The organism is Burkholderia ubonensis subsp. mesacidophila, assembly GCF_002097715.1.
GTDB classification, from domain to species: Bacteria; Pseudomonadota; Gammaproteobacteria; order Burkholderiales; family Burkholderiaceae; genus Burkholderia; species Burkholderia mesacidophila.
The window spans coordinates 341,219-395,618 of sequence record NZ_CP020737.1 but is presented as its reverse complement, the minus strand read 5'-3'; the positions used below and the strand labels follow the sequence as shown (position 1 = coordinate 395,618).

The 54,400-nt window shown below is 65.0% G+C and carries 62 protein-coding genes and 1 pseudogene (2 of these 63 cut by a window edge); 7 read left to right on the top strand and 56 right to left on the bottom strand.

The window, feature by feature from the left end:
• Nucleotides 1-181: pseudogene (locus B7P44_RS01890) on the bottom strand (alanine:cation symporter family protein) (its annotated part extends 144 nt beyond the left edge of the window); the annotation flags it as partial.
• A gap of 167 nt (nt 182-348) precedes the next feature.
• Between B7P44_RS01890 and B7P44_RS01885 the strand changes: the two are divergent.
• Together B7P44_RS01885 and B7P44_RS01880 are read left to right on the top strand one after the other, a co-directional pair.
• Nucleotides 349-798: a hypothetical protein gene (locus B7P44_RS01885; RefSeq protein ID WP_084899992.1), complete on the top strand. Its 450-nt coding sequence runs from the start codon at nt 349-351 to the stop codon at nt 796-798.
• 31 nt (nt 799-829) lie between these two features.
• Complete coding sequence (locus tag B7P44_RS01880) at nt 830-1,183, top strand: hypothetical protein (protein ID WP_133118077.1); 354 nt, start codon at nt 830-832, stop codon at nt 1,181-1,183.
• Nucleotides 1,184-1,297: 114 nt separating this feature from the next.
• On the opposite strand, the gene B7P44_RS01875 is transcribed toward B7P44_RS01880, so the two are convergent.
• The 3 genes from B7P44_RS01875 to B7P44_RS01860 all read right to left on the bottom strand — a co-directional run bounded on the left by B7P44_RS01875 (nt 1,298) and on the right by B7P44_RS01860 (nt 8,558).
• Entirely contained in the window at nt 1,298-2,764 is a 1,467-nt protein-coding gene (locus B7P44_RS01875; protein ID WP_084899985.1) for a glutamate synthase subunit beta, read from the bottom strand.
• 85 nt (nt 2,765-2,849) lie between these two features.
• Complete coding sequence (locus B7P44_RS01870) at nt 2,850-7,553, bottom strand: glutamate synthase-related protein (RefSeq protein ID WP_084899982.1); 4,704 nt, start codon at nt 7,551-7,553, stop codon at nt 2,850-2,852.
• A gap of 294 nt (nt 7,554-7,847) precedes the next feature.
• Nucleotides 7,848-8,558: a transposase gene (locus B7P44_RS01860; RefSeq protein WP_084899979.1), complete on the bottom strand. Its 711-nt coding sequence runs from the start codon at nt 8,556-8,558 to the stop codon at nt 7,848-7,850.
• A gap of 191 nt (nt 8,559-8,749) precedes the next feature.
• Here B7P44_RS01860 and B7P44_RS01855 point away from each other — a divergent pair, with 191 nt between their 5' ends.
• The gene (locus B7P44_RS01855; RefSeq protein WP_084899977.1) at nt 8,750-9,481 is read left to right on the top strand and encodes an OmpW/AlkL family protein; all 732 of its coding nucleotides are present in this window, start codon (nt 8,750-8,752) and stop codon (nt 9,479-9,481) included.
• A gap of 137 nt (nt 9,482-9,618) precedes the next feature.
• Here B7P44_RS01855 and ugpQ read toward each other — a convergent pair whose 3' ends face one another.
• The 12 genes from ugpQ to B7P44_RS01795 form a co-directional block, all read right to left on the bottom strand.
• Entirely contained in the window at nt 9,619-10,383 is a 765-nt protein-coding gene (gene ugpQ, locus B7P44_RS01850) for a glycerophosphodiester phosphodiesterase (protein WP_084899973.1), read from the bottom strand.
• Between the two features lie 27 nt (nt 10,384-10,410).
• Entirely contained in the window at nt 10,411-11,496 is a 1,086-nt protein-coding gene (locus tag B7P44_RS01845) for a sn-glycerol-3-phosphate import ATP-binding protein UgpC (protein WP_084899970.1), read from the bottom strand.
• 32 nt (nt 11,497-11,528) lie between these two features.
• Nucleotides 11,529-12,374 carry a sn-glycerol-3-phosphate ABC transporter permease UgpE gene (gene ugpE, locus B7P44_RS01840; protein WP_084899967.1) on the bottom strand — a complete coding sequence of 282 codons (846 nt, stop codon included), beginning with the start codon at nt 12,372-12,374 and terminating at the stop codon, nt 11,529-11,531.
• Nucleotides 12,371-13,255 (bottom strand): sn-glycerol-3-phosphate ABC transporter permease UgpA, encoded by an 885-nt coding sequence (gene ugpA, locus B7P44_RS01835; RefSeq protein ID WP_084899965.1) that lies wholly within the window; start codon nt 13,253-13,255, stop codon nt 12,371-12,373. Before ugpA ends, ugpE begins: the two co-directional genes overlap by 4 nt.
• 96 nt (nt 13,256-13,351) lie before the next feature.
• Nucleotides 13,352-14,686, bottom strand: coding sequence for a sn-glycerol-3-phosphate ABC transporter substrate-binding protein UgpB (ugpB, locus tag B7P44_RS01830; protein ID WP_084899963.1), 1,335 nt, complete (start codon nt 14,684-14,686; stop codon nt 13,352-13,354).
• A 91-nt stretch (nt 14,687-14,777) separates the two neighbouring features.
• Entirely contained in the window at nt 14,778-15,986 is a 1,209-nt protein-coding gene (locus tag B7P44_RS01825; protein ID WP_084899961.1) for a deoxyguanosinetriphosphate triphosphohydrolase, read from the bottom strand.
• A gap of 41 nt (nt 15,987-16,027) precedes the next feature.
• Complete coding sequence (gene aroB, locus B7P44_RS01820) at nt 16,028-17,107, bottom strand: 3-dehydroquinate synthase (RefSeq protein WP_084899958.1); 1,080 nt, start codon at nt 17,105-17,107, stop codon at nt 16,028-16,030.
• Entirely contained in the window at nt 17,104-17,658 is a 555-nt protein-coding gene (locus B7P44_RS01815) for a shikimate kinase (RefSeq protein ID WP_084899955.1), read from the bottom strand. The genes aroB and B7P44_RS01815 overlap by 4 nt, the downstream gene beginning before the upstream one ends.
• A gap of 41 nt (nt 17,659-17,699) precedes the next feature.
• Nucleotides 17,700-19,316 (bottom strand): type IV pilus secretin PilQ, encoded by a 1,617-nt coding sequence (locus tag B7P44_RS01810; protein WP_407923996.1) that lies wholly within the window; start codon nt 19,314-19,316, stop codon nt 17,700-17,702.
• Nucleotides 19,317-19,321: 5 nt separating this feature from the next.
• A complete protein-coding gene (locus B7P44_RS01805) occupies nt 19,322-20,194 on the bottom strand; it encodes a pilus assembly protein (RefSeq protein WP_084899949.1) in 873 nt (290 codons plus the stop codon).
• Complete coding sequence (locus B7P44_RS01800; RefSeq protein ID WP_231716640.1) at nt 20,191-20,844, bottom strand: fimbrial protein; 654 nt, start codon at nt 20,842-20,844, stop codon at nt 20,191-20,193. Before B7P44_RS01800 ends, B7P44_RS01805 begins: the two co-directional genes overlap by 4 nt.
• Entirely contained in the window at nt 20,841-21,767 is a 927-nt protein-coding gene (locus B7P44_RS01795) for a type IV pilus biogenesis protein PilM (protein WP_084899947.1), read from the bottom strand. Before B7P44_RS01795 ends, B7P44_RS01800 begins: the two co-directional genes overlap by 4 nt.
• A 224-nt stretch (nt 21,768-21,991) precedes the next feature.
• On the opposite strand from B7P44_RS01795, the gene B7P44_RS01790 reads away from it, so the two are divergent.
• The gene (locus tag B7P44_RS01790) at nt 21,992-24,379 is read left to right on the top strand and encodes a penicillin-binding protein 1A (protein ID WP_088511397.1); all 2,388 of its coding nucleotides are present in this window, start codon (nt 21,992-21,994) and stop codon (nt 24,377-24,379) included.
• A gap of 84 nt (nt 24,380-24,463) precedes the next feature.
• Here B7P44_RS01790 and cyaY read toward each other — a convergent pair whose 3' ends face one another.
• Nucleotides 24,464-24,790, bottom strand: coding sequence for an iron donor protein CyaY (gene cyaY, locus B7P44_RS01785; protein ID WP_084899941.1), 327 nt, complete (start codon nt 24,788-24,790; stop codon nt 24,464-24,466).
• A gap of 36 nt (nt 24,791-24,826) precedes the next feature.
• On the opposite strand from cyaY, the gene lptM reads away from it, so the two are divergent.
• A complete protein-coding gene (gene lptM / locus B7P44_RS01780) occupies nt 24,827-25,117 on the top strand; it encodes an LPS translocon maturation chaperone LptM (protein ID WP_084899937.1) in 291 nt (96 codons plus the stop codon).
• A 103-nt stretch (nt 25,118-25,220) separates the two neighbouring features.
• Here lptM and msrQ read toward each other — a convergent pair whose 3' ends face one another.
• The 5 genes from msrQ to B7P44_RS01755 form a co-directional block, all read right to left on the bottom strand.
• Complete coding sequence (gene msrQ, locus B7P44_RS01775; protein ID WP_084899936.1) at nt 25,221-25,886, bottom strand: protein-methionine-sulfoxide reductase heme-binding subunit MsrQ; 666 nt, start codon at nt 25,884-25,886, stop codon at nt 25,221-25,223.
• A 21-nt stretch (nt 25,887-25,907) separates the two neighbouring features.
• The gene (gene msrP / locus B7P44_RS01770) at nt 25,908-26,903 is read right to left on the bottom strand and encodes a protein-methionine-sulfoxide reductase catalytic subunit MsrP (RefSeq protein ID WP_084899933.1); all 996 of its coding nucleotides are present in this window, start codon (nt 26,901-26,903) and stop codon (nt 25,908-25,910) included.
• Between the two features lie 156 nt (nt 26,904-27,059).
• Nucleotides 27,060-28,250 (bottom strand): c-type cytochrome biogenesis protein CcsB, encoded by a 1,191-nt coding sequence (gene ccsB / locus B7P44_RS01765; protein ID WP_084899931.1) that lies wholly within the window; start codon nt 28,248-28,250, stop codon nt 27,060-27,062.
• A 4-nt stretch (nt 28,251-28,254) separates the two neighbouring features.
• Nucleotides 28,255-30,465, bottom strand: a complete 2,211-nt coding sequence (locus B7P44_RS01760; RefSeq protein ID WP_084899928.1) for a cytochrome c biogenesis protein ResB — start codon at nt 30,463-30,465, stop codon at nt 28,255-28,257.
• A gap of 120 nt (nt 30,466-30,585) precedes the next feature.
• The gene (locus B7P44_RS01755) at nt 30,586-31,239 is read right to left on the bottom strand and encodes a c-type cytochrome (protein WP_084899926.1); all 654 of its coding nucleotides are present in this window, start codon (nt 31,237-31,239) and stop codon (nt 30,586-30,588) included.
• 205 nt (nt 31,240-31,444) lie between these two features.
• Here B7P44_RS01755 and yihA point away from each other — a divergent pair, with 205 nt between their 5' ends.
• On the top strand, nt 31,445-32,104 hold the full coding sequence (yihA, locus tag B7P44_RS01750) for a ribosome biogenesis GTP-binding protein YihA/YsxC (protein ID WP_084899923.1): 660 nt from the start codon (nt 31,445-31,447) through the stop codon (nt 32,102-32,104).
• Nucleotides 32,105-32,355: 251 nt separating this feature from the next.
• The gene (gene hemB / locus B7P44_RS01745; RefSeq protein ID WP_084899921.1) at nt 32,356-33,354 is read left to right on the top strand and encodes a porphobilinogen synthase; all 999 of its coding nucleotides are present in this window, start codon (nt 32,356-32,358) and stop codon (nt 33,352-33,354) included.
• Between the two features lie 131 nt (nt 33,355-33,485).
• Here the strand turns inward: hemB and dsbD are convergent, their stop codons facing one another.
• From dsbD to rpsG, 34 genes are all read right to left on the bottom strand, one after another.
• Entirely contained in the window at nt 33,486-35,348 is a 1,863-nt protein-coding gene (gene dsbD / locus B7P44_RS01740; RefSeq protein ID WP_084899918.1) for a protein-disulfide reductase DsbD, read from the bottom strand.
• Nucleotides 35,341-35,667, bottom strand: coding sequence for a divalent-cation tolerance protein CutA (cutA, locus tag B7P44_RS01735; RefSeq protein WP_084899916.1), 327 nt, complete (start codon nt 35,665-35,667; stop codon nt 35,341-35,343). Before cutA ends, dsbD begins: the two co-directional genes overlap by 8 nt.
• A gap of 179 nt (nt 35,668-35,846) precedes the next feature.
• Nucleotides 35,847-36,242 carry a 50S ribosomal protein L17 gene (gene rplQ / locus B7P44_RS01730; protein ID WP_006400638.1) on the bottom strand — a complete coding sequence of 132 codons (396 nt, stop codon included), beginning with the start codon at nt 36,240-36,242 and terminating at the stop codon, nt 35,847-35,849.
• 136 nt (nt 36,243-36,378) lie between these two features.
• Nucleotides 36,379-37,356 (bottom strand): DNA-directed RNA polymerase subunit alpha, encoded by a 978-nt coding sequence (locus B7P44_RS01725; RefSeq protein WP_010092937.1) that lies wholly within the window; start codon nt 37,354-37,356, stop codon nt 36,379-36,381.
• A gap of 124 nt (nt 37,357-37,480) precedes the next feature.
• The gene (gene rpsD / locus B7P44_RS01720; RefSeq protein WP_084899913.1) at nt 37,481-38,104 is read right to left on the bottom strand and encodes a 30S ribosomal protein S4; all 624 of its coding nucleotides are present in this window, start codon (nt 38,102-38,104) and stop codon (nt 37,481-37,483) included.
• A 141-nt stretch (nt 38,105-38,245) separates the two neighbouring features.
• Nucleotides 38,246-38,647, bottom strand: a complete 402-nt coding sequence (rpsK, locus tag B7P44_RS01715; RefSeq protein ID WP_010092939.1) for a 30S ribosomal protein S11 — start codon at nt 38,645-38,647, stop codon at nt 38,246-38,248.
• Between the two features lie 28 nt (nt 38,648-38,675).
• Nucleotides 38,676-39,041 carry a 30S ribosomal protein S13 gene (gene rpsM, locus B7P44_RS01710; RefSeq protein WP_034183606.1) on the bottom strand — a complete coding sequence of 122 codons (366 nt, stop codon included), beginning with the start codon at nt 39,039-39,041 and terminating at the stop codon, nt 38,676-38,678.
• 38 nt (nt 39,042-39,079) lie between these two features.
• Nucleotides 39,080-39,196, bottom strand: coding sequence for a 50S ribosomal protein L36 (rpmJ, locus tag B7P44_RS01705; protein ID WP_004199844.1), 117 nt, complete (start codon nt 39,194-39,196; stop codon nt 39,080-39,082).
• A gap of 21 nt (nt 39,197-39,217) precedes the next feature.
• Entirely contained in the window at nt 39,218-39,436 is a 219-nt protein-coding gene (gene infA / locus B7P44_RS01700) for a translation initiation factor IF-1 (RefSeq protein WP_004521905.1), read from the bottom strand.
• 9 nt (nt 39,437-39,445) lie between these two features.
• Nucleotides 39,446-40,795, bottom strand: a complete 1,350-nt coding sequence (secY, locus tag B7P44_RS01695; RefSeq protein WP_026045042.1) for a preprotein translocase subunit SecY — start codon at nt 40,793-40,795, stop codon at nt 39,446-39,448.
• 44 nt (nt 40,796-40,839) lie between these two features.
• Nucleotides 40,840-41,274 carry a 50S ribosomal protein L15 gene (gene rplO, locus B7P44_RS01690; protein WP_059759907.1) on the bottom strand — a complete coding sequence of 145 codons (435 nt, stop codon included), beginning with the start codon at nt 41,272-41,274 and terminating at the stop codon, nt 40,840-40,842.
• Between the two features lie 28 nt (nt 41,275-41,302).
• Nucleotides 41,303-41,485 (bottom strand): 50S ribosomal protein L30, encoded by a 183-nt coding sequence (rpmD, locus tag B7P44_RS01685; protein ID WP_006400644.1) that lies wholly within the window; start codon nt 41,483-41,485, stop codon nt 41,303-41,305.
• Between the two features lie 15 nt (nt 41,486-41,500).
• A complete protein-coding gene (gene rpsE / locus B7P44_RS01680) occupies nt 41,501-42,019 on the bottom strand; it encodes a 30S ribosomal protein S5 (protein WP_006482895.1) in 519 nt (172 codons plus the stop codon).
• Between the two features lie 14 nt (nt 42,020-42,033).
• Nucleotides 42,034-42,399 carry a 50S ribosomal protein L18 gene (gene rplR, locus B7P44_RS01675; protein ID WP_006400645.1) on the bottom strand — a complete coding sequence of 122 codons (366 nt, stop codon included), beginning with the start codon at nt 42,397-42,399 and terminating at the stop codon, nt 42,034-42,036.
• Between the two features lie 12 nt (nt 42,400-42,411).
• On the bottom strand, nt 42,412-42,942 hold the full coding sequence (gene rplF / locus B7P44_RS01670; RefSeq protein WP_084899911.1) for a 50S ribosomal protein L6: 531 nt from the start codon (nt 42,940-42,942) through the stop codon (nt 42,412-42,414).
• 18 nt (nt 42,943-42,960) lie between these two features.
• Nucleotides 42,961-43,356, bottom strand: a complete 396-nt coding sequence (gene rpsH, locus B7P44_RS01665) for a 30S ribosomal protein S8 (protein WP_034183605.1) — start codon at nt 43,354-43,356, stop codon at nt 42,961-42,963.
• A gap of 14 nt (nt 43,357-43,370) precedes the next feature.
• Nucleotides 43,371-43,676, bottom strand: coding sequence for a 30S ribosomal protein S14 (gene rpsN, locus B7P44_RS01660; protein WP_006400648.1), 306 nt, complete (start codon nt 43,674-43,676; stop codon nt 43,371-43,373).
• A gap of 7 nt (nt 43,677-43,683) precedes the next feature.
• On the bottom strand, nt 43,684-44,223 hold the full coding sequence (rplE, locus tag B7P44_RS01655; protein WP_006482882.1) for a 50S ribosomal protein L5: 540 nt from the start codon (nt 44,221-44,223) through the stop codon (nt 43,684-43,686).
• A gap of 16 nt (nt 44,224-44,239) precedes the next feature.
• Nucleotides 44,240-44,548 (bottom strand): 50S ribosomal protein L24, encoded by a 309-nt coding sequence (rplX, locus tag B7P44_RS01650; protein WP_006477187.1) that lies wholly within the window; start codon nt 44,546-44,548, stop codon nt 44,240-44,242.
• A 9-nt stretch (nt 44,549-44,557) separates the two neighbouring features.
• Nucleotides 44,558-44,926 carry a 50S ribosomal protein L14 gene (gene rplN / locus B7P44_RS01645; protein WP_004197951.1) on the bottom strand — a complete coding sequence of 123 codons (369 nt, stop codon included), beginning with the start codon at nt 44,924-44,926 and terminating at the stop codon, nt 44,558-44,560.
• A 311-nt stretch (nt 44,927-45,237) separates the two neighbouring features.
• Nucleotides 45,238-45,510 (bottom strand): 30S ribosomal protein S17, encoded by a 273-nt coding sequence (gene rpsQ, locus B7P44_RS01640; protein ID WP_084899908.1) that lies wholly within the window; start codon nt 45,508-45,510, stop codon nt 45,238-45,240.
• The gene (rpmC, locus tag B7P44_RS01635; RefSeq protein WP_006400652.1) at nt 45,507-45,701 is read right to left on the bottom strand and encodes a 50S ribosomal protein L29; all 195 of its coding nucleotides are present in this window, start codon (nt 45,699-45,701) and stop codon (nt 45,507-45,509) included. Before rpmC ends, rpsQ begins: the two co-directional genes overlap by 4 nt.
• Before the next feature lie 9 nt (nt 45,702-45,710).
• Nucleotides 45,711-46,127: a 50S ribosomal protein L16 gene (gene rplP, locus B7P44_RS01630; protein ID WP_006482873.1), complete on the bottom strand. Its 417-nt coding sequence runs from the start codon at nt 46,125-46,127 to the stop codon at nt 45,711-45,713.
• Between the two features lie 2 nt (nt 46,128-46,129).
• Nucleotides 46,130-46,930, bottom strand: coding sequence for a 30S ribosomal protein S3 (rpsC, locus tag B7P44_RS01625; protein ID WP_084899906.1), 801 nt, complete (start codon nt 46,928-46,930; stop codon nt 46,130-46,132).
• Nucleotides 46,931-46,941: 11 nt separating this feature from the next.
• Nucleotides 46,942-47,271: a 50S ribosomal protein L22 gene (rplV, locus tag B7P44_RS01620; RefSeq protein WP_004199272.1), complete on the bottom strand. Its 330-nt coding sequence runs from the start codon at nt 47,269-47,271 to the stop codon at nt 46,942-46,944.
• Between the two features lie 12 nt (nt 47,272-47,283).
• Nucleotides 47,284-47,559 (bottom strand): 30S ribosomal protein S19, encoded by a 276-nt coding sequence (gene rpsS, locus B7P44_RS01615; protein WP_004199273.1) that lies wholly within the window; start codon nt 47,557-47,559, stop codon nt 47,284-47,286.
• 10 nt (nt 47,560-47,569) lie between these two features.
• Entirely contained in the window at nt 47,570-48,397 is an 828-nt protein-coding gene (gene rplB, locus B7P44_RS01610) for a 50S ribosomal protein L2 (protein WP_084899904.1), read from the bottom strand.
• 2 nt (nt 48,398-48,399) lie between these two features.
• Nucleotides 48,400-48,714 (bottom strand): 50S ribosomal protein L23, encoded by a 315-nt coding sequence (gene rplW, locus B7P44_RS01605; RefSeq protein WP_009687194.1) that lies wholly within the window; start codon nt 48,712-48,714, stop codon nt 48,400-48,402.
• Nucleotides 48,711-49,331 (bottom strand): 50S ribosomal protein L4, encoded by a 621-nt coding sequence (gene rplD, locus B7P44_RS01600; RefSeq protein WP_084899901.1) that lies wholly within the window; start codon nt 49,329-49,331, stop codon nt 48,711-48,713. The genes rplW and rplD overlap by 4 nt, the downstream gene beginning before the upstream one ends.
• On the bottom strand, nt 49,331-49,981 hold the full coding sequence (rplC, locus tag B7P44_RS01595; RefSeq protein WP_059759922.1) for a 50S ribosomal protein L3: 651 nt from the start codon (nt 49,979-49,981) through the stop codon (nt 49,331-49,333). Before rplC ends, rplD begins: the two co-directional genes overlap by 1 nt.
• 177 nt (nt 49,982-50,158) lie before the next feature.
• Nucleotides 50,159-50,470: a 30S ribosomal protein S10 gene (rpsJ, locus tag B7P44_RS01590; RefSeq protein WP_004199280.1), complete on the bottom strand. Its 312-nt coding sequence runs from the start codon at nt 50,468-50,470 to the stop codon at nt 50,159-50,161.
• Nucleotides 50,471-50,612: 142 nt separating this feature from the next.
• A complete protein-coding gene (gene tuf / locus B7P44_RS01585) occupies nt 50,613-51,803 on the bottom strand; it encodes an elongation factor Tu (protein WP_017333531.1) in 1,191 nt (396 codons plus the stop codon).
• Between the two features lie 39 nt (nt 51,804-51,842).
• Nucleotides 51,843-53,945, bottom strand: coding sequence for an elongation factor G (fusA, locus tag B7P44_RS01580; RefSeq protein WP_084899898.1), 2,103 nt, complete (start codon nt 53,943-53,945; stop codon nt 51,843-51,845).
• Between the two features lie 123 nt (nt 53,946-54,068).
• Nucleotides 54,069-54,400: the 3' portion of a 30S ribosomal protein S7 gene (gene rpsG / locus B7P44_RS01575; protein ID WP_006477195.1), read on the bottom strand. It continues 139 nt past the right edge of the window; only the last 332 of its 471 coding nucleotides appear in the window; the start codon falls outside the window, past its right edge; its stop codon occupies nt 54,069-54,071.

Below are 54,400 nucleotides of genomic sequence, written 5' to 3'. Positions count from 1 at the left end.
GCCGAGGAACAGCGCCTAGCCGGATCATCCAGAACCGGAGCGTGAACCACGCGCCCGTGCCGAGCAGCAGTGCAGTCACTTGCACGTAGTTCCACAACACGCCGTTGATGGCGTGGATCAACCCATGCACGACGGATTTTGACGATTGGAGACCATGTCCGGGGCCGCGTCGAGTCTGCATCATGTCCGTCGTTCCGACACCATGCGCGCGCCGCAGCCGCCGCTCACGCCTCCGGCAGACGATGTCCTCTTGCCGCCTTCCGTACAAAGCGATCACAGTAACATCGCTCGCAGCGAGACATCACCGAGAAAGCGGCGGCATCGCACTGACTTGCGCCGTGATACATCATGCGACGGTTTGCCCGCCGCTTCGTCTCGGCGGCCCCTTTCCGCAGCCAGGACGTCACCATGATTCCGACATTCGTTCGCCTCGCACTGCGCTGTGCGCTCTGGTGCGTCACGATCGCGACCGCCCTTTTCATTGCACTGCTCATCGTCATCGTGGTCGCGAGATATGAAACCGACGAAGGCACTTGCCCTGACTGGTCCGCCGATTCAGTACGCGTCAAGGTGCTCACGTTTCTCGCCGAGCGGCATGTGCAGCTGACCGGCGTACGTTTCGAGGGCCAACCCGAGTACTACCCCGATTCCACGGGGTGGTGGACGCCGCTGGGCTGGTGGGGACTTCGACTGAATCGACGCGACGGCCCCATGATTGCGACGGTGGACTGCAACGGACGTGTCAGTTATGCAACGGTCGAGTCACCCTCCGTTGGTCCTCACCGGCATTCCGAATGAGCGGATCGCACGACGCGTGGAGGATGCCCTCATGATTCCGGCCATAGTGCGCAGCATCCAGCGCTGGTCGCTCCGGCTCGTGGCGTCCATCGTCGCGCTCCTCTTGCTGGCTTTTGCGATCGGCGCCCTTCTCAGCTACACGAAGGAAAGCCATTGCGCAGATCCGCCTATTGGCCGCATGCAGGGCAAGATCCTCGTGCATGTCACGGATATCGGACTGCGACTGACCGACATCGGGTTCCACGGCAAGCCGGAATTCCGTGCAGGGAGGCGCGATACATGGCGTGTCGGATTGCGCGCCCAGGAAGGCGACTATGTCGCCACGCTCGATTGCCGCGGGCGCGTGATCTCGTTCGAACAAGTCGACCGCGCACGACGCGAATGACGGAGATGAATCCGGACGCTTTTGCACCGCCGCCATTCCCGACATCCACCGTAAACAAAGAAAGCCGGGCGCCCTCTCGAACGCCCGGCTTTCATCGAAACCCGCTCGCGATACTCAGCGCGGCAGTTCCGAATGCCCCATCAGGTACGCATCGACCGAGCGCGCGCACTGGCGGCCTTCGCGGATCGCCCACACGACGAGCGACTGGCCGCGGCGCATGTCGCCCGCCGCGAACACCTTGTCGACCGACGTGTAGTACGCGCGATCGCCTTCGGTCGCCGCACGCGCGTTGCCGCGCGCGTCCTTGTCGACGCCGAATGCCTCGAGCACCGGAGAAGCCGGCTGCGTGAAGCCCATCGCGAGCAGCACCAGATCGGCCTTCATCTCGAACTCCGAGCCCGGCACTTCCTGCATCTTGCCGTCCTTCCACTCGACGCGCGCCGCGATCAGCTTCTCGACCTTGCCGTTCTTGCCTTCGAAGCGCTTCGTCGCGACCGCCCAGTCGCGCTCGCAGCCTTCCTCATGCGACGAGGACGTGCGCAGCTTGATCGGCCAGTACGGCCACACGAGCGGCTTGTTTTCCTCTTCCGGCGGCTGCGGCAGCAGCTCGAACTGCGTGACGCCCTTCGCGCCGTGGCGGTTCGACGTGCCGACGCAGTCCGAACCCGTGTCGCCGCCGCCGATCACGACGACGTGCTTGCCCTTCGCGAGCAACTGGTCGACGAGCTTGTCGCCGGCGTTCACGCGGTTCTGCTGCGGCAGGAAGTCCATCGCGTAGTGAATGCCGGCCAGCTCACGGCCTGGCACCGGCAGGTCGCGTGGCGTTTCCGAGCCACCCGCGATCACCACCGCGTCGAACTCCTCCTTCAGCGTCGCCGGCGAAATGGTTTCCTTCGCCATGTTGCCGATCGAATCCGGCAGCGCATCCTTGCCGATGAACACGCTGGTGCGGAACGTCACGCCTTCGGCTTCCATCTGGCGCATGCGGCGGTCGATCAGCCACTTCTCGAGCTTGAAGTCGGGAATCCCGTAGCGCAGCAGGCCGCCGATCCGGTCGCTCTTCTCGAACACCGTCACGTCGTGGCCCGCGCGCGCGAGTTGCTGCGCGGCGGCGAGGCCCGCGGGGCCGGAGCCGACGACCGCGACCTTCTTGCCCGTCTTGTGCGCGGCCGGCTCAGGCTTCACCCAGCCTTCCGCCCATGCCTTGTCGATGATCGCGTGCTCGATCGACTTGATGCCGACCGGGTCTTCGTTGATCCCGAGCGTACACGCGGCCTCGCACGGCGCCGGGCAGATGCGGCCCGTGAACTCCGGGAAGTTGTTGGTCGAATGCAGGACCTCGATCGCCTGACGCCAGTCCTGGCGGTACACCAGGTCGTTGAAGTCCGGGATGACGTTGTTGACCGGGCAGCCGTTGTTGCAGAACGGGATGCCGCAATCCATGCAGCGCGCGCCCTGGACCTTCGCGTCCGCGTCGGACAGCGCCTGGACGAATTCCTTGTAGTGCTTCACGCGCGTGAGCGGTGCCTCGTACGCCTCGTGGCGGCGTTCGAACTCCAGAAAACCGGTTGCCTTGCCCATAAGGTGCTCTTCTGATTCCGTGTATCGGGTGGGGGAGCCACGCGGCCTGTCAGGCGCGCGCGGCCTCTGCTGTGTCGTTCGTCGCTCAGGCGGCCAGCTCTTCCTTCGCCGCCTTCTTCGCACCGATCTCGCCCAGCGCGCGCTTGTATTCGTGCGGGAACACCTTCACGAACTGGCGCCGCGCCGCGTCCCAGTTTTCCAGCAGCGACTTCGCGCGCGGCGAACCCGTGAACTGGAAATGACGCTCGATGAGCCCCTTGAGCAGCGCTTCGTCCGTCGTGCCCGCATGCCAGAGCGCGCGGTCGACCGTGCGCTCCTGCTCGGCCTGCTGCAGCACCGGATCGAGCGCGACCATCGACTTGTTGCACTTCGCCGCGAACGCGCCTTCCGGGTCGTACACGTACGCGACGCCGCCCGACATGCCGGCCGCGAAGTTCCGCCCCGTGTCGCCGAGCACGACGACCGTGCCGCCCGTCATGTACTCGCAGCCGTGGTCGCCCGTGCCCTCGACGACCGCCGTCGCGCCCGAGTTGCGCACGCAGAAGCGCTCGCCCGCGACGCCGCGGAAGAATGCTTCGCCTTCGATCGCGCCGTACATCACCGTGTTGCCGCAGATGATGTTTTCCTCGGACTTGCCGCGGAAGTCGTTGGTCGGGCGGATGATGATCCGGCCGCCCGACAGGCCCTTGCCGACGTAGTCGTTGCCGTCGCCGACGAGGTCGAGCGTCACGCCCTTCGCGAGGAACGCGCCGAAGCTCTGGCCCGCCGTGCCCTTCAGCTGGATGTGCACCGCGTCGTCGTCGAGGCCGTCGTGACCGTGCTTCTTCGCGATCGCGCCCGACAGCATCGCGCCGACCGTGCGGTTCACGTTGCGCACCGGCTGGATGAACGACACATGCTCGCCGTTCTCGATCGCGGCCTTCGCCTTCTCGATCAGCACGTGGTCGAGCGCGCGCTCGAGGCCGTGATCCTGCACGTCGACGTGACGCGGCGCGACGTCCTCGCACTCTTCCGGCTGGTAGAACACGCGCGAGAAGTCGAGGCCCTTCGCCTTCCAGTGCTCGATGCCCTTGCGGGTGTCGAGCAGGTCGGCGCGGCCGACGAGGTCGTCGAACTTCGCGATGCCGAGCTGCGCCATGATCTCGCGCACTTCCTCGGCGACGAAGAAGAAGTAGTTGACGACGTGTTCCGGCTGGCCCGAGAACTTCGCGCGCAGCACCGGGTCCTGCGTCGCGACGCCGACCGGGCACGTGTTCAGGTGGCACTTGCGCATCATGATGCAGCCCTCGACGACGAGCGGCGCCGTCGCGAAGCCGAATTCGTCCGCGCCGAGCAGCGCGCCGATCACGACGTCGCGGCCGGTCTTCATCTGGCCGTCGGCCTGCACGCGGATGCGGCCGCGCAGGCGGTTCAGCACCAGCGTCTGCTGCGTTTCGGCGAGGCCGAGCTCCCACGGCGTGCCCGCGTGCTTGACCGACGACAGCGGCGACGCGCCGGTGCCGCCGTCATGGCCGGCGATCACGACGTGATCGGCCTTCGCCTTCGCGACGCCCGCCGCGACCGTGCCGACGCCCACTTCCGACACGAGCTTCACCGAGATGCTCGAGCTCGGGTTCACGTTCTTCAGGTCGTGGATCAGCTGCGCCAGATCCTCGATCGAGTAGATGTCGTGGTGCGGCGGCGGCGAGATCAGGCCGACGCCCGGCACCGAGTAGCGCAGCTTGCCGATGTATTCGGACACCTTGTGGCCCGGCAGCTGGCCGCCTTCTCCCGGCTTCGCGCCCTGCGCCATCTTGATCTGGATCTGGTCGGCCGACGCGAGGTATTCCGCCGTCACGCCGAAGCGGCCCGACGCGACCTGCTTGATCTTCGAGCGCAGCGAATCGCCGTCCTTCAGCGGGATGTCGCTGACGATCTCGTCGCCGATCACCGACTTCAGCGACTCGCCCGCCTTGATCGGAATGCCGCGCAGCTCGTTGCGGTAGCGCTTCTCGTCCTCGCCGCCCTCGCCGGTGTTCGACTTGCCGCCGATCCGGTTCATCGCGATCGCGAGCGTCGCGTGCGCTTCGGTGCTGATCGAGCCGAGCGACATCGCGCCGGTCGCGAAGCGCTTGACGATGTCCTTCGCCGACTCGACTTCGTCGATCGGGATCGCCTTCGCCGGCGACACCTTGAATTCGAACAGGCCGCGGAACGTCATGTGGCGCTTCGTCTGATCGTTGATCAGGTGCGCGTATTCCTTGTACGTCTGGTACGAGTTGCTGCGCGTCGCGTGCTGCAGCTTCGCGATCGAATCCGGCGTCCACATGTGGTCTTCGCCGCGCACGCGGTACGCGTATTCGCCGCCCGCGTCGAGCATGTCGCGCAGCACCGGGTTGTCGCCGAACGCGTCGCGGTGCAGGCGGATCGCCTCTTCCGCGACTTCGAACAGGCCGATGCCGCCAACCTTCGACGCCGTGCCCTTGAAGTACTTCTCGACGAGGTCGGTCGCGAGGCCGAGCGCTTCGAAGATCTGCGCGCCCGTGTACGACATGTACGTCGAGATGCCCATCTTCGACATGACCTTCTGCAGGCCCTTGCCGACCGCCTTCGTGAAGTTGTACACCGCCTTTTCCGGCGACAGGTCGCCCTTCAGGCCGTCGGCCATCTGCGCGAGCGTTTCCATCGCGAGGTACGGGTGCACGGCTTCCGCGCCGTAGCCGGCGAGCAGCGCGAAGTGGTGCGTCTCGCGCGCCGAGCCCGTCTCGACGACGAGGCCCGTGCTGGTGCGCAGCCCCTGCTGGACCAGGTGCGTGTGGATCGCGGACGTCGCGAGCAGCGCGGGGATCGCGACGTGCTCCGCGTCGGTCTTGCGGTCCGACACGATCAGGATGTTGTAGCCCGACTTCACCGCGTCGACGGCTTCCGCGCACAGCGACGCGAGGCGCGCCTCGATGCCGGCCTTGCCCCACGCGACCGGGTAGCAGATGCTCAGCTCGTAGGAGCTGAACTTGCCGCCCGTGTACTGGTCGATCGCGCGGATCTTCGCGATGTCCTTGAAGTCGAGCACCGGCTGCGACACTTCGAGCCGCATCGGCGGGTTGATGTTGTTGGTGTCGAGCAGGTTCGGCTTCGGGCCGATGAACGACACGAGCGACATCACCATGTTCTCGCGGATCGGGTCGATCGGCGGGTTCGTGACCTGCGCGAACAGCTGCTTGAAGTAGTGATAGAGCGTCTTGTTCTTGTTCGACATCACCGCGAGCGGCGAGTCGTTGCCCATCGAGCCGACCGCTTCCTCGCCCTGCTGCGCCATCGGCGCCATCAGGAACTTCAGGTCTTCCTGCGTGTAGCCGAACGCCTGCTGGCGGTCGAGCAGCGTCGCGCCCTGGCTGCGGCCGGCCGCGACCTCTTCCGCCTTGGGCTCGATCTCGTCGAGCTTGATGCGCACCGCGTCGATCCAGCTCTTGTACGGCTTCGCGTTCGCGAGGTTGTCCTTGAGCTCCTTGTCGTCGATGATGCGGCCGTGTTCCATGTCGATCAGGAACATCTTGCCCGGCTGCAGGCGCCACTTCTTGACGATCTTCGATTCGGGGATCGGCAGCGTGCCGGCTTCCGACGCCATGATCACGAGATCGTCGTCGGTCACGAGGTAACGCGCCGGGCGCAGGCCGTTGCGGTCGAGCGTCGCGCCGATCTGGCGGCCGTCGGTGAACGCGATCGCGGCGGGGCCGTCCCACGGCTCCATCATCGCGGCGTGGTATTCGTAGAACGCGCGGCGGTTCTCGTCCATCAGCGTGTGCTGTTCCCACGCTTCCGGGATCATCATCATCACCGCGTGCACGAGCGGATAGCCGGCCATCACGAGCAGTTCGAGACAGTTGTCGAACGAAGCCGTATCCGACTGGCCCGGGTAGATCAGCGGCCAGAGCTTCGGCAGGTCGTCGCCGAGCACGTGGCTCGCGATCGCGCCGGTGCGGGCGTTCAGCCAGTTGACGTTGCCCTTCACGGTGTTGATCTCGCCGTTGTGCGCGATCATCCGGTACGGGTGGGCCAGCTCCCATGCCGGGAACGTGTTGGTCGAGAAGCGCTGGTGCACGAGCGCGAGCGCCGACACGACGCGCGCGTCCTGCAGGTCGCGGTAGTACACGCCGACCTGGCCGGCCAGCAGCAGGCCCTTGTAGACGATGGTGCGCGCCGACATCGACGGCACGAAGTACTCCTTGCCGTGCTTCAGCTTGAGCGCCTGGATCCGGTGGCTGGCGGTCTTCCGGATCACGTAGAGCTTACGCTCGAGCGCGTCCGTCACCATGATGTCCTTGCCGCGGCCGATGAAGATCTGGCGGATCAGCGGCTCGGTCGCCTTCACGGTCGGCGAGATCGGCATCGCGTGGTCGACCGGCACGTCGCGCCAGCCCAGCACCACCTGACCCTCGGCCTTCACGGTGCGCTCGAGCTCCTGCTCGCAGGCGATCCGCGACGCGTTTTCCTTCGGCAGGAAGATCATCCCCACGCCGTACTCGCCGGCGGGCGGCAGCGTCACGCCCTGCTTCGCCATTTCCTCACGGTAGAACGCATCCGGAATCTGGATCAGGATCCCCGCGCCGTCGCCCATCAGCGGATCGGCGCCGACCGCGCCGCGGTGGTCGAGATTCTCGAGGATCTTCAGACCCTGTTCGATGATCTCGTGGCTCTTCTTGCCCTTGATGTGAGCGACGAAGCCGACGCCGCAGGCGTCGTGTTCGTTTTGCGGGTCGTACAGACCTTGCGCGGCGGGCACCGCGGTGAGCGGCTGCTGGTGGTCGTTCATGGGGACACCGTCGTAAAGGGGCCTCGAGGGCCGTTGAACCAGTTTCTTGTTGCCGCCGATCCCGCTCCCGGCAGGAGGCGGCGCAGCCGACAGTGGGCTGGGCAGGCTTCGCCCGGGGCCACCGGAATTCGGAATATACGCGACGAATCAAAGGAATAGCAACAAAAACCGCTTGATATGACCCCACTTAAACAGATGCATCGATCTGGTGCCGTTTTATTGGGGCCGTATCGTTTTGGTGCAAAAAGAAGCGGCGCCCGCGGCGCCGCCTCCTGGTCCGCCTGCCAGCGCTTATTACTGGATCGGCGGCGTGTTCTCGCGCACCTTTCGGGGGCGTCCGCGCGGCAGCGGCGACACGCGCCGGTTCGCGGTGCGCGCCGCCCATTCGCGGTAGGTTTCGCCGCCGAGCACCCAGCCCTTCAGCGTCGCCTGCTGCAGCTGGTCGGCCTGCCGCTCGTCGAGCGGCTGCTCGCACAGCTCCTTGTACGAGCGCTGCCGTTCAAACGGCGTATTGCCGAGCGCCCAGTAGAGCGGATGGTCGGTGATCAGGCTGTCGACGGTGAGCCCGACGTGATGCCGGTAGCTCGACCAGCGATAGGCGTCGGGCGTCGCGACGAGCTGCGCGCGCACTGGGCTCATCTCGACCACCCGGCTCGCAAGCAGGAAATACCGCTCGCCTTCGATTACCGTCGCGCGATACCGGCCTTCCCACAGGGTGCCGCGCCGCGAATAGCGTCGGTTGAAATGCGCGACGTAGCGACGTCCGACCGCCTGCATCGCCTTCGGCAGGCTGGCCTCGTCACTCGGCGTCACGAGCAGTTGCACCTGACGCGGCAACAGCACGTAGGCGTGCACCGCCAGGTGATGATCGCGCGCCGCGGCCTTCAGGCAATCGATGAAGAGTTCGTAGTCCTGGTCGTCGACGAACGCGGGTTGCTGATCCAGGCCGCGCAATATCACGTGCTGCGGCTGGTCGGGAACATAGAGTCGTGCTAACCGTGCCATGCTGAATGTCCGTTTGATCGCGTTAGGAAATACCCGAAGGTCCAATTTTGCGCACTTGCGTAGAATCCTCCCGCTCTCGGCGCTGAATCGTACGGTCGTGCGAATCCTAGGGTGAAAACTCTAACTTACGAGCTTGTTTGGTTTTAAACGCAGTCGTCATAATGAGCACGCCTTTGATCGGAGGAGACAAAATGAAACGTAAACTGGCCATTACGGGGGCCGCAGCGCTCGCGTTCACATTCGCGGGCGGTACGGCGCACGCGCAATCCGCAGGTAGCTTCTACGTCAGCACCGGCTGGCTGCACCTCTCACCGCAGGACAGCAGCGATCCGCTGTACGTCTACGGCGTCGGCGGCAGACCCGTCAACCAGTCCGTTCCCAACACCGGCGCCGGCATCAGCGATGCCGACACCATCGGTCTCGCGGCCGGCTACTTCGTCACCGACCACATCTCCACCGAGCTCGTCATGGGGATACCGCCGAAGTTCGACATCACCGGCAAGGGTCGGTTCGAAAACTTCGGCGTGCTCGGCCGCGCATACCAGTGGAGCCCCGCCGTGTTGCTTCGGTACCACTTCAACGATGCCAATGCCAAGTTCCGGCCGTACGTCGGCATCGGCGCGACGTACGTGTGGTTCACCGGCGCGAAGATCACGAACGGCGCATTCGAGAACGGCGTGCTCGGCGGCCCGACCAGCGCGCAGACCAGCAACCAGTGGGCGCCCGTCTTCAACGCCGGCTTCACGTACAACTTCACCGACCACTGGTTCGCCGGCCTGTCGATTTCGTACATCCCGGTGAGCGTCACCGCGACCTTCACGACGGCCAGGGTTACCCCGGTCGGCACCCTGAACGAAACGTCCAAGGCGAAGATCAACCTCAACCCGATCGTCACGTACCTGAACGTCGGCTACCGTTTCTAAGCGTAGTCGAATATTTGGGGAATGGTTAATCCCGCTGCAATTTGTAGCGGAATTTTCCTGGCGTTACGCCTCCGCAAAGCAGAACGCCCCGGACGGAAACCCGCCGGGGCGTCGTTTTTTCGCGTCAGGCTCGCGCGTTAGAGGATTCCGTCCAGCGCATGCGGGCCGATCAGGTCGATCCGGTCGGTACAGATCGCGTCGACGCCCCAGCGCACGAGCTCGCGCGCCCGTTCGAGGTCGTTGACCGTATAGACGAGAAGCCGCAGCCCGGCCGCCTTGATCGCGCGCACCAGCGGCGCATCGAACCGCGTGTGGTCCGCGTGCAGCGACACGCAGCCGAGCGCGTCGACCGCCTGCGCGCGCCAGTCGTCCGGCACAGTTTCGTAAAGCATCCCGCGCGGCAGCCCGGGCGCCGCCTCGCGCGCGTGCTGCAGTGCATCGAACGAGAATGACGACAACAGCGGCGGCACCGCGGCGCCGCGCCAGTATTCAGCCGCGTCCGCCGCCACGCGCCGCCCGGTCTCGCGCTCGCGGCCCGGGCACGGCTTGATCTCGACGTTCGCCGCCAGCCCGAGCGCGACGCAGCGCGCCGCCGCCGCCTCGAACGTCGGCATCCGCTCGCCCGCGAAACGCGCGTCGAACCACGCGCCGGCGTCGAGCGCCGCCAGTTCCGCATAGCGCATCCCGGCCGCCGGCCCGTGGCCGTCCGAGGTCCGGTCGACCGTATCGTCGTGCAGCAGGAACGTGATGTCGTCGTCCGACAGCTTCGCGTCGAATTCGACCATCGTGTGCCCGCGCCGCGCGCCTTCGTCGAGCGCGGCAAGCGTGTTCTCCGGCGCGAGCGTGCCGCCGCCGCGATGGGCGACGACGCGCGGGTACGGCCAGTCAGGGCGGAAAGTCATCCGGAAAGCCTCGCAACAGGAACAGGTTCAGCCGGCGCGCTTGCCGGTCTCGGGATCGAAGAAGTGCAGCCGATGCACGCGCAGCGCGACCGCGAGCGCCGTGCCGCGCGCGGGGCGGTCCGCGTGCGGCAGGCGCACCGCGACGTCGTGCGCGCCCCAGCGGCCGTGCACGAGGTTGTCCGCGCCGAGCAGCTCGCACGAATCGACCGGCAGTGTGACATGCGGCACGCCCGGCTGCGGCGTCATGTGCTCCGGGCGCACGCCCAGCACCCAGTCGCGGTCCGTCGCGATCTCCGCGCCGAGGCCCGGCGCGCCCGCGACCGGCAGCTCCGGCCCGCCGCCCGCGACGGTGAACGTCGCGCCGTCCGCGGACAGCCGCCCGTGCAGCAGGTTCATTGCCGGCGAGCCGATGAAGCCCGCGACGAACACCGTCGCCGGCTTCTCGTAGACGTCGACCGGCGCGCCGATCTGCTCCGCGTGGCCGCGGTTCATCACGATCACGCGCTGCGCGAGCGTCATCGCCTCGATCTGGTCGTGCGTCACGTACACGCTCGTCGTCGCAAGCCGCGCATGCAGCCGCTGGATCTCGAGCCGCATCTGCACGCGCAGCTTCGCGTCGAGGTTCGACAGCGGCTCGTCGAACAGGAACACCGACGGCTCGCGCACGATCGCGCGCCCCATCGCGACCCGCTGCCGCTGGCCGCCGGACAGCTCGCGCGGACGCCGCGCGAGCAGCGGCTCGAGCTCGAGGATCTTCGCGGCGGCGGCCACGCGCGCGTCGATCGTCGTGCGCTCGACGCCGCGGATCTTCAGCCCGTAGCCCATGTTCTGCGCGACCGTCATGTGCGGATACAGCGCATAGTTCTGGAACACCATCGCAATGTCGCGATCCTTCGGCTCCAGCGCGTTGACGACCCGTTCGCCGATCGCGATCTCGCCGTCCGTCACGCTCTCGAGCCCCGCGATCATCCGCAACAGCGTCGACTTGCCGCAGCCCGACGGCCCGACCAGCACGATGAATTCGCCGTCGGCAATTTCGACGTCGATCCCGTGCAACACCTGCAGCTTTCCGTCATAGGATTTCCTGACGCCCCTCAAGCTCAGCGCAGCCATACGTCGTCCTTCTCCTCGTAGCGTGTCCGTGGTTACTTTTCAGAATCGACGAGGCCGCGCACGAACCAGCGCTGCATCGCCAGCACGACGACGAGCGGCGGAATCATCCCCAGCAGCGTCGCCGCCATCACGTAATGCCATTCGGTCGCCGTGTCGCCGCTCGCGATCATCGTCTTGATGCCGACCACGGCTGTCGACAGCGACGCCTCCGTCGTGATCAGGATCGGCCACAGATACTGGTTCCAGCCGTAGATGAAGGTGATCACGAACAGCGCGGCGATGCTCGTCTTCGACAGCGGCAGCACGACGTCCCAGAAGAAGCGCAGCGGCCCCGCGCCGTCGATGCGCGCCGCGTCCATCAGCTCGTCGGGCAGCGTCATGAAAAACTGGCGGAACAGGAAGGTCGCGGTCGCCGACGCGATCAGCGGCAGCGTGAGCCCCGCGTAGGTGTTCGTCAGGTGCAGCGTCGACACGACCTGCACGGTCGGGAAGATCCGCACCTCGACCGGCAGCATCAGCGTGACGAAGATCATCCAGAACGCCGTATTGCGGAACGGGAAGCGGAAATAGACGATCGCGTACGCGGACAGGATCGACACCGCGATCTTGCCGACCGCGATGCCGAGCGCCATCGCGAAGCTGTTGGCGAGCAGCCGGCCGAACGGCGCGGTCGTGCCGCCGCTGCCGTGCCGCCAGATGTACGCGACGTTCTCGAACAGGTGCGTGCTCGGCACGAGCGACAGCGGCACCGTGAACACTTCCTGCGCGCTCATCGTCGCCGCGCAAAACGCGACGTAGACGGGGAACACGAGCAGCGCGACGCCCGCGATCAGCACCGCGTGGCAGAACAGGTCGAAGCCCTTGCGATTCTCGATCATGCGTATTGCACCCTGCGTTCGACGAAGCGGAACTGGATCACCGTGAGCCCGACGACGATCGCCATCAGCACGACCGACTGCGCGCCCGAGCTGCCGATGTCGAGCCCCTGGAAGCCTTCCGCGAAGATCTTGTAGATCAGCGTCTTCGTGCTCTGCGCCGGGCCGCCGGCGGTCGCGGCGTCGATCACCGGGAACGTGTCGAAGAACGCGTAGACGAGGTTCACGACCAGCAGGAAGAAGCTCGTCGGCGACAAGAGCGGCAGCACCACGTGGAAGAAGCGCCGCACCGGGCCCGCCCCGTCGATCGCGGCCGCCTCGAGCAGCGAGCGCGGGATCGCCTGCAGCCCCGCGTAGAAGAACAGGAAGTTGTAGCTCACCTGCTTCCACACCGACGCGAGCACGACCAGGAACATCGCCTGCCCGCCGTTCAGCGCGTGGTTCCAGACGATGCCCGATTTCGCGAGCGCGTAGGTGACGAGGCCGATGCTCGGGTTGAACAGGAATGCCCACAGCACCGCGGCGATCGTCGGCGCGACCGCGTACGGCCAGATCAGCAGCGTGCGGTACGCGCGCGCGCCGCGCACCACGCGGTCTGCGCACGCGGCGAGCAGCAGCGACACGACGAGCCCGCTCACGGTGACGAGCGCGCTGAACACGAGCGTCGTGCGAAACGAGTCGAGATACAGCGGATCGGCGAACAGGTGCGTGAAGTTCGCGAGGCCGACGAACTCGCTCGACGTGCCGAACGCGTCCTGCATCTGCGTCGACTGCCACAGCGCGACGCCGGCGGGCCACAGGAAGAACACGCCGGTGATCGCGAGCTGCGGCGCGATCAGCAGGTACGGCAACAGGCTCGTGCCGAAACGGGAACGGGATTGCATCGCGGAGATCCGGTCAGGCCAAACGGCAAGGATGAACGGCCGCCGGCCGGCGCGCGGGTTCGCGCGACATGGCCGGCGGCGCAGGGCGCAGCGCGCTCAGCTGCCCGACTTCTCGAAGCGGCGCAGCAGCTCGTCGCCGCGGGTGGCCGCGGAATCGAGCGCGTCCTTCGGCGCCTTCTTCTGCGCCCAGACCTGCTCGAACTCCTCGTCGACGATGGTGCGGATCTGCGGCATGTTGCCGAGCCGCAGCCCCTTCGTGTACGGCAGCGGCGGCTTGTTCATCATCTGCTTGATCGCGGTTTCCGCACTCGGGTTCTTCGCGTAGAAGCCCTGCTGGCGCGTCAGGTCGTACGCGGCCGTCGTGACCGGCAGGTAGCCCGTGTCCTGGTGCCACTTCGCGGCAACGGCCGGCGAGCTCAGGTACGCGAGGAATTTCGCGACGCCCTTGTAGGTCGCCGGGTCCTTGCCCGCCAGCACCCACAGGCTCGCACCGCCGATGATCGCGTTCTGAGGCGCGCCCTTCACGTTCGCGTCGTACGGCATCATGCCGGTGCCGAAATCGAACTTCGCGAACTTGTGCAGCGTCGCGAGCGCCCCCGACGACGTCGTCATGATCCCGCAGTCGCCGCTGTAGAACTTCGACGACGCCTCGTCCTTGCGGCCCGCGTACGAGAACGTGCCGTCCTTCGCCATCTGCTGCAGGAACTGGATGTGCGCGACCTGCTGCGGCTTGTTGAACTCGAGCACCGCGTCGGTGCCGTCGAAGCCGTTGTTGCGGCTCGCGAACGGCAGGCCATGCCACGCGCTGTAGTTCTCGAGCTGGATCCAGCCCTGCCAGCCGGTCGTGTAGCCGCACGCCATGCCCGACTTGCGCAGCTTCTCCGCATCGGCCTTGATCTCATCCCACGTCTTCGGCGGCTGGTTCGGGTCGAGCCCGGCCTTCTTGAACGCGTCCTTGTTGTAGTACAGCACCGGCGTCGAGCTATTGAACGGCATCGACACCAGATGGCCCGTCTTCGCGTCGCTGTAGTAGCTCGCGATGGTCGGCACGAACGCCTTTTCGTCGAGCGGCACGCCGGCCTGCTTGAACACGTCGTGGACGGGCACCACCGCCTTCTTCGCCTGCATCATCGTCGCGGTGCCGACTTCGTAGACCTGGAGGATCGCCGGCGCGTTGCCGCTGCGGTACGCGGCGATGCCCGCCGCGAGCGCCTGGTCGTAGGTGCCCTTGAAGACCGGCACGATCTTGTAGTCGCTTTGCGACGCGTTGAACTGCGCGGCGATGTCGTTGACCCGCTCGCCGAGCGCGGCTTCCATCGCATGCCAGAACTGGATTTCCGTCGCCGCGAATGCTGCGTGCTGCGCGCCGGCCATCAGCGCGCCCCCGACCACGAGCGAGCGAACCAGCGTCCCTACGGGCTTCTTCTTCATCGACCTCTTCTCCTATGAAAACGATACCAACCGCATGTACGGCTTTCCCGTTGCCAGCGAACCGGCGAAGTCTAGTGATCGATTGTGACAGTTAGTTGTCGCTGACGACGAACAGCCGCTGGTATTCCTTCAGCGCGAATCGATCGGTCATGCCGGCGATGTAGTGGGCGACGAGGCGCGGCTGCTTCGCCGGTTCATCCGACTGGTAAGGCGGCGGCAGCAGGCGCGGATCGTCGAGGAACGCTTCGAACAGGCCGGTGACGACGCGCTGCGCCTTGTTCGCCATCCGCATGACCTTGTAATGGCGGTACAGGTTCTTGAACAGGAAGCGCTTGAGCGCCGCCGCCTGCGCGGCGACCGCTTCGCTGTGCGCGACGATCGGCGCCGCCGCGCGCACATCGTCGAGCGACGCCGGCGCGATGCGTGCGAGATTGCGCGTGGTCTCGTCGATCAGGTCGACGATCAGCGTGTTGATGATGCGGCGCACCGTCTCGTGCACGAGACGCCGGCCTTCGAGCTGCGGGAATTCGGCGAGCGCCTCGTCGTGGTGGCGCTGCCAGAGCTCGACTTCCGCGAGCTGCTCGATCGTGACGAGCCCGGAGCGCAGGCCGTCGTCGACGTCGTGGTTGTTGTACGCGATCTCGTCGGCGATGTTCGCGAGCTGCGCCTCGAGCGACGGCTGGCGCCCGTGCAGGAACCGCTCGCCGAGCGCGCCGAGCTTGCGCGCGTTCTCGCGCGAGCAGTGCTTGAGGATGCCCTCGCGCGTCTCGAAGCAGAGATTCAGGCCGTTGAACGCGCCATAGTGCTCCTCGAGCTCGTCGACGACGGCGAGACTCTGCAGGTTGTGCTCGAAGCCGCCGTGCTCGCGCATGCACGCGTTGAGCGCGTCCTGCCCCGCATGGCCGAACGGCGTATGGCCGAGGTCGTGCGCGAGCGAGATCGCCTCGACGAGATCCTCGTTCAGCCGCAGGTTGCGCGCGACCGAGCGCGCGATCTGCGCGACTTCGAGACTGTGCGTGAGGCGGGTGCGGAACAGGTCGCCTTCGTGATTGACGAAGACCTGGGTTTTGTATTCGAGCCGGCGGAACGCGGTCGAGTGGACGATGCGGTCGCGGTCGCGCTGGAATTCGGTGCGCGCCGCCGGCGGCGGTTCCGGGTGGCGCCGTCCGCGCGACTGCGATGCGTGCGCGGCATACGGAGCGAGATGCGCTTCCAGCGCCGCCAGCGTCGGCGGCTCGGCCACCGGCGCGGCGGATGCGCGGCTGGCCTGGGGCAGTTTGCTGCTGGATGTCTCGCTCACGTCTCCTCCATCTCAGGGGCGCCGGGGCATCCGGGCCGCAGTTACCGGGTCGTCGCCGCCAGTGTAGCGAACACCGCTTCGTCGGGCGCCGGCGTGATCAGCGTATCGCCGAAGCGCTTCAGCAGGATGAACTTGATCGCGCCGGCTTCCGCCTTCTTGTCGACGCGCATCAGGTCCATGTAGCGTGCGTCGCCGAGCGCCGGCGCGCGGGTCGGCAGGTGCGCGGCCGCGATTACCGCGTCGAGGCGCTGCCGCGACGCTTCGTCCAGCAGGCCGAGCCGCACCGACAGGTCGCCCGCCATCACCATCCCGCAGCCGACCGCCTCGCCGTGCAGCCACTCGCCGTAGCCGAGCCCGGCTTCGATCGCATGGCCGAACGTGTGGCCGAAGTTGAGGATCGCGCGCAGGCCGCCTTCGCGTTCGTCCGCCGCGACCACGCTCGCCTTGATCTCGCACGAGCGCTTGACGGCTTCGGCGAGTGCGCCGGGCTCGCGACGGTTCAATGCATCGATGTTCGCCTCGATCCAGTCGAAGAACGCGGTGTCGGCAATCGCGCCGGTCTTGATGATCTCGGCGATGCCCGCCGCCAGTTCGCGGTCGGGCAGCGTCGTCAGCGCGCCGATGTCCGCGATTACCGCCTGCGGCTGGTAGAACGCGCCGATCATGTTCTTGCCGAGCGGGTGATTGATGCCGGTCTTGCCGCCGACCGACGAGTCGACCTGCGACAGCAGTGTCGTCGGCACCTGGATGAACGGCACGCCGCGCATGTAGCACGCGGCCGCGAAGCCCGTCATGTCGCCGATCACGCCGCCGCCGAGCGCGACGAGCGTGGTCTTGCGGTCCGCCCGTTCGGTCAGCAAGCCGTCGAAGATCAGGTTCAGCGTTTCCCAGTTCTTGTACGCCTCGCCGTCCGGCAGCACGACCGTCGACACGCGCTTGCCGAGCGGCGCGAGCGCGGCGCGCAGCGCGTCGCCGTACAGCGGATCGACCGTCGTGTTCGTGACGATTGTGACGGACGAGCCCTTGATGTGGGGCGCGAACAATTCGGTGCGGGCGATCAGGCCGGCGCCAATATGAATCGGATAGGCGCGGTCGCCCAGATCGACGTTGACAGTAATCATGCTTGTATAGGCTTGGCGACGACGCCCGCCATTTCGAGTTGCATCAGCACCATGTTGACGAGGCCGTTGACCGACGGGCGGCCGGTTTCGATGACGAAATCCGCGCATTCCCGATACAGCGGATCGCGCACTTCGTAGAGCGCTTCGAGACGCGCTTTCGGATCTTCCGTCTGCAGCAGCGGCCGGTTCTTGTCCTTGCGCGTGCGCAGCCACAGATCGTGCGGATTGGCGCGCAGGTAGACGACGATGCCGTGGGATTTGAGGCATTCGCGGTTTTCGGGGCGCAGGATCGCGCCGCCGCCCGTCGCGAGCACGATGTTCTCGCGCTGCGTGAGCTCGGCGATCATCTGCGCTTCACGGTCGCGAAACCCGGCTTCGCCTTCCATCTCGAAGATCACCGGAATGCGTGCGCCCGTCCGCGCCTCGATCTCGTGGTCGGAGTCGAAGAACGCCCTGTCGAGCCGGCGCGCGACCGCGCGGCCCACGGTGGTCTTACCCGCTCCCATAAGGCCGACGAAAAATACGTTTGCGTGTGGATCCCGCGCTTGCAACGGCTTTCCTCTGCTTCAATCTTGCTGGTGTGTGGCGCAGCTTACTGGCAAAGCGGCTGCCTTGTCGAGCCTGGGCCAGCGGCGTCCGGGCCGGTTTCGCCGGCCGCCGGCTCGCCGCCGCCGGCCGCGTCGCAACGCGCGCCGACCACCGTCGGGGTGATGAAGACGACCAGCTCACTGCGCTGGTCGCGCTGCGCGCGATGCCGAAACAGTGCACCCAGAACCGGTATTTTGCCCAAGAGCGGCACCCGCGTCACATCGTCCCGGCGCAGCTGCTCGTAAATCCCGCCGATCGCGACCGTCCCGCCGTCCTCCACCTCGACGCGGGTCTGCACGTGCTTCGTATGGATCGCCGGGCCGGCCGCGGTCGGCTCGCCGACGCTGTCCTTCGTGACGTCGAGGTCGAGCACGACGCGCCCGTCCGGCGTGATCTGCGGTTCGACCTCGAGCTTCAGCGTCGCCCGGCGGAATTGCACGCCGCTCATGCCGTTGCCGACCTTCGCCTGGTAAGGCAGCTCGGCGCCCTGCTCGACGATGGCCTTCGCACGATCGGCCGTCACCACGCGCGGACTCGACACGATCTGTCCCCGACCTTGCGCCTCGAGCGCACTCAGCTCGACGTCGAGCACGCGGCTCAGCGGCGCGGCGAACAGCGTGAAGCCGGCCGTGGCCGCTTCGAAGCCGCCGAGCGGCCGTGCGGCTAGGTCGAGCGCGTTGCGCGTCCCCGCGGCAAAGGCGGCGCCATCGGCCGCCGCCGCCGCCCGCTCCTGCGCGCGCAAAGCGAGGCGGGCGCCGAGGTTGCGCGAAAAGCCCTGCTCGCCCTCGACGATGCGCGCCTCGATCCGGACCTGCCTCGACGGCCGGTCGATCGCGTCGATCAGCCCCGCAATCTGCGCGATGCGCGGCGCGAGATCGGTGACGAACAGCTGGTTCGTGCGCGCGTCGGCCGCCGCCGCCCCGCGCTTCGACAGCAGGCGCTGCCCCGCCGCGCCGCTCAGGAGCCGCTGCACGTCCTGCGCACGCGGATAGTGGAGCACGAAGGTGCGGCTGGCGAGCGGCTCGAGATCCGCAGCCCGCGCGTGCGCCTCGAAGCGTTCGCGCTCGCGGGCGGCCAGCTCCACCGCGGGCGTGATCCAGATCACGTTGTCGCGCCGCGACATCGCGAGCCCGTGCGTGTCGAGCAGCGTGTCGAACGCGTTCCGCCAGCGGACATGGTTCAGACGGAGCGATACCGTGCCGCGCACCTGCTCGCTGACGATGATGTTGAGCCCCGTGAACCGGGCAAACGCGTCGAACGCGGCGGCCAGGCTGACGCCGTGCAAGTTCAGCGAGATCCGCCGGTCGTCGTCCGCATCGCCGGGTCGGCGCGCGGCGTCGCTCATGCGCACCGGCGGCGGCAACGGGATCGGCGGGCCTTCCAGCACTGGCGCCGTCGCTTCGATCGTCGCGGGCGCGGCGCGCGGCGCCGGCTCCAGCCCCATTGGCAGCTCGGCCGGCAGCGGCGCGTGCTCCATGCCGGCGAAGGCGCCTTGCGGCAGCGGCACGTCCGGCACATCGGCGCGCCCCGCCGCGGCCGGCCACACGCGCGGCAGCGGCGGCAATGCGCCCGACGCCGCGGCTGCGTATATCCCCATCCAGACGACTGTCGCGCGCAACATGCTTCTCACCATTGCGCGCCCTCGTCGTCGAGCCCCATCCTGCGCGGCCCGTTCGTCGTCGCCAGCATCACCGCGTCCGCTTCGACCCGCACCACGCGCATCGCCCCTACCGCCTCGCCGGCCGCCACCGCGGTAATGGCCCCGGCGCCGTCGTCGAACAGGGCGAGGCCGGTGCGTGCGTCCCGCATCACGCCGGCGAGGCGGGACGGCAACGCGTCGCCCGTTCCCCGCTCATCCCCGCTACCGAACGGATCCGCGTCCTGCGAAGCCGCGGCGATCGGTCGGTCCCCGTATGCCGCGCGGCCGCGCGGCATGGCGGAAAATACGTCGAGCGACAGCCCGATGCGCGCCGCCCGCCCATCGCGCTCGACGCTTATCGCCGCCGGCACGACCAGCACCGGCAACGTCGCCAGCCCGCCCACCATCCGCCGCAGCGCCGGAAAGCCGCCATCCGCGACGATGCGCACCGTGCGCCGCACCTCCTGCCGAGCGCCCGGTCCGGCCTGCGGCTCGAACGAGACGACCCGCAGCCCGCTCGACGCGGCGAGCTCGGCCAGTTCGAGCATCAGCGCCGGCCAGCCGGGCGCCGCCGGCTCACCGCGGTCGTCATCCGTCTTCGCAGGCGCCGCGCGATGCGTCGCGGCCTGCGCCAGTGCACGCTCGGCCGCGGCGGCGCGCGCCGTGGCGGCATCCAGCGATGCGCGGCTGCGGGCGAGGCCGCTCCAGTCCGCGGCGGTTGAGAGATGGACGCCGCCCGCCAGCACCGCGCCGAATGCGAGCACGCAGCCTGCGACGTGCGACGCAACCGGCAGCGCGCGCCGCGTCGCGCCGTTTCTCCCGCCGTCGCTGCTCCCGAATCGATACGCAAGCGCCGTCATGTCCGCTCCTCCTGCCTGGCGTCGTGCAACGGTCCGTCGTGCCAACGCAGTTGCACCGAGAACCGGAACGGCATCCGCGTCGCGCCCGCAGGCTCCGCCGGGGCCGGCTTCAGCGCATCGACGTCGACGCGCCACCCGTGCTGTTCGCGCGCGATGCGGTCGAGCCAACGCGCCGCCGCCCGATAACTCGCGGCCCTTGCGTCGAGCACCGCGCCGGACGCCGTCGTGCGCAACGCTTCCAGCCGGATGCCGTCGTCGCGAACCCGCGCCGCCAACGCGAGCAGCTCGGTGGCCTGCCGGTAAGGCGCCGCCAGTTCCACAGCCTGCGCGTCGCGCCGCGCGGCGGCGGTGGCCATCCGCGCAGCGCGCGCCGCCGCGTCCACCTCGGGCTGTTGCGTCGACAGCCGCGCCTCGACGACAGCGCGTTCGGCGTCGGTTCGCATGCGCAGCCACGCTTCGCCACCTGTCCATGCGACGACGCCCAGGATGCCGAGCAGGATCGCCGCGCCGCATTGCGCGGCCCGGCGTCGACGCATGGCCCGCGCGAGGCGGTCGCGGTATGGCAGCAGGTTGAATCCGTCAAGGTCGAGCCACGCGAGCGCGGCCGCCGGCTTCTGCGGTGCCCCCGGAAATACGGTCGGCGCGCTCATTCCCACACTCCGCGCAGCGCGAGCCCGAAGGCAACCGCAAAGGCCGGCCCGCCAGGCGCACCGGCCTGCGTTGCGGACGCTTCGCCGCCCCAACGCGCGCACTCGAACGGCATCGCGCTCGCGCCGAGCAGGTCGCCGATCTCCGCGATGGACGTGTCGAACCGCGCGAAACAGCGCTCGTCGCCGCCGACGAGCGCACAGCGGGCCGGCCGGCGCACCAGCGCGCGCAACGCGTCGGGCAGCGCGGCATGCGCGCGATCCGGAAACGTGAACTGCGACACGGCCGCCCCGCCCTCCAGCCACCAGCCGCGCACGCCCGCGTCGCCGAACCAGAGCGCGAAGCAGGGCTCGCGCGCGTCCGGCTCGCGCAGCGCGGCAAAACGCAGCGCCCGCAGCGCCGCGATCGACTCGCCGTCGATTGCCGTCAAATCGACGCCGGCCACGGCAGCCGCGTCGACCCGCCGCTGCAGCACGGCCTGCGGCGCGGCGGCGATGGCGATCTCGCCGGGCCGCGCACCGCCGTCTTGCCGCCAGTCGAACGCGAGACTGTCCGGCGCCAGCCCGGAGATGCGTTCCGCGGCCTGGCGGGCAGCGTCGGGAATGTCGTCGCGCCCGGCCAGGTCGAGCGTCGCCGTGCGCATCTCGTCGTCCCGCAGCGCCATCACGCCGCGCGCGTCGCACCGCACCCCGCGCGCCGCCAGGCGCGACACGGCCGCGGACAGCGCGCGCCCGACCGCCGCCCAGCGAACCTCGTCGGACCCGTCGGACAGCCCGTGCGGCTCCGTCTCGAGCCCTTCGACCCGCACGTCCGCGCCGCGCCTGCGCCGGCTCAGCACCGCCACCCTCACGTCGCCCGCGGCGACGTCGATCCCTGTCGCCGTGCGCCTGCCCATCGCGAATCGCACCGTCCATCGTCCGCCCATTCCAGCCTCCCGCCATCGCTGCGGCCCCTGCCGCAATCCCAGGCTCCCATTCTGGCGAGCGGCATGCGCGGCCGGCAGTCGGCCGAACGGCCAACACCGCGAAACGCGTGCGCCGGCGCGCTATGCTGGAAGGGCGGCGCCCCGCGGCCGCACGAGGGGTGCTCACCCGTCAGGACCGGTCATACCGGCCAGCTATAATCGCGGGACTGTTTCCCGGTATGCCTATGCAATCCACGTCCCCTACGTCCCCGCCCCCCGCCCCGGAGCCGAAGAAACGCCCCTGGTGGCTGAAGATCCTGATCGGCCTCGTTACGGTGTGCGTGGCGCTCGTCCTGTGCGGCGGGCTCGTGCTCGGCTATGCGCTCGTCGTCGCGTCGCCGAACATGCCGTCGCTCGACGCGCTGACGGACTATCGTCCGAAGGTTCCGCTGCGCATCTATACGTCCGATCACGTGCTGATCGGCGAATTCGGCGAGGAACGCCGCGACATCGTCCACTTCAAGGACGTCCCCGACTCGCTGAAGAAGGCGATCCTCGCGATCGAGGACGCGCGCTTCTACGACCACGGCGGAGTCGACCTCACCGGGATCTTCCGCGCGGGCATCGTCGCACTGACGAACGGCCACGCGACGCAGGGCGCGAGCACGATCACGATGCAGGTCGCGCGCAACTTCTTCCTGTCCAGCGAGAAGACCTACACGCGCAAGATCTACGAGATGCTGCTCGCATACCGTATCGAGCGCGCGCTGACGAAGGATCAGATTCTCGAGGTCTACATGAATCAGATCTATCTCGGCCAGCGCGCGTACGGCTTCGCGAGCGCCGCGCGGGTCTACTTCGGCAAGGACCTGAAGGACATCTCGCTCGCGGAAGCCGCGATGCTGGCGGGCCTGCCGAAGGCGCCGTCCGCGTACAACCCGGTCGTCAATCCGAAGCGCGCGAAGGTGCGCCAGGAATACATCCTGCAGCGGATGCTCGAGCTGAACTTCATCTCGCGCGGGCAGTACGACGAGGCGATCGCGCAGCCGCTCGTCGTCAAGGGCGCGGGCCGCGAATTCAGCGTGCACGCCGAGTACGTCGCCGAAATGGTGCGGCAGATGATGTACGCGCAGTATCGCGAAGAGACGTACACGCGCGGCTTCAACGTCGTCACGACGATCGATTCCGCCGATCAGCAGGTCGCCTACGGCGCGCTGCGCAAGGGGATCATGGATTACGAGCGCCGCCACGGCTATCGCGGGCCGGAGGGCTTCATCGAGTTGCCGGCCGGCGCCGACGATCGCGAACAGGCGATCGACGACGCGCTGCTCGAGCATCCGGACAACGGCGAGCTGATCGCGGCGGTCGTGACCGCCGCCGGCCCGCGCCAGATCACCGTCGCGTTCATCGACGGCAGCAACGCGACGATCGAAGGCGACAATCTGCGCTTCGCCGCGGGCGCGCTGTCGGCCAATGCGCAGCCGAACCGGCGCATTCGTCCGGGCGCGATCGTCCGCGTCGTGAAGAACGACGCCGGCGCGTGGGCGATCACGCAACTGCCGCAGATCGAAGGCGCGTTCATCTCGATCGTCCCGCAGGACGGCGCGATCCGCTCGCTCGTCGGCGGCTTCGACTACAACAAGAACAAGTTCAACCACGTCACGCAGGCGTGGCGGCAGCCGGGCTCGTCGTTCAAGCCGTTCATCTACTCCGCGTCGCTCGACAAGGGGCTCGGGCCGGCGACGATCATCAACGACGGCCCGCTGTACTTCAGCGCCGCGGAAACGGGCGGCCAGCCGTGGGAGCCGAAGAACTACGGCGGCGGCTTCGATGGTCCGATGTCGATGCGCACCGCGCTGCAGCGCTCCCGCAACCTCGTGTCGATCCGGATCCTCAATCACATCGGCACGAAGTACGCGCAGCAATACATCACCCGCTTCGGCTTCGACGCCGACCGCCACCCGGCCTATCTGCCGATGGCGCTGGGCGCCGGCCTCGTCACGCCGCTACAGATGGCGGGCGCGTACTCGGTGTTCGCGAACGGCGGCTTCCGCGTCAATCCGTACCTGATCGCCGAGGTGACCGATCCGAACGGCGCCGTCGTCGCGCGCGCGCAGCCGCTCATCGCCGAGCAGAACGCGCCGCGCGCGATCGACGCGCGCAACGCCTACGTGATGAACAGCCTGCTGCAGAGCGTCGCGCAGCGCGGCACCGGCGCGAAGTCGAACGTCCTGAAGCGCACCGATCTCGCGGGCAAGACCGGCACCACGAACGACTCGCACGACGCGTGGTTCGCCGGCTACCAGCACTCGCTCGCCGCGATCGCGTGGATCGGCTACGACAACCCGCGCAGCCTCGGCGACCGCGAAACCGGCGGCGGCCTCTCGTTGCCCGTGTGGATCGACTACATGGGCGCGGCGCTCAAGGGCGTGCCCGAATTCAAGCCGACGATGCCGGACGGGGTCGAGACGCTCGGCAGCGAGCTGTATTTCGCCGATTTCACGCCGGGGCACGGCTTCGTGTCGACGGTCGGCGTGCCGCAGGCGCCGGTCGCGCAGGACACGGAGGAAGAGGCGCCGCACGTCGACGAGCAGGAGAAGCAGGACATCATGAACCTGTTCCGCGGCCACTGACCTTTCACGCGGACATCAGCAAAAAAGCGGCCCTCGGGCCGCTTTTTGTTTGGTACGACGTTTGGCGCGCTCCCGCGCGAACGCTCAGGCGCTGAACGTGATCGGCATCCCGGCCTGCTGGGTCGCGTAGTCGCTGAGCGCCGCGTAGAACTCCGTGCCGGAGCGCGTGTCGCGCCACGCGCCGTCGACGTAGCGGTAATGGAAACCGCCCGCCTTCGCGGCGATCCACACTTCCTTCATCGGCGGCTGCAGGTTGACGATGATCTTCGAGCCGTTCTCGAACGTCAGCGTCAGGACGCTGCCGTTGCGCTCGAGATCGATGTCGTGATCGCCGTCGTTCGCGGCGTCCACGGTGCGCTCGACGGCCGCCAGCACGGCCTCGGCGCGGGTCAGGTATTCGGTATCGGACATGCTAAACTCTATCGGTTCAATTGTTCAGGGACGATCATGCGAGTCGTTTTCCGGATGAGCGCGATTGTAGCGGCTTTGGCAATTCTTGCAGGCTGCGGTCAAAGCGGTCCGCTCTATTTGCCCACCGTGCCGCCGCTGCCGCCGAAACCGGTCGACCAGCAGCGGGACACGCCGCCGTCGGACGTCAAGCCGACCGACGAAACCGCCTCGTCGTCCGAGAGCATGCCCGATACGTCCGGCACGCCGCTCACGCTGTCGCCCGAGCTGTCGGGTGGCGCCAGCGCCGTTGCACCAGCTCCCGCATCCGGCTCGGCCAGCCCGCAGTAACGCGGCGAAGCAGCAACCGCCCGCAACCGCGCAACGACGGCAAACAAGGCGATGACCACGCGGTCATCGCCTTTGTTGTTGGTGCGTCGCGATTCGCGGCGCGTCAGCCCCGCACGCGCCGCCAACCCCACGCAGCCAGTCGCCAGCCGAGCAGCGCCACGACGATCGCCGCATACAGCTTCGGCTGCGCGAGATCGTGCTTGCCGGCCTTCATCCACCAGAAGTGCAGCACGCCGAACGGCACGATCGCGTAGATCGCGCGATGCAGCGTCGCCCAGTGCCGCCCGAGCCGGCGCACCATCGCGCGCGGCGACGTCGCGGCGAGCGGGATCAGCAGCACGAACGCGGCGAAGCCAACGGTGATGAACGGCCGCTTGCCGATGTCCTTCAGGATCTCGGCCAGGTCGAACCACTTGTCGAACCAGACATAGGTCGTGAAGTGCAGCGTCGCGTAGAAGAACGCGAACAGGCCAAGCATGCGGCGAAAACGCAGCAGCGCGGGAACGCCGGTCATCCGCCGCAGCGGGGTGACGCCGAGCGTGATGCACAGCATCACGAGCGTCCACAGGCCGGTCGAGCGCGTGACGAATTCGACCGGATTCGCGCCGAGCCGGTCGGTCAGGCCGAACAGCACGAGCCGTGCGAACGGATACAGGCCGGCCGCGAAGGCCAGCACCTTGGCGGGAGCGAGCCAGCGCGGCGAGGCGCCCCGGGCCTTGTCCGGCCGGGGCGCGGCGGCGCGCGCCGGCGCGAGCGTCGAAGCGGGCATGTCGTTTCTCATCGGTGCGCGTCAGAAGAACTTCTTCAGGTCCATGCCCTGATACATCGACGCGACGAACTCGCCATAGCCGTTGAACATCAGCGTCTTGCGCTTCGGCGTGAAGAAGCCGTCGTCGCCGATGCGCCGCTCGGTTGCCTGGCTCCAGCGCGGATGGTCGACGTTCGGATTCACGTTCGAATAGAAGCCGTACTCGTTCGGCGCGTAGGTGTTCCAGCTGGTCGGCGGCTGCTTGTCGACGAAGCGGATCTTCACCAGCGACTTCGCGCTCTTGAAGCCGTACTTCCACGGCACGACGACCCGCACCGGCGCGCCGTTCTGGTTCGGCAGCACCTGCCCGTAGACGCCCATCGTCAGCAGCGTCAGCGGATTCATCGCCTCGTCCATCCGCAGGCCTTCCGAATACGGCCACTCGAGGATCGGCGTCGACAGGCCCGGCATCTGCGACGGGTCGGCGAGCGTGACGAACTGCACGTATTTCGCGTTTCCGGTCGGCTGCACGCGCTTGATCAGCTCCGCAAGCGGCACGCCGATCCACGGGATCACCATCGACCAGCCTTCGACGCAGCGCAGCCGGTAGACGCGCTCCTCGAGCGGCGCGAGCTTCAGCAGCTCGTCGAGATCGAACACCTTCGGATGCTGCACCTCACCCTCGACGCTGACGCGCCACGGACGAGGGCGCAGCGTGCCGGCGTTGCGGGCCGGATCGCCCTTGTCGGTGCCGAATTCGTAGAAGTTGTTGTAGGACGTGACGTCCTTGAACGGCGTCGCCTTGTCGGCCACGGCGAATTTCGGATTGGCTTTCGCCGCCAGTTTCGCCGCACGCGCGTCGGGCGACGCGTACGCGGCAAACGCCGCGCCGCCGCCGCCCAGCATGGTGCCTGCCGCCGCGAGGCCGGCTGCCTGCAGCAGGCGCCGGCGGTTGTCGAATACCGCGCGCGGCGTAATCTCGCTGCGCGGAATGTCGTCACCGCTCAACGCGTTCCGGAAAGGCCGTTTGATCCACATCGTGCTGCTCCTCCTGCGTGCGCATCGTGCACGCCATGCGCGTTCGACCCGGCCCATCATGCGCGGTTCGGCGCCCGGATCGCCCGCCCGTTACAAAAGAAAACCGCCGGGCACGCAGTGCGCCGGCGGTCTTTGGTCGGACGAGCGTCGGGAATCTTACAGCTTGCCGTAGCTGTGCAGCCCGGACAGGAACATGTTGACGCCAAGGAACGCGAACGTCGTGACGAGCAGGCCCGTCAGCGCCCACCATGCGGCGGCCGTGCCGCGCAGGCCCTTCATCAGGCGCATGTGCAGCCACGCCGCGTAGTTCAGCCACACGATCAGCGCCCAGGTCTCCTTCGGGTCCCAGCTCCAGTAGCCGCCCCACGCCTCGGCTGCCCACAGCGCACCGAGGATCGTCGCGATCGTGAAGAACGCGAAGCCGACCGCGATCGACTTGTACATCACGTCGTCGAGCACCTCGAGCGCCGGCAGGCGGTCGGCGAGCACGCCACGCTCCTTCATCAGGTACGCGACCGACACCATCGCCGACAGCGCGAAGCTGCCGTAGCCGATGAAGTTCGCCGGCACGTGGATCTTCATCCACCAGCTCTGCAGCGCGGGCACGAGCGGCTGGATCTGCTGCGCGTCGCGCGCGATCGAGTACCACATCAGGAAGCCGACCGCCGCGCTGATGACCAGCAGCACGAATGCGCCCAGCGCGCGCGTGCCGTAGTGGCCTTCGTAGTACAGGTAGAGCAGCGCGGTGATCAGGCTGAACAGCACGAACACTTCATACAGGTTCGACACCGGGATATGGCCGACGTCGGCGCCGATCAGGTACGACTCGTACCAGCGCACCATCATCCCGGTGAAGCCCATCAGCACCGCGACCCAGGTGAGCTTCTGGCCGATCGCGGCGGCCGACGCCGAGCGCGCGAGCGTGCCGATCCAGTAGAACACCGTCGCGAGCACGAACAGCGCGCTCATCCACAGGATCGCCGACTGGCTCGACAGGAAGTACTTGAGGAAGAACGCCGCATCCGCGCGCGCCAGGTCGCCCTGGTAGATCTGGATCGACAGCAGCGCGAGCACCGCGATCGACGCCATCAGCAGCCGGGCCGGCTTCCAGCGCCAGCCGAGCGTGACGAGCGCCGGGACGGCGCCGATCAGCACGGCCTTGTCGTAGTAGTCCATGTGCGCGTTGTAGTGCACGAACGCATAGCCTGCGCCGAGCACCAGCGCCAACGCGAACAGCCAGTCGAGCGGCGACAGGCGCAGCAGGAACGGACGGTCGTCGAACAGTGGCGCCGGAATCGGGGCCTGGGCCGACGCCTCACGGGTGGGGGAAACTTGAGTGAGATCCATGATGTTACCGGGTGGAATCCTCGGAACCGCCGCCGGCCGGCGGGCGGGAAGCCGATGCCGCACCGGCGGGCGCGGCATCGCGAGGTGCGGCGCGCAAGGCGGCGCCTGCCGCGTCGCGCGTCTGCACGAATTCTTTCTCGAAATCGAAGGTCTTGCGGGCCGTGGACATCGCCATCACCACATCGACGCCGGAGCCGGCGTCCTTGAGCCAGAACCAGAGGCGCCGCTCGCGCACGTAGAACATCGAGAAGATGCCGGCGACGAGCAGCAGGCTGCCAAGATACACCAGATTCTTGCCGGGCGCGCGCGTCAGCTGAAATACCGAAGCTTGCACCTGCTTGAACGAATCGAGTTGCAGGTAGACCGGCGCGCCGTACAGGAAACTGTCGGACAGCGCGTTGATCGCGTTCTGCACGAACCGGATCGACTCCGCGCCCTGCTGCGCGGGCCGCTCGCCGGCGCGCTCGCGCGCGATCTGCCAGACCTCCCACATCGCGCCTTCGAGCATCCGCAGCAGCAGGCCGGCCGCCTTCTCCTGCTCGGCCTTCGGCACCGACCGGTCGATGAACGTCGCGACCGCCTGGAACCCGCCCAGCGGCTGGCCGTCGATCCCGCGCCCGGCGCTGTCGTCGCTGGCCGCAAACAGGGTCAGCACCTTCGACGCGCTGTCCTGCAGTCGGCCGCGCAGCGCCGCTTCGCTGTCCGGCAGCGAACGCTGCGCGAAGCGCGCGGCGGCCTCCGTGCGGACCGCCGGGTCTTCGAGCGCCGCGCGCAGGCGCATCCATTCGCCGATCGAATCCTGGCCGTCCGCCGGAATCCGCATGTAGCGGAACGGATCGTTCGGGCTCGCGCGCACGCCGGCGAGGAACACGCGCTCGCCGCCCATGTCGACCGGCAGCATGTAGTTGTTGAACTCGCGCGCCTGGCCGTCCTTGCCGCGGACTTTGTACTGCACCGACGGGCCGATGTTGTGCAGTTGCATCGGCTTCGACGACTTCGCGCCCGAACCGAGCCGCTCGTCGAACGCTTCCTTGAGCGTCGTGGTCTTCGCGACGCCGCGCACGTCCGGCTTGCCGTTCGCGTCGGCCATGTTCTCGACGTTGATCGCGCGGAAATCGGAGAATTCGATCGTCTCGCCGTCGGCGCCCGGCATCTGCAGCGGCGCCGAGCTGCCGATCGTGCCCTGCACCGGGAACGTCTTCGCCGCGGCGCCCGTCATCGGGTACGCGGTCATCTGCATCTGCGAGCCGCCGTCCTGGAAGCTCGACTGGTAGATCGACACGCCCTTGTAGGTGAACGGCTTGTTGACCTCGACGCGCGCCGGAATCTTCTGCCCGGTCGCGCGATCGATCACGACGATGTCGCTCGCGAACAGCTTCGGCATCCCGGTCGTGTAGTAGTCGACGATGAACTTGTTGAGCTGGATCGAGAACGGCAGGTCCTGGATCAGCGAGCCGTTCGGCTGGTTGAGGATCGCGGTCGACACGAACTGGCCTTCCGGCACCCATGCGTAGCCGCGGAACGTCGGGTTCGACGCCGACAGGCGATGGTCGGGCGAGATCTCGCTGATCGTCGCGCTCGTGTTGACGGGGCTCTTGCCGAACATCCACATCTGGAATTTGATCGGCAGGTTGCTGTCGAGCAGGCCGCCGACACAGATCACGACGATCGCGACGTGCGCGGAGATGTAGCCCCACTTCGTCATCGCGCCGCGCTTCGCGGAGACCAGCGTCGCGCCGTCGCTCTCGCGCACGACGTGCTTGTAGCCGGCTTTCGTGACGAACGCGGCGAGCGTCGCGCTCACCTGTGCGCGCGTGCCGGTCGCTGCATATTCAGCCTTGTGGTGGAACGCGCGCAGGCTGCCTTCGCGCACCTTGTCCTTCCAGCTTTTCGCGTCCTTGAGCATCTTCGGCGCGTTGCGGATCACGCACAGCGAGATCGACACGACGAGGAAGATCAGGATCAGCATGAACCACCACGCGCTGTACACGTTGTACAGGCCGAGCGAGCGGAAGATGTCGGCCCAGAACGGCCCGAACTGGTTCACGTAGTTCGGATACGGATCGTCCTGGGTCAGGACGGTACCGACGATGCTCGCGATCGACAGCACCACGAGCAGCGCGATCGCGAAGCGCATCGAGCTCAACAGCTCGACTGCGCGCTTCGTTGCGCCCTGGCCCGACTTCGACTGCAACCCCGACGTGGTAACGCTCATTCAAACTCCGACTGACAACAAAAAAGGGCAAGGCGGCCGCTACGATACGGCGCCCCACCCTTTTCTTGTTTTGACTCCGGCCGCCCTGCGGGCGCCCGGTCATTCTTTCGCGGCCGTCGCTCAGTGCAGGCCGGCGATGTAATCCGCGACGGCCTTGACCTCGCTGTCCGACAGGCGCGACGCGATCTGATGCATCGCTTCGTTGTTGTTACGGGCGCCAGCGCCCTGCTGGAACGCCATCAACTGGGCGACGGTGTAATCCGACCACTGGCCCGACAGACGCGGATACTGGATCGGCAGCCCCTGCCCCGTCGGCCCGTGGCAGCTCGCACACGCGGGCACACCCTTCTCCGCGATGCCGCCGCGGTAGATCTTCTGGCCGAGCGGCACGGTAGCCGCGACGTGCGCGGTGCCGGGCTTGGCCGCCTGCGAGCCGTAATACGCCGCGACGTTGCGCATGTCGTCCGCGCTCAGCGCGCCCGCGAACCCGACCATCACGGCGTTATTACGCACCGGCCCCTTCGCGCCCGGCTGCGCCTTGAAATCGTTCAACTGCTTGACCAGATATTCGGGATGCTGGCCGGCGAGCTTCGGAAAACTGCCCGACGCGCTGTTGCCGTCGGCGCCGTGACACGATGCGCAGACTTGCGCCGCGATCGCCTTGCCACGATCCAGATCCGGCTTTGCCGCATCCGCCGCCCTTGCCTCTGCTACGAAACCTACGAACCCTGCTGCAACCTGAAGCACCATCAGAGACTTGCACAGTCGATTCATTCGCACACCCTGTTTCGTCTTGTGGGAATTGAGGTTCTGCAATAAACGACGGCGATCAGTCTACCGCAGAAGCGCGCGAGGCGGGGCGCCCGGGGCCTTCGGTAAAACCGTCGTATTGTACAATATCGCGCTGAAAGCCCCCGCGCCTATCGGGGCTACCCCGCCTCCACCAAGCGGCTCGCGCCGCCCGTCCGTCCCCGATCCCATGGCCTTTCTGCTCCATCAAGCCCGCTTCTATACGACCGTCAACCACTTGCGCGACCTGCCGCCGACGGTGCAGCCGGAAGTTGCGTTCGCAGGCCGCTCGAATGCCGGCAAATCGACCGCGATCAACGTCCTGTGCAACCAGAAGCGGCTTGCATTCGCGTCGAAGACGCCCGGCCGCACGCAGCACATCAACTACTTCTCGGTCGGCCCGGCGGCCGAGCCCGTCGCGAACCTCGTCGACCTGCCCGGCTACGGCTACGCGGAAGTGCCCGGCGCCGCGAAGGCGCACTGGGAAATGCTGCTGTCGACCTACCTCGCAACCCGCTCGCAGCTCTGCGGGCTGATCCTGATGATGGATTCGCGCCGCCCGCTGACCGACCTCGACCGCCGGATGATCGAGTGGTTCACGCCGACCGGCAAGCCGATCCACACGCTGCTGACGAAGTGCGACAAATTGACGCGCCAGGAGAGCATCAATGCGCTGCGGACCACGCAGAAAGGGCTCGATGCGTATCGGGATGCCGGCGTCGAAGGCAAGCTGACGGTCCAGCTGTTCTCGGCGCTCAAGCGCACGGGGCTCGACGAGGCCCATGCGCTGATCGAGAGCTGGGTGCGGCCGTCCGTCGCCGACGAAAAAAGCGAGCCTGTAGCACAATGACCGGGCAACGCGCGGCCGGCCCGGCCGTGCGCACCTGACGGCGCCTGCGTTTCGGCCGGCTCATAAAAAAACCCGCCGTTTAGCGGCGGGTTAAACAGCCTAATCGAATAACGACAGGCACCCGCTCAGGGAGGAGAAGCGGGGAGCATCACGCGAGGCGTGACGCTCGATCGCTATCATATACCAACGATCCAGAAAATAACCTAAGGGTTCCGTAAGGCCCTTATTGCCCTGATTTCTGCCAAATCGCCATGAGCTTCCATCCGCTTCATCGTCCGCGCCGGATGCGCCGCGACGACTTCTCCCGCCGCATGATGCGCGAAAACCGCCTGACCACCGACGACCTGATCTACCCGGTCTTCGTCGTCGAAGGCACGAACGAGCGCCAGCCGGTGCCGTCGATGCCCGGCGTCGAGCGCGTGTCCGTCGACCTGCTGATGCAGGTTGCCGAGCAGTGCGTCGAACTGGGCGTGCCCGTGCTGTCGCTGTTCCCGGCCATCGAGCCGTCGCTGAAGACGCCCGACGGCCGCGAGGCGGCCAATCCCGAGGGCCTGATCCCGCGCGCGGTGCGTGAGCTGAAGAAGCGCTTCCCCGAGCTCGGCGTGCTGACCGACGTCGCGCTCGACCCATATACGAGCCACGGCCAGGACGGCGTGCTCGACGAAAACGGCTACGTGATCAACGACGACACCGTCGAAATCCTGATCGAACAGGCGCGCGCGCAGGCCGAGGCCGGCGTCGACATCGTCGCGCCGTCGGACATGATGGACGGCCGCATCGGCGCGATCCGCGAGATGCTCGAAAGCGAAGGCCATATCCACACGCGGATCATGGCCTATTCGGCCAAGTTCGCGTCGGCGTTCTACGGCCCGTTCCGCGACGCGGTCGGCTCGGCGACGAATCTGGGCAAGAGCAACAAAATGACCTACCAGATGGACCCGGCGAACACCGACGAAGCGCTGCGCGAAGTGCGCCTCGACATCGAGGAAGGCGCGGACATGGTGATGGTGAAGCCCGGCATGCCGTACCTCGACATCGTGCGCCGCGTGAAGGACGAGTTCCGCTTCCCGACCTACGTGTACCAGGTCAGCGGCGAATACGCGATGCTGAAGGCCGCCGCGATGAACGGCTGGCTCGATCACGACAAGGTCGTGCTCGAATCGCTGCTCGCGTTCAAGCGCGCCGGCGCCGACGGCGTGCTGACGTACTTCGCGCTCGATGCCGCGCGCCTGCTGAAGGCGCAGCGCTGATCCCGCGCCGGAGCCTGGAAAGCAAAACGGCGACGCACTTCGGTGCGTCGCCGTTTTTTCTTGCCGGCCGGCCGAGGGCCGGGGCCGCCTTTGTGTGCTCAAGATGCTCGGCCGTCAGCAGGTCACGGCGCTTATACCGTCGGCACCGCCGCTCGATCGAGGCTGCGCAGGAACGTCTCGGCGGCCTGATAGCCGACCACCCGCCCGATTTCCTTGCCGTTGCGATCGAAGAAGATGATCCCGGGCGGGCCGAACAGGTTGAAGCGCTTCAGCAGCGCCTGATCGTCCGGATTGTTCGCGGTGACGTCCGCGCGCACCAGGTGCAATTGCGCAAGCCGCGCCTGCACGCGCGAGTCGGTGAAGGTCAGATGCTCCATCTCCTTGCAGCTCACGCACCAGTCGGCGTAGAAATCGAGCATCACGGGCTGGCCCGATGTCCTCAGCAGCGCATCGAGCTCGCCATTCGACCCCACCGACGCAAAGGCCGGCCCTTCCTGCGCGCCGGCTGCCGGCGTGCCGGCCACCGACGCGGTCGTGCGCGCGGCAAGCACCGCCAGCGGCTTGACGGGATCGGTCGATCCCGCGGCGAGACCGACGAGCAGCGTGGCCGCCCAGATTGCCAGCGCCGCGCCGAGCCCGCGCCCGAGGCGCCGCCAGATCGATGGCGTGCCCGCATGCGGCGAGAACAGGCCGAGCGCGGCCGCCGCGACGAGCAGCCACAGCGCGGCCAGCATCATCCGGAACGCCCCGCCGAGCACCGGCCAGACGATCCACAGCGCGGCCGCGAGCAGAACGATGCCGAAGAACACCTTCACGCCGTCCATCCACGTCCCCGCGCGCGGCAGCAACGTGCCCGCGCCGACGCCGACGATCAACAGCGGCACGCCGAGCCCCAGCCCCATCGCGAACAGCGCCGCGCCGCCGAGCAGCGCGTTGCCGGTATGCGCGATGAACGCAAGCACCGCGAACAGCGGCGCCGTCATGCAGGCGCCGACGACGAGCGCAGACAGCGCGCCCATTGCCGCGACCGCTGCGAAATGGCCGCCCTTGTGGCCGCTCGACGCGTTGGCGGCGCCGTTCTGCCAGCGCTGCGGCAGCGCGATGTCGACGCCGGAAATCAGCGAGGCCGCGAAGGCCGTCAGCAGCACGCCGAAGCTGCCCAGCACCCACGGGTTCTGCAGCCATGCCCCGAGACTCTGCCCGACCAGCGCGGCGGCGATCCCGAGCACCGTGTAGACGAGCGCCATGCCGAGCACGTAGGTCAGCGACAGCGCAAAGCCGCGTGCGTGCGTCGCGCGCGTGCCCTGGCCGATGATGATCGCCGACACGATAGGAATCATCGGATAGGAGCAGGGCAGGAGGCTCAGCACGACGCCCGCGACGAAATACAGTGCGACGACCGTGAAGAAGCCCTGGCCTTCGAGCAGCGACTGCGCATAATCGGCACTGGTGACCTTGTCGAACCAGCTGCCGGTCGCCTCATCCCGGCCGGCCGGCGAGGCCGTCGTCGCCGGGGACGCCGCGCCCAACGCGTCGCCGCTCACCTTCAGGACATGCTCCGCCGGCGGATAGCAGATCCCTTCGTCCGCGCATCCCTGTGACGTCACCGCAAGCTCGAACGGCCCGGTTGCCTGCTTGACCGGCACGTGGATCACCACTTCGCCGCGATAGGTCTCGACGTTCTTCTGGAACGTCTGGTCGAACTTCACATGGCCCGCGGGCAGTTGCGGTTCGCCGAGCGTCGCCTGGCCGCTCTTGACTGCGAACGCGAACCGCTCCCGATACAGGTAGTAGCCGTCCGCGACCTTGAAGCGCACGTCGACCTGGCCCGGCGACTCGCTGGCGCTGAACTTGAACGCCACCGACGGATCGAGGAAATCGTCGGCGGCCCGGGCGAGCGACATGCCGCCCAGCGTGAACGCGAGGAGCGACAGCAGCAGCGCGAGGAACCGCAGCGCATGGATGCGCGCGCGAAGAGCCATACCGTTAAACATGAAATAGACGTTGAGTTTCGCCCGCCACCCACTGGCCGTACTTCGGCGCCGCCGCCGCTTGCCAGGAGACGATTTCGGGCGTGTCGTAAGGATGGTTCGACTGGATGAAGCGTTCCAGCTCGAGCGAGCGCACCGGGCTCGTCTTGAACAGCAGCTGGATTTCTTCGGCCGTCTCGACCTTGCCCTGCCAGTGATAGCGCGACTGGATCGCGCCGAGCCGCGACACGCAGGCGGCAAGCCGCTCGGACAGCGCGCCGTCGGCGAGCGCGTCGGCGGTCGCCGCATCCGGCACCGTCGTCAGCATCAGCACCACGACCATTCGCGCACCTCCAGATTCATTCGCCGGCGCATTCACCAGCTGTTTGCCCCGTATCGTAGCGCACCCTGCGCGATGGTGCCGGCGGCCGACTGCGACAATCGACCGCATTCCGGTCCGCCAAGCAAAAAGGGCCAAGCAATTGCTTGACCCTTTTTTGTTACTGCGACGTGCCGAAAAGCTTATTCAGCTTCTTGCACGTTTTCCGTTTCGTCGACTTCCGGACGATCCAGCAGTTCGACCAGTGCCATCGGTGCGTTGTCGCCGACGCGGAAGCCGAACTTCAGGATGCGCAGGTAGCCGCCCGGACGGTTCGCGAAACGCGGACCGAGCACGTCGAACAGCTTCGCCACCGAATCACGATCGCGCAGGCGGTTAAACGCCAGGCGACGGTTCGCGAGCGACGGCTTCTTGCCGAGCGTGATCAGCGGCTCGACGACTTTACGGAGTTCCTTCGCCTTCGGCAGCGTCGTCTTGATGACTTCGTGCTCGATCAGCGAGTTGGACATGTTGCGGAGCATAGCCAGACGGTGGCTGCTCGTGCGGTTCAGTTTCCGCAGACCATGACGATGGCGCATTTCAGTTTCCTTGATTCAAAGTTTTGATCCAGCTCTTCTATCGCACCGCAGGGGTGCACGGGCCGGTAACGAAAAAAGCAAGATGCGGATTTTAAAGGAAAATCCGCATCTTGGCCAGTTACAGCAACAACCGGGCTTACTTGTCGAGACCAGCCGGCGGCCAGTTCTCGAGCTTCATGCCCAGCGTGAGACCGCGCGAAGCGAGCACTTCCTTGATCTCGTTGAGCGACTTGCGACCGAGGTTCGGCGTCTTCAGCAGCTCGTTTTCCGTGCGCTGGATCAGGTCGCCGATGTAGTAGATGTTCTCGGCCTTCAGGCAGTTCGCGGAACGAACCGTCAGCTCGAGATCGTCCACCGGACGCAGCAGGATCGGGTCGATCTGCGGTGCGCGCGACGGTGCTTCCGCTGCCGTCTCCGTGCCTTCCAGCGCCGCGAACACGGACAGCTGGTCGACCAGGATGCGCGCCGATTGACGGATCGCCTCTTCCGGGGTGATCACGCCGCTCGTCTCGATGTTCATCACGAGCTTGTCGAGGTCGGTACGCTGCTCGACACGTGCGCTTTCGACTGCGTAGCTCACGCGGCGAACCGGCGAGAACGAGGCGTCGAGGACGATGCGGCCGATGATCTTGGCCGTGTCTTCGCCATAGCGACGCACGTTGCCCGGCACATAGCCACGGCCCTTCTCGATCTTGATCTGCACGTCGAGCTTGCCGCCCTTCGACAGATGCGCGATCACGTGATTCGGGTTGATGACTTCGCAATCGTGCGCCAGCTCGATATCGGCTGCCGTGACGACGCCTTCGCCTTCCTTGCGCAGCGTCACCGTGACTTCGTCGCGGTTGTGCAGCTTGAACACCACGCCCTTCAGGTTCAGCAGCAGGTTGACGACGTCCTCTTGCACACCATCAAGCGTCGAATACTCGTGCACCACGCCCGCGATCGTCACTTCGGTCGGCGCGTAGCCGACCATCGACGACAGCAGCACGCGGCGAAGCGCGTTGCCCAAGGTGTGGCCATAGCCGCGTTCGAACGGCTCCATGACCACCTTCGCGTGGTTCTCGCCCAGCGATTCCACGGCGATGATCTTGGGTTTCAGCAAACTGGTTTGCATGGGCTTTCCTTTTCAATACCCTCGGCTCGTTACACCGATAAGGCTGACCGGTAACAACCAGAAAATAAACAGCCGAGGCTCCTCCTTGCGTGACGCAATCGGGATACCTCGGCCGTCAATCGGATTAACGCGAATACAATTCGACGATCAGGCTTTCGTTGATGTCGCCTGCGATGTCGGCGCGTTCCGGCATTTGCTTGAACGTACCTTCGAACTTCTTCGCATCGACCGAAACCCAGCTCGCCATGCCGCCTTGCTCAGCCAGCGACAGCGCTTCGACGATACGCGCCTGCTTCTTCGCCTTTTCGCGGATCGCGACCACATCGCCAGCCTTCACTTGCTGCGACGGGACGTTCGCGACGACGCCGTTCACGGTGATCGACTTGTGGCTCACGAGCTGACGCGCTTCAGCGCGGGTCGAGCCGAAGCCCATGCGGTACACGACGTTGTCGAGGCGCGACTCGAGCAGTTGCAGCAGGTTTTCACCCGTGTTGCCCTTGCGGCGGTCGGCTTCAGCGAAGTAGCGGCGGAACTGACGCTCGAGCACGCCGTAGATGCGCTTGACCTTTTGCTTCTCACGCAGCTGCGTGCCGTAGTCGGACGTACGTGCGCCCGAGGTACGGCCGTGCTGGCCCGGCTTGCTGTCGAGCTTGCACTTGTCGGCGAGCGAGCGACGCGCGCTCTTCAGGAACAGGTCGGTGCCTTCACGGCGGGACAGCTTGGCCTTAGGGCCGATATAACGTGCCACTTTGCATTCCTTTATCAATCAGTCACGCGGACCGAGATCCGCGCTAGTTCGCGCCCTTTGGGGCGAACGGTGGGCTTAGTCAATCAAAAAAAGCACAGCCCGTCGACGCTAAGCGGCGACAGGCATTGCGCCAGCACATCGTTAGATGCGGCGACGCTTCGGCGGACGGCAGCCGTTGTGCGGAACCGGAGTGACGTCCGAAATCGCGGTGATTTTGATGCCGAGGCCGTGCAGTGCGCGCACTGCCGACTCACGACCCGGGCCCGGGCCCTTGATCCGCACTTCCAGATTCTTCACGCCGTATTCCATCGCCACGCGACCGGCCGACTCAGCAGCAACCTGAGCAGCGAACGGCGTCGACTTGCGCGAGCCCTTGAAGCCCTGGCCGCCCGACGTCGCCCATGCCAGTGCATTGCCCTGGCGATCGGTGATCGTGATGATCGTGTTGTTGAACGACGCGTGAACGTGAACCACGCCTTCAGCGACGTTCTTCTTGACCTTCTTGCGAACGCGTTGCGCCGCGGTGTTCGAAGCCTTAGCCATTACGTTTTCCTGTAACTGTCAGTTCCGCTTACTTCTTCAGCGCTTGCGCTGCACGACGCGGACCCTTGCGAGTGCGCGCGTTCGTACGCGTACGCTGACCGCGCATCGGCAGGCCCTTGCGATGACGAACGCCACGGTAGCAGCCGAGGTCCATCAGGCGCTTGATGTTCATCGTCACTTCACGGCGCAGATCGCCTTCGACGACAAACTTGCCCACTTCTTCACGCAGCTTTTCGAGGTCTGCGTCGGTCAGGTCCTTGACCTTCTTCGAGAATTCCACGCCAGCTGCCACGCAGATGCTGCGCGAGCGAGTGCGGCCGACACCGAAGATTGCCGTCAGGCCGATCTCGGTATGCTGGTGATTCGGGATGTTAACCCCTGCGATACGAGCCATTGTTTTTCCTCAAACAAAAAGCGCAAACAAACGCGCGGTCAGCCTTGGCGCTGCTTGTGGCGCGGATCCGAGCTGCAGATCACGCGAACGACGCCTTTGCGCTTAATGATCTTGCAATTGCGGCAAATGCGCTTAACCGATGCCATCACTTTCATGATATTACCCTTTTTTCCAAATCACTTCGCCCGGAACACGATCCGCGCACGCGACAGATCGTAAGGCGTCAATTCAACCGTCACCTTGTCGCCCGGCAGGATGCGGATGTAGTGCATCCGCATCTTTCCGGAGATATGCCCCAATACGACATGGCCGTTTTCCAGCTTCACGCGGAAGGTCGCATTCGGGAGGTTTTCGATCACCTCACCCTGCATCTGGATTACATCGTCCTTGGCCATAGGTCCTTTTTACCGCATTGGGATGTTGCCGCCCTTGAAGTTTGCCTTCTTGAGCAGCGACTCATACTGTTGCGACATAACGTACGACTGCACCTGCGCCATGAAGTCCATCGTGACGACGACAATGATCAGCAGCGACGTTCCACCAAAATAAAACGGCACGTTCCAGCGCAGCACCAGAAATTCCGGCAACAGACACACGAAGACGATGTAGATCGCACCGGCCAGCGTCAAACGCGTGAGGATGCGGTCGATGTATCGCGCAGTCTGCTCGCCCGGACGGATGCCCGGCACGAACGCGCCGCTCTTCTTCAGGTTGTCCGCGGTTTCCCTGCTGTTGAACACCAGCGCGGTGTAGAAGAAGCAGAAAAACACGATCGCCAGCGTGTACAGCAGCACATAGACCGGCTGGCCCGGCTTCAGCGCCTCCGCCACGTTATGCAGCGTGTTGGAGAACCAGCTTCCCGACGGCTGACCCGTGCTGAACCAGCCGAGGATCGTTGCCGGGAACAGGATGATCGACGATGCGAAGATCGGCGGAATCACGCCCGACATGTTCAGCTTCAGCGGCAGGTGGGACGACTGCCCGCCGTAGATCTTGTTGCCGACCTGGCGCTTCGCGTAGTTCACGAGGATCTTGCGCTGACCACGTTCGATGAACACGACCAGGTAAGTCACCGCGGCGATCAGAACGACGATGATGATCGCCGAAATGATGCTCATCGAACCCGTGCGAACCAGCTCGAACAACCCACCGACGGCATTCGGGAACCCTGCTGCGATCCCGCCGAAGATGATGATCGAGATACCGTTGCCCAGACCTCGCTCGGTGATCTGCTCACCCAGCCACATCAGGAACATCGTGCCGGTTACCAGCGTCACGACCGTCGTCAGACGGAACAGCATGCCGGGGTCGGTGACGAGGCCCGGCTGGTTTTCCAGCGCGGCCGCGATACCGAACGCCTGGAAGGTCGCGAGCACCACGGTGAAATACCGCGTGTACTGCGTGATCTTCCGTTGCCCTGCCTGCCCTTCCTTCTTCAGCGCTTCGAGCTGCGGCGAGACGATCGCCAACAGCTGCATGATGATCGACGCCGAGATGTACGGCATGATCCCCAGCGCGAAGATCGTGAAGCGGGAAAGCGCGCCACCCGAGAACATGTTGAACATGCCCAGGATGCCGCCCGCCTGGCTCTGGAACAGCTTAGCCAGTTGATCCGGATCGATGCCCGGCACGGGAATGTGCGCGCCGATGCGATAGACGATCAACGCCAGGAGCAGGAACATCGCTCGCCGGCGCAGATCGCCGAATTTCGCCGTGCTTCGACCGGGTTTTGCAAGACTCGGGCTGTTAGCCAAGTACTTTCTCCGATGCAAATGCTAGAGACGACGCGCTAGGCGTGTCACTCGGCAAACGAACCGCCAGCCGCTTCGATCGCAGCGCGCGCACCCTTGGTGGCGCCGAGACCCTTCACGACGATCTTGCGCTTCAGTTCACCGGTGGCGATGATCTTTGCGCTCTTCGTCAGCTCGCCGACCAGGCCGGCTTGCTTCAGTGCGAGCAGATCGACTTCGTCGACCGGCAGCTTCTCGAGGTCGCCCAGGCGCACTTCACCAACGAATTCCTTCGTCAGCGACGTGAAGCCGCGCTTCGGCAGACGACGTTGCAGCGGCATCTGACCGCCTTCGAAGCCGACCTTGTGGAAGCCGCCCGAACGCGATTTCTGACCCTTGTGACCACGGCCAGCCGTCTTGCCGAGGCCCGAACCGATGCCACGGCCGACGCGACGCTTGGCGTGCTTGGCGCCAGCTGCCGGCTTCAGGTTATTCAATTCCATATCAACTCCTTGATCCGTAGTCGGCCGCTTACGCGATGACCTTAACCAGGTACGAGACCTTGTTGATCATGCCGCGGACCGCCGGCGTATCCTGCAGCTCGCTAACCGAGTTGAGTCGGCGCAGGCCCAGGCCACGCACGGTCGCGCGGTGCGATTCGCGGGTCCCGATCAGGCTCTTCACGAGCTGAACCTTGACAGTTTTTTCAGACATGGTGACCACCCGGGCTTAGCCCAAAATTTCTTCGACGGACTTGCCGCGCTTCGCCGCGATGTCTGCCGGGGTCGACTGCTTGCGCAGACCGTCCAGCGTCGCACGAACGAGGTTGTACGGGTTCGTCGAACCGTGGCTCTTCGCCACGACGTTCTGAACGCCCATCACGTCGAACACTGCGCGCATCGGGCCGCCGGCGATCACACCGGTACCTGCCTTCGCCGGAGCGAGGAGGACTGCCGATGCGCCGTGCTTGCCGTGCACTTCGTGTTGCAGCGTACCGTTCTTGAGCGGCACCTTGAACATGTTGCGGCGAGCTTGTTCCATTGCCTTCTGGACGGCAACCGGCACTTCCTTCGCCTTGCCCTTGCCCATACCGATGCGGCCATCGCCGTCGCCAACCACGGTCAGTGCGGCGAAGCCGAGAATACGGCCACCCTTCACGACCTTGGTCACGCGGTTGACCGAAATCATCTTTTCACGAAGGCCGTCGTCGCGCTCGTCAGCCTGAACTTTCGCTTGCATCTTTGCCATGACGAATTCCTTCCTTAGAACTTGAGCCCAGCTTCGCGAGCTGCCTCGGCCAGCGCCTTCACGCGGCCGTGGTAGCGGAAGCCCGAGCGGTCGAAGGCGACGGATTCGATGCCGGCGGCCTTAGCCTTCTCAGCAATACGCTTGCCGATCAGCGTTGCGGCAGCAACGTTGCCGCCCTTGCCTGACTTGTCGGCGAGCTCGGCGCGCACTTCCGCTTCGAGGGTCGACGCGCTGGCCAGCACCTTGGTGCCGCAGGGCGAGAACACTTGAGCGTAGATGTGCGTGTTCGTGCGATGCACGGCGAGACGCGCGACCTGCAGCTCAGCGATCTTGATACGCGTCTGGCGAGCGCGGCGCAGGCGAGATTGAGTCTTATCCATGATTGCGCACCCTTACTTCTTCTTCGTTTCTTTGAGGATCACAACCTCGTCGGAATAGCGCACGCCCTTGCCCTTGTACGGCTCCGGCGGACGGTAACCGCGGACTTCCGCAGCTACTTGACCGACTTGTTGCTTGTTGATCCCCTTGATCACGATTTCGGTTTGCGTCGGGGTTTCAGCCTTGACGCCTTCCGGCATCTGGTGCACCACCGGGTGCGAGAAACCCAGCGACAGGTTCAGCTTGTCGCCTTGCGCTTGCGCACGATAACCGACGCCAACCAGCGTCAGCTTGCGCTCGAAACCCTTGGTCACGCCGTGCACCATGTTCGCGATCAGCGCGCGCATCGTGCCCGACAGTGCATTTGCTTCGCGGCTTTCGTCCGCCGGCGACAGGTTCAGCGTGCCGTCGTTGTTCGCCACGTTCACGAGCGGGTTGACCGCTTGCGTGATGGTGCCCAGCGGGCCCTTGACGGTGATTGCACCGTCAGCCAGCTTGACTTCCGCGCCTTGCAGCGCGATCGGGCTCTTACCTACTCGAGACATGTTCCTCTCTCCTTTCGGTTAAGCGACGTAGCAGATGACTTCGCCGCCGACGCCCGTAGCGCGCGCCTTGCGGTCGGTCATCACGCCCTTCGGCGTCGACACGATTGCCACACCGAGGCCATTCATGACCTGCGGAATGTCGTTACGGCCGCGGTACACGCGCAGGCCCGGCTTCGACACGCGCTCGAGGCGTTCGATGACCGGACGGCCAGCGTAGTACTTCAGCGCGATGTTCAGTTCTGCCTTCGCGCCTTCAGCCTTCACCGCGAAATCGTCGATATAACCTTCGTCCTTCAGGACTTGCGCGATTGCAACCTTGACCTTCGACGAGGGCATCGCGACCGATACCTTCTCGACCATCTGCGCGTTGCGGATGCGAGTCAGCATATCGGCGATAGGATCACTCATGCTCATTTATGTTTCTCCTATTACCAGCTCGCCTTGGTCAGGCCAGGAATCTCGCCACGGAATGCGATTTCACGAATCTTGTTGCGCGCGAGGCCGAATTTGCGGAACGTGCCACGCGGACGGCCCGTAATCGCACAGCGGTTGCGCTGGCGGGTCGGGTTTGCGTTGCGGGGCAGTTGCTGCAGTTCCAGGCGTGCTTCGTAGCGCTCTTCTTCCGACTTGCTTTGGTCTTCGATGATCGCCTTCAGCGCTTCGCGCTTTGCTGCGAACTTCGCGACCAGGCGGGCGCGCTTCTTTTCACGTTCGATCAGTGCCAGTTTAGCCACGGTAACCTCAGTTTCTGAACGGGAACTTGAAGCTGGCGAGCAGAGCCTTTGCTTCGTCGTCGGTCTTCGCGGTCGTCGTGATGCTGATGTTCAGCCCACGCAGCGCGTCGATCTTGTCGTAATCGATTTCGGGGAAAATGATCTGCTCTTTCACACCGATGTTGTAGTTGCCGCGGCCATCGAAAGCACGACCCGACACACCGCGGAAGTCACGCACGCGGGGCAGGGCAACGGTCACGAAACGGTCGAGGAATTCGTACATCGCGCGGCCGCGCAGCGTCACCATCGCGCCGATCGGGTAGCCCTGGCGGATCTTGAAGCCTGCGATTGCCTTGCGCGCCTTCGTCACGACCGGCTTCTGACCAGCGATCTTCGTGAGGTCGCCAACGGCGTTCTCGATGATCTTCTTGTCAGCGATCGCTTCGCCAAGACCCATGTTCAGCGTGATCTTGGTGATGCGCGGCACTTCCATGACCGACTTGTAACCGAACTTCTCGATCAGGCCGGGCACAACCTTTTCTTTGTAAAACTCTTGAAAACGAGCCATTTTTTACTCCGCTGCGTCAGGCGCTCAGTACGGCACCGGTCGTCTTCAGGAAGCGAACCTTCTTGCCTTCCTCGACCTTGATGCCAACACGCGACGCCTTGCCATTCGCGTCGACCAGTGCGACGTTCGAAATATGCAGGGGCATCGTCTTCGCTTCCACGCCGCCCGTCGTACCCTTCATCGGGTTCGGCTTCACATGCTTCTTGACGAGGTTGATACCTTCAACCGTCACATGCTCAGCACCGACAGCCAGCACGACGCCGCGCTTGCCCTTGTCCTTGCCAGTGACGACGATGACTTCGTCACCTTTGCGAATCTTGTTCATCGCGACTCCTTACAGCACTTCCGGCGCCAGCGAAACGATCTTCATGAATCGTTCGCTACGCAGCTCACGCGTCACCGGCCCGAAGATGCGGGTGCCGATCGGCTCGAGCTTGTTATTCAAAAGCACAGCGGCGTTGCCGTCGAACTTGATCAGCGAGCCGTCTTGACGGCGAACACCCTTGGCGGTGCGGACCACCACGGCGTTGTAGATTTCGCCTTTCTTCACGCGCCCGCGCGGCGTTGCCTCTTTGACGCTCACCTTGATGATGTCGCCAATGCTGGCATAACGACGCTTCGAGCCGCCGAGCACCTTGATGCACATGACTTCACGTGCACCCGTGTTGTCGGCTACTTCGAGCCGAGATTCGGTCTGGATCATGGTTTGTCTTTCCCAACTTAATCCGGATGCACCACCATGATGCATTCGGTCAGTCTTGGTCCCGTCAGCCAATCGGCTGCTTGGGTTGGAACAGCAGCGACGGCAAACGAAACCCGCCATCGCAATTCGGTGAATCTTTCGGAGCAGGCTGGCGCCCGTCCGCTTCCCCCACCAACTTCGCCCGCGACGGGGCTCCCATAAAGAGGGAAGACCGGGATTATAACAAACAATCCCGGCCACGCAAGCAAAAACTTTGCGATTTCAAGCACTTCGTGGAGAAGTGCCTGTTACTGCCCTACTGCTCGACCCGCTTAGATGATGCGGGCGGCTTCGACGAGGCGCGACACCGTCCAGGCCTTCGTCTTCGAAACAGGACGGGTTTCCTGGATTTCGACGAGATCACCTTCGTTGCAGGTGTTCGCTTCATCGTGCGCGTGGTACTTCTTCGAGCGCACGACATACTTGCCGTAGATCGGGTGCTTGACGCGGTGCTCGATCAGCACGGTGACGGTCTTGTCCATCTTGTTGCTGACGACCCGACCGACCAGCGTCCGCTTCAGCGAGGTTTTCACGCTATCGTTCATTTCTGGTTCGCCTTCTGAGTCATGACGGTCCGCACACGTGCGATGTCGCGACGAACCTTCTTCAGCTGGCTCGTGTTCGTGAGCTGCTGGGTCGCGAGTTGCATGCGCAGGCCGAATTGCGCCTTCAGCAGGTCCGCCAGCTCCTTGTTGAGCGCGGCCTGGTCTTTCTGGAGAAGTTCGGAAGCCTTCATGTTTTCTCCTTAGGCGCCGAGCTGACGCACGATGAACGCCGTCTTCAGCGGCAGCTTCGCTGCAGCCAGACGGAACGCTTCGCGTGCCAGTTCTTCGGTTACGCCGTCCATTTCATACAGCATCTTGCCCGGTTGAATCTCGGCGACGTAGTACTCCGGGTTACCCTTACCGTTACCCATACGTACTTCGGCCGGCTTCTGCGAAATCGGCTTGTCCGGGAAAATGCGAATCCAGATGCGGCCGCCACGCTTGATGTGACGCGTCATGGCACGACGCGCCGCTTCAATTTGACGCGCGGTCAAACGGCCGCGACCGATCGCCTTCAGGCCGAACTCACCGAACGACACCGCGTTGCCGCGCGTCGCCTTGCCGGTGTTACGACCCTTCTGCTCTTTGCGATACTTCCTGCGTTTCGGTTGCAGCATCGTTATTCTCCAGTCTTGCCGTCTTCCGGCTTGCCGGCGCCACGGCGCGGTGCGCCACGACGAGCACCCGGAGCGCCGCCTTCGCCGTCACGGCGCGGACGACGGTCGCCCGGACGCGCATTGCGACGCGGACGCTTGTCTTCGGCAACTTCTTCCACCACCGGTGCGTCGTTGCGGCCAAGGGTATCGCCCTTGTACACCCACACCTTGACACCGATGATCCCGTAGGTCGTCTTCGCTTCCGAAGTCGCGTAGTCGATGTCGGCACGCAGCGTGTGAAGCGGCACGCGACCTTCGCGGTACCACTCCGTACGTGCGATTTCGATACCGTTCAGACGGCCCGCGCTCATGATCTTGATGCCCTGGGCACCCAGACGCATCGCGTTCTGCATCGCACGCTTCATCGCGCGACGGAACATGATCCGGCGCTCGAGCTGTTGCGTGATCGAGTCAGCGATCAGCTGCGCATCGGTTTCCGGCTTGCGGATCTCTTCGATGTTGACGTGAACCGGCACGCCCATGCGGCGTTGCAGTTCCGTCTTCAGCTGTTCGATATCCTCGCCCTTCTTGCCGATGACGACACCCGGACGCGAGCTGAAAATCGTGATGCGCGCGTTCTTTGCCGGACGCTCGATGACGACGCGGCCGACCGAAGCGTTCTTCAGCTTCTTCTTCAGGTATTCACGAACACCGATGTCTTCCTTCAACATCGCCGCGAAATTGTTGTTGTTCGCGTACCAGCGCGACGCCCAATTGCGGCTGACAGCCAGGCGGAAGCCAGTCGGATGAATTTTCTGTCCCATCGTATGGCTCCTTAATTCCCGACCGTCACAGTGATGTGACAGGATTGCTTCTCAATGCGGTTACCGCGGCCTTTAGCGCGCGCGGTGAAACGCTTGAGCGATGCCGCCTTGTCGACGTAGATGCTCTTGATCTTGAGCTCGTCGATATCGGCGCCTTCGTTGTGCTCCGCATTCGCGATTGCCGACAGCACAACCTTCTTCACGATGCCAGCCGCCTTCTTCGGCGAGAACGTCAGAACGTTCAGCGCCTTGTCGACCGGCAAACCGCGGATCTGGTCAGCCACAAGGCGCGTCTTCTGCGCCGAGATGCGGGCACCGCGATGAATTGCTTTCACTTCCATCTTGATAGCCCCTTATTTCTTGGCCTTCTTGTCGGCCGCGTGACCCTTGAACGTCCGGGTCAGTGCGAACTCGCCAAGCTTGTGGCCGACCATGTTTTCCGAGATGTACACCGGAACGTGTTGACGGCCGTTGTGAACGGCGATCGTCAGACCGATGAAATCCGGCAGAATCGTCGAGCGACGCGACCAGGTCTTGATCGGTTTCTTGTCGCGCGAAGCTGCAGCCGCCTCAACTTTCTTCAGCAAATGGGCGTCGCAGAACGGACCTTTTTTAACAGAACGTGCCATTGCCTACTCCTTAACGCTTGTGACGGCGCTGGACGATCATCGTCGTCGTGCGCTTGTTGCTGCGGGTGCGATAACCCTTCGCCGGCGTGCCCCACGGGCTCACCGGGTCGCGACCTGCAGCCGTCTTGCCCTCACCACCACCGTGCGGGTGATCAACCGGGTTCATCGCAACGCCACGCACCGTCGGGCGGATACCGCGCCAGCGGTTTGCGCCAGCCTTGCCGATCTGGCGCAGGCTATGCTCTTCGTTGCCGACTTCACCGATCGTTGCACGGCACTCGATGTGCACGCGGCGGATTTCGCCCGAACGCAGGCGAACCTGCGCGTAGACGCCTTCGCGCGCCAGCAGCATGGCCGACGTACCAGCCGAACGCGCCATTTGCGCGCCCTTGCCCGGCAGCATCTCGATGCAGTGGATCGTCGTACCGACCGGAATGTTGCGGATCGGCAGCGTGTTGCCTGCGCGGATCGGCGCTTCCGAACCCGACATCAGCTGCTGGCCGACGGTCAGGCCCTTCGGGGCGATGATGTAGCGACGCTCGCCGTCTGCGTACAGCACCAGCGCGATGTTCGCGCTGCGGTTCGGGTCGTACTCGAGACGTTCGACCTTCGCCGGAATGCCATCCTTCGTGCGACGGAAATCGACGATACGATAGTGCTGCTTGTGACCACCGCCCTTGTGGCGCGTGGTGATGTGGCCGTTGTTGTTACGGCCGGCGGTCGAGCTCTGCGCGTCGAGCAGCGCCGCGAACGGCTTGCCCTTGTGCAGGTTCTTGTTGACCACCTTGACCATCGCGCGGCGACCCGGCGATGTCGGTTTGACTTTGACGATTGCCATGGTTAGTTGGCCTCCGCTTCAAAGTTGATTTCCTGGCCGGGCTTCAGGCAGACGTATGCCTTCTTCACGTCCTTGCGGCGGCCCATCGAACGGCCGAAGCGCTTTTGCTTGCCCTTCTGAACCAGCACGTTGACGGAATCAACTTCAACCTTGAACAGCAGCTCGACAGCTGCCTTCACTTCCTGCTTCGTGGCATCCGGTGCGACTTCGAACACGACTTGCTCGTTCTTGTCGGCAACCAGCGTCGCCTTTTCGGAAATCACCGGTGCGAGCAGGACCTGCATCAAACGATGATCGTTCTTGCGAATCTCGCTCATGACAGCAACTCCTCGATCTGGGCGACCGCAGCCTTCGTGACCAGCACTTTCTTGAAGTAGATCAGCGACAGCGGGTCGGCATAACGCGGCTCGACAATTGCCACGTGCGGCAGGTTGCGCGAAGCCAGGTACAGGTTTTCGTCGACCGTGTCGGTGATGATCAACACGGATTCGAGACCCATGGCCTTGAACTTATCGGCCAGCAGCTTGGTCTTCGGCGCTTCGAGAACGATGTCCTCGACGACCGACAGACGGCCTTCGCGGGCCAGCTGCGAGAAGATCGAGCAGAGACCTGCGCGATGCATCTTCTTGTTGACCTTGTGCGAGAAGTTTTCTTCCGGCGAGTTCGGGAAGATACGACCACCGCCACGCCACAGCGGGCTCGACGACATACCGGCACGAGCACGGCCCGTACCCTTCTGGCGCCACGGCTTCTTGGTCGTGTGCTTGACCTGCTCGCGGTCCTTCTGCGCGCGGTTACCCTGGCGAGCGTTCGCCTGGTAAGCGACGACAACCTGGTGGATCAGCGCTTCGTTGTAGTCACGGCCGAACACGACGTCCGACGCGTTAACCACTGCACCTTCCTGACCATTTGCGTTCAGGAGCTTGAGTTCCATTATTTCGCCCCCTTGGTCTTCACGGCCGGCGTCACGAAAACCTTGCCGCCCTTCGCACCCGGAATCGCGCCCTTGACCAGCAGCAGCTTGCGCTCTGCGTCGATGCGAGCGATTTCGAGGTTCTGCACCGTTACCGTCACGTCACCCATGTGACCCGTCATGCGCTTACCCGGGAACACGCGACCCGGATCCTGCGCCATACCGATCGAACCCGGCACATTGTGCGAGCGCGAGTTACCGTGCGTGGCACGGCCGGAGGAGAAGTTGTAACGCTTGATCGTACCGGCGTAGCCCTTACCGATCGACACGCCTTGCACGTCGACCTTCTGGCCCACTTCGAACAGGTCCGGACCAACGATGGCGCCGTTCGACAGCTCAGCTGCCTTGGCCGCATCGATGCGGAATTCCTTGAGGATTTCACCGGCTTCGACACCGGCTTTGGCAAGATGACCTGCCAGCGGCTTCGTCACGCGCGATGCACGACGGGAGCCGAATGCAACCTGCACGGCCGTGTAGCCGTCGGTTTCAACAGTCTTGATCTGCGTCACGCGGTTGTCCGACACGTCCAGCACGGTGACGGGAATCGAATCCCCTTCAGCCGTGAAGATACGGGTCATACCAACCTTGCGACCTACGAGTCCAAGGCTCATCGTTTTCTCCATTCCCGACTGCGATTGGTCGGGGCTGATTTACAAAATGCCGGGCACGCAAGGCCCGACTTTTTTACGCGAATACGCGAAAAGCCAAGCATTATAGCCGAGCCCTTCGTTTTCTGCAAGCAATCAAAGACTTAGCGCCGTCCGGCAGACCGGGCAGCGCTGGAAGCCTTACTGCAGCTTGATTTCCACGTCGACGCCTGCCGGCAGGTCGAGCTTCATCAGCGCGTCGACCGTCTTGTCGGTCGGATCGACGATGTCCATCAGGCGCTGGTGGGTACGGATTTCGAGCTGGTCGCGCGACGTCTTGTTGACGTGCGGCGAACGCAGGATGTCAAAACGCTGGATGCGCGTCGGCAGCGGCACCGGGCCACGGACGATTGCGCCAGTCCGCTTCGCCGTGTCGACGATTTCGGCAGCCGATTGATCGATCAGACGATAGTCGAAAGCCTTCAGACGAATGCGGATTTTCTGTTGCTGCATGACGATTCCTTGAAAAGAGCGAGGCGATATTGCATCGCCAGATCACGAAAAGAACGTGAGGCCGGGCATCCGCGGAGAGCGGGCGCCCGGCCCCGGGCACTACCAAACGCCGAATGATACACCACCCGGCGGATCGCCGATATTACTCGATGATCTTGGCGACGACGCCTGCGCCGACGGTACGGCCGCCTTCGCGGATTGCGAAGCGCAGACCTTCTTCCATCGCGATCGGCGCAATCAGCTTCACCGTGATCGACACGTTGTCGCCCGGCATCACCATTTCCTTGTCCTTCGGCAGCTCGATCGAGCCCGTCACGTCCGTCGTACGGAAGTAGAACTGCGGACGGTAGTTGTTGAAGAACGGCGTGTGACGGCCGCCTTCGTCCTTGCTCAGCACGTACACTTCAGCCGTGAAGTGCGTGTGCGGCGTGATCGAACCCGGCTTCGCCAGAACCTGGCCGCGCTCCACGTCTTCACGCTTCGTGCCGCGCAGCAGGATACCGACGTTGTCGCCTGCCTGACCTTGGTCCAGCAGCTTGCGGAACATTTCCACGCCCGTGCAGGTCGTCTTCACCGTCGGCTTGATACCGACGATTTCGATTTCTTCGCCGACCTTCACGATGCCGCGCTCGACACGACCCGTCACCACCGTACCGCGACCCGAGATCGAGAACACGTCTTCCACCGGCATCAGGAACGCGCCGTCAACCGCACGCTCCGGCGTCGGGATGTACGTGTCCAGTGCGTCCGCCAGGTTCATGATCGCCACTTCGCCCAGCTCGCCCGTGTCGCCTTCCAGCGCCAGCTTGGCCGAACCCTTCACGATCGGCGTGTCGTCGCCCGGGAAGTCGTACTTCGACAGGAGTTCGCGAACTTCCATCTCGACCAGCTCGAGCAGTTCAGCGTCGTCCACCATGTCGCACTTGTTCAGGAACACGATGATGTACGGAACGCCAACCTGACGCGCCAGCAGGATGTGCTCACGCGTTTGCGGCATCGGGCCGTCTGCAGCCGAGCACACCAGGATCGCGCCGTCCATCTGCGCCGCGCCCGTGATCATGTTCTTCACGTAGTCAGCGTGGCCCGGGCAGTCGACGTGTGCGTAGTGGCGGTTTGCCGTTTCGTACTCGACGTGCGCGGTGTTGATCGTGATACCACGTGCCTTTTCTTCCGGCGCCGCATCGATCTGGTCGTATGCCTTCGCTTCGCCGCCGAACTTCTTCGTCAGCACGGTCGTGATCGCCGCCGTCAGCGTCGTCTTGCCGTGGTCAACGTGACCAATCGTACCAACGTTCACGTGCGGCTTGGTCCGCTCGAATTTACCTTTTGCCATGATTCTCTTCTTTCAAAAATATTCGGTTGTGATATCGAGTTACTTCGACTTGGCGCTGATGATCGCGTCAGCAACGTTCTTCGGAGCTTCAGCGTAGTGCTTGAACTCCATCGTGTACGTTGCGCGACCTTGCGTCAGCGAGCGCAGCGACGTGGAATAGCCGAACATTTCCGACAGCGGAACTTCAGCGCGCACGATCTTGCCACCGCCAACCATGTCGTCCATGCCCTGGACGATACCGCGACGGCCCGACAGATCGCCCATCACGTTGCCCATGTAGTCTTCCGGCGTTTCCACTTCCACAGCCATCATCGGCTCGAGCAGAACCGGGTCGGCGCGACGCATTGCTTCCTTGAACGCCATCGAACCGGCCATGCGGAACGCATTTTCGTTCGAGTCGACGTCGTGGTACGAACCGAACGTCAGCGTGACCTTGACGTCGACCACCGGGAAGCCGGCCATCACGCCGCTCTTCAGTGTTTCCTGGATACCCTTGTCGACCGAAGGAATGAATTCGCGCGGGATCACGCCACCCTTGATCGCGTCGACGAACTCGTAACCCTTGCCTTGCTCGCTGCGCTCAAGCGTAATGACAGCGTGGCCGTACTGGCCGCGACCGCCCGACTGCTTGACGAACTTGCCTTCGACATCCGAAGCCGACTTGCGAATGGTTTCGCGGTACGCGACCTGCGGCTTGCCGACGGTCGCTTCGACACCGAACTCACGCTTCATCCGGTCAACCAGAATTTCGAGGTGCAGTTCGCCCATACCCGAAATGATCGTTTGACCCGATTCTTCGTCGGTCTGCACGCGGAACGACGGATCTTCCTGAGCCAGACGGTTGAGCGCCAGGCCCATCTTTTCCTGGTCGGCCTTCGTCTTCGGCTCGACTGCCTGCGAAATCACCGGCTCCGGGAAAATCATGCGCTCGAGCACGATCGGATGAGCCGGGTCGCACAGCGTGTCGCCCGTCGTCGCTTCCTTCAGGCCAACTGCCGCAGCGATGTCGCCTGCGCGCACTTCCTTGATTTCTTCGCGCTGGTTCGCATGCATCTGCAGAATACGGCCGAGACGTTCCTTCTTGTCCTTGGTCGCATTGAGCAGCGTATCGCCCGAGTTGACGACGCCCGAGTACACACGGAAGAAGATCAGCTGGCCGACGAACGGGTCGGTCATGATCTTGAACGCGAGTGCCGCGAACTTCTCGTCGTCGGCAGCACGACGCTCCGTCTTCTCGCCGTTTTCGAGTTCGCCCGTAACCGGCGGAATGTCGACCGGCGACGGCAGGAAGTCGATCACGGCGTCGAGCATCCGCTGCACGCCCTTGTTCTTGAACGCGGTGCCGCACAGCATCGGCTGGATTTCGCATGCGATCGTACGGTCGCGCAGCGCCTTGATGATTTCAGCCTCCGACAGCTCTTCGCCGCCGAGATACTTTTCCATCAGGTCTTCGCTCGCTTCAGCAGCCGACTCGACCATCTTCTCGCGCCACTCGTTGCACGTGTCGACGAGTTCCGCCGGGATGTCGACGTAGTCGAACTTCGTGCCTTGGGACGCCTCGTCCCAAACGATCGCCTTCATCTTGATGAGATCGACGACGCCCTTGAAGTTTTCTTCCGCGCCGATCGGCACCACGACCGGAACCGGGTTCGCCTTCAGGCGCAGACGGAGCTGGTCGTAGACCTTGAAGAAGTTCGCGCCGGTACGGTCCATCTTGTTGACGAACGCGAGACGCGGCACCTTGTACTTGTTCGCCTGGCGCCACACCGTTTCCGACTGCGGCTGCACGCCGCCCACTGCGCAGTACACCATGCACGCGCCGTCGAGCACGCGCATCGAGCGTTCCACTTCGATCGTGAAGTCGACGTGGCCCGGGGTGTCGATGATGTTGATGCGGTGTTCCGGATAGTTGCCGCCCATGCCCTTCCAGAAGGCCGTGGTAGCAGCGGACGTGATCGTGATGCCACGCTCCTGCTCCTGCTCCATCCAGTCCATCGTTGCTGCACCGTCGTGAACTTCACCAATCTTGTGGTTCACGCCGGTGTAAAACAGAATGCGCTCGGTCGTCGTCGTCTTGCCGGCGTCGATGTGAGCGCTAATACCGATGTTGCGGTAGCGCTCGATGGGAGTCTTGCGAGCCACTTTAATCCTCTACTGGATTGACGCGATGCGACCCTGTCGCATCGCGCCTCAACACAAACGGGCGAGGCGCTCGAAAAGCGCACCCGCCCGGAATTTTTTTCCGCTAAAAGCCCAGCCTGGCGCTTAGAAACGGAAATGCGAGAATGCGCGGTTGGCTTCCGCCATGCGGTGAACCTCATCGCGCTTCTTCATCGCGCCGCCACGGCCTTCGGCCGCTTCGGACAGTTCGCCAGCAAGACGCAGAGCCATCGACTTCTCGCTGCGCTTCTTCGCAGCCTCACGCAACCAGCGCATCGCCAATGCCATACGACGCGACGGACGCACTTCGACCGGAACCTGATAGTTGGCACCACCAACGCGACGGCTCTTCACTTCGACCACCGGCTTCACGTTGTTGAGCGCAACCGTGAACACTTCCAGCGGGTCCTTGCCACCCTTGGTCTGGATTTGTTCGA

What these genes read in the sequence shown, in the direction of transcription:
- cutA (WP_084899916.1), bottom strand. Translation starts at nt 35,667, where the DNA reads ATGGTCGTGGTGCTGATGCTGACGACGGTGCCGGATGCGGCGACCGCC.
- hemB (WP_084899921.1), top strand. Translation starts at nt 32,356, where the DNA reads ATGAGCTTCCATCCGCTTCATCGTCCGCGCCGGATGCGCCGCGACGAC.
- B7P44_RS01725 (WP_010092937.1), bottom strand. Translation starts at nt 37,356, where the DNA reads ATGCAAACCAGTTTGCTGAAACCCAAGATCATCGCCGTGGAATCGCTG.
- rplV (WP_004199272.1), bottom strand. Translation starts at nt 47,271, where the DNA reads ATGGAAGTGAAAGCAATTCATCGCGGTGCCCGCATCTCGGCGCAGAAG.
- rpmD (WP_006400644.1), bottom strand. Translation starts at nt 41,485, where the DNA reads ATGTCTGAAAAAACTGTCAAGGTTCAGCTCGTGAAGAGCCTGATCGGG.
- B7P44_RS01810 (WP_407923996.1), bottom strand. Translation starts at nt 19,316, where the DNA reads ATGTTGCGCGCGACAGTCGTCTGGATGGGGATATACGCAGCCGCGGCG.
- B7P44_RS01860 (WP_084899979.1), bottom strand. Translation starts at nt 8,558, where the DNA reads ATGGCACGGTTAGCACGACTCTATGTTCCCGACCAGCCGCAGCACGTG.
- ugpE (WP_084899967.1), bottom strand. Translation starts at nt 12,374, where the DNA reads ATGATCGAGAATCGCAAGGGCTTCGACCTGTTCTGCCACGCGGTGCTG.
- rpmC (WP_006400652.1), bottom strand. Translation starts at nt 45,701, where the DNA reads ATGAAGGCTTCCGAACTTCTCCAGAAAGACCAGGCCGCGCTCAACAAG.
- ugpB (WP_084899963.1), bottom strand. Translation starts at nt 14,686, where the DNA reads ATGAAGAAGAAGCCCGTAGGGACGCTGGTTCGCTCGCTCGTGGTCGGG.
- msrP (WP_084899933.1), bottom strand. Translation starts at nt 26,903, where the DNA reads ATGTGGATCAAACGGCCTTTCCGGAACGCGTTGAGCGGTGACGACATT.
- B7P44_RS01790 (WP_088511397.1), top strand. Translation starts at nt 21,992, where the DNA reads ATGCAATCCACGTCCCCTACGTCCCCGCCCCCCGCCCCGGAGCCGAAG.
- ccsB (WP_084899931.1), bottom strand. Translation starts at nt 28,250, where the DNA reads ATGGATCTCACTCAAGTTTCCCCCACCCGTGAGGCGTCGGCCCAGGCC.
- B7P44_RS01855 (WP_084899977.1), top strand. Translation starts at nt 8,750, where the DNA reads ATGAAACGTAAACTGGCCATTACGGGGGCCGCAGCGCTCGCGTTCACA.
- rpsE (WP_006482895.1), bottom strand. Translation starts at nt 42,019, where the DNA reads ATGGCAAAGATGCAAGCGAAAGTTCAGGCTGACGAGCGCGACGACGGC.
- rpsK (WP_010092939.1), bottom strand. Translation starts at nt 38,647, where the DNA reads ATGGCTAAGGCTTCGAACACCGCGGCGCAACGCGTTCGCAAGAAGGTC.
- B7P44_RS01870 (WP_084899982.1), bottom strand. Translation starts at nt 7,553, where the DNA reads ATGAACGACCACCAGCAGCCGCTCACCGCGGTGCCCGCCGCGCAAGGT.
- B7P44_RS01795 (WP_084899947.1), bottom strand. Translation starts at nt 21,767, where the DNA reads ATGGGCGGACGATGGACGGTGCGATTCGCGATGGGCAGGCGCACGGCG.
- B7P44_RS01800 (WP_231716640.1), bottom strand. Translation starts at nt 20,844, where the DNA reads ATGAGCGCGCCGACCGTATTTCCGGGGGCACCGCAGAAGCCGGCGGCC.
- rplP (WP_006482873.1), bottom strand. Translation starts at nt 46,127, where the DNA reads ATGCTGCAACCGAAACGCAGGAAGTATCGCAAAGAGCAGAAGGGTCGT.
- dsbD (WP_084899918.1), bottom strand. Translation starts at nt 35,348, where the DNA reads ATGTTTAACGGTATGGCTCTTCGCGCGCGCATCCATGCGCTGCGGTTC.
- aroB (WP_084899958.1), bottom strand. Translation starts at nt 17,107, where the DNA reads ATGATTACTGTCAACGTCGATCTGGGCGACCGCGCCTATCCGATTCAT.
- lptM (WP_084899937.1), top strand. Translation starts at nt 24,827, where the DNA reads ATGCGAGTCGTTTTCCGGATGAGCGCGATTGTAGCGGCTTTGGCAATT.
- infA (WP_004521905.1), bottom strand. Translation starts at nt 39,436, where the DNA reads ATGGCCAAGGACGATGTAATCCAGATGCAGGGTGAGGTGATCGAAAAC.
- rplQ (WP_006400638.1), bottom strand. Translation starts at nt 36,242, where the DNA reads ATGCGCCATCGTCATGGTCTGCGGAAACTGAACCGCACGAGCAGCCAC.
- rplE (WP_006482882.1), bottom strand. Translation starts at nt 44,223, where the DNA reads ATGGCTCGTTTTCAAGAGTTTTACAAAGAAAAGGTTGTGCCCGGCCTG.
- rplD (WP_084899901.1), bottom strand. Translation starts at nt 49,331, where the DNA reads ATGGAACTCAAGCTCCTGAACGCAAATGGTCAGGAAGGTGCAGTGGTT.
- rplR (WP_006400645.1), bottom strand. Translation starts at nt 42,399, where the DNA reads ATGGATAAGACTCAATCTCGCCTGCGCCGCGCTCGCCAGACGCGTATC.
- ugpQ (WP_084899973.1), bottom strand. Translation starts at nt 10,383, where the DNA reads ATGACTTTCCGCCCTGACTGGCCGTACCCGCGCGTCGTCGCCCATCGC.
- rplC (WP_059759922.1), bottom strand. Translation starts at nt 49,981, where the DNA reads ATGAGCCTTGGACTCGTAGGTCGCAAGGTTGGTATGACCCGTATCTTC.
- B7P44_RS01880 (WP_133118077.1), top strand. Translation starts at nt 830, where the DNA reads ATGATTCCGGCCATAGTGCGCAGCATCCAGCGCTGGTCGCTCCGGCTC.
- rpsH (WP_034183605.1), bottom strand. Translation starts at nt 43,356, where the DNA reads ATGAGCATGAGTGATCCTATCGCCGATATGCTGACTCGCATCCGCAAC.
- msrQ (WP_084899936.1), bottom strand. Translation starts at nt 25,886, where the DNA reads ATGCCCGCTTCGACGCTCGCGCCGGCGCGCGCCGCCGCGCCCCGGCCG.
- yihA (WP_084899923.1), top strand. Translation starts at nt 31,445, where the DNA reads ATGGCCTTTCTGCTCCATCAAGCCCGCTTCTATACGACCGTCAACCAC.
- rpsC (WP_084899906.1), bottom strand. Translation starts at nt 46,930, where the DNA reads ATGGGACAGAAAATTCATCCGACTGGCTTCCGCCTGGCTGTCAGCCGC.
- ugpA (WP_084899965.1), bottom strand. Translation starts at nt 13,255, where the DNA reads ATGCAATCCCGTTCCCGTTTCGGCACGAGCCTGTTGCCGTACCTGCTG.
- rplW (WP_009687194.1), bottom strand. Translation starts at nt 48,714, where the DNA reads ATGAGCGAGATTCGCAAGAACGATCATCGTTTGATGCAGGTCCTGCTC.
- rpsS (WP_004199273.1), bottom strand. Translation starts at nt 47,559, where the DNA reads ATGGCACGTTCTGTTAAAAAAGGTCCGTTCTGCGACGCCCATTTGCTG.
- cyaY (WP_084899941.1), bottom strand. Translation starts at nt 24,790, where the DNA reads ATGTCCGATACCGAATACCTGACCCGCGCCGAGGCCGTGCTGGCGGCC.
- rplF (WP_084899911.1), bottom strand. Translation starts at nt 42,942, where the DNA reads ATGTCTCGAGTAGGTAAGAGCCCGATCGCGCTGCAAGGCGCGGAAGTC.
- rplX (WP_006477187.1), bottom strand. Translation starts at nt 44,548, where the DNA reads ATGAACAAGATTCGCAAAGGTGACGAAGTCATCGTCGTCACTGGCAAG.
- rplO (WP_059759907.1), bottom strand. Translation starts at nt 41,274, where the DNA reads ATGGAATTGAATAACCTGAAGCCGGCAGCTGGCGCCAAGCACGCCAAG.
- B7P44_RS01885 (WP_084899992.1), top strand. Translation starts at nt 349, where the DNA reads ATGCGACGGTTTGCCCGCCGCTTCGTCTCGGCGGCCCCTTTCCGCAGC.
- rpmJ (WP_004199844.1), bottom strand. Translation starts at nt 39,196, where the DNA reads ATGAAAGTGATGGCATCGGTTAAGCGCATTTGCCGCAATTGCAAGATC.
- B7P44_RS01805 (WP_084899949.1), bottom strand. Translation starts at nt 20,194, where the DNA reads ATGACGGCGCTTGCGTATCGATTCGGGAGCAGCGACGGCGGGAGAAAC.
- B7P44_RS01875 (WP_084899985.1), bottom strand. Translation starts at nt 2,764, where the DNA reads ATGGGCAAGGCAACCGGTTTTCTGGAGTTCGAACGCCGCCACGAGGCG.
- B7P44_RS01755 (WP_084899926.1), bottom strand. Translation starts at nt 31,239, where the DNA reads ATGAATCGACTGTGCAAGTCTCTGATGGTGCTTCAGGTTGCAGCAGGG.
- rplB (WP_084899904.1), bottom strand. Translation starts at nt 48,397, where the DNA reads ATGGCAATCGTCAAAGTCAAACCGACATCGCCGGGTCGCCGCGCGATG.
- B7P44_RS01760 (WP_084899928.1), bottom strand. Translation starts at nt 30,465, where the DNA reads ATGAGCGTTACCACGTCGGGGTTGCAGTCGAAGTCGGGCCAGGGCGCA.
- rplN (WP_004197951.1), bottom strand. Translation starts at nt 44,926, where the DNA reads ATGATCCAGACCGAATCTCGGCTCGAAGTAGCCGACAACACGGGTGCA.
- rpsM (WP_034183606.1), bottom strand. Translation starts at nt 39,041, where the DNA reads ATGGCTCGTATCGCAGGGGTTAACATCCCGAATCACCAGCATACCGAG.
- B7P44_RS01845 (WP_084899970.1), bottom strand. Translation starts at nt 11,496, where the DNA reads ATGGCTGCGCTGAGCTTGAGGGGCGTCAGGAAATCCTATGACGGAAAG.
- rpsJ (WP_004199280.1), bottom strand. Translation starts at nt 50,470, where the DNA reads ATGCAGCAACAGAAAATCCGCATTCGTCTGAAGGCTTTCGACTATCGT.
- tuf (WP_017333531.1), bottom strand. Translation starts at nt 51,803, where the DNA reads ATGGCAAAAGGTAAATTCGAGCGGACCAAGCCGCACGTGAACGTTGGT.
- rpsQ (WP_084899908.1), bottom strand. Translation starts at nt 45,510, where the DNA reads ATGAACGATAGCGTGAAAACCTCGCTGAAGCGGACGCTGGTCGGTCGG.